General features: G+C 71.5%; 53 protein-coding genes and 3 tRNA genes (2 of these 56 only partly in view). 30 read left to right on the forward strand and 26 right to left on the reverse strand.

Annotated elements, in window-relative coordinates; all coding sequences use genetic code 11:
* Positions 1–333, forward strand: partial view of a UbiA family prenyltransferase gene (locus ACFYTT_RS09765; RefSeq protein ID WP_387258446.1) — the final stretch only. The gene continues 579 nt to the left of window position 1, outside the view; the window shows 333 of its 912 coding nt (coding positions 580–912); its start codon lies off the left edge, out of view; its stop codon occupies positions 331–333.
* Positions 334–370: 37 nt separating this feature from the next.
* Here the strand turns inward: ACFYTT_RS09765 and ACFYTT_RS09770 are convergent, their stop codons facing one another.
* Both ACFYTT_RS09770 and ACFYTT_RS09775 read right to left on the reverse strand, forming a co-directional pair.
* Positions 371–1,045 carry a response regulator transcription factor gene (locus ACFYTT_RS09770; RefSeq protein WP_176092284.1) on the reverse strand — a complete coding sequence of 225 codons (675 nt, stop codon included), beginning with the start codon at positions 1,043–1,045 and terminating at the stop codon, positions 371–373.
* A complete protein-coding gene (locus tag ACFYTT_RS09775) occupies positions 1,042–2,127 on the reverse strand; it encodes a sensor histidine kinase (RefSeq protein WP_387258449.1) in 1,086 nt (361 codons plus the stop codon). The genes ACFYTT_RS09770 and ACFYTT_RS09775 overlap by 4 nt, the downstream gene beginning before the upstream one ends.
* Before the next feature lie 498 nt (positions 2,128–2,625).
* Here ACFYTT_RS09775 and ACFYTT_RS09780 point away from each other — a divergent pair, with 498 nt between their 5' ends.
* A complete protein-coding gene (locus tag ACFYTT_RS09780) occupies positions 2,626–3,384 on the forward strand; it encodes a hypothetical protein (protein ID WP_387258451.1) in 759 nt (252 codons plus the stop codon).
* 309 nt (positions 3,385–3,693) lie between these two features.
* Positions 3,694–4,146, forward strand: a complete 453-nt coding sequence (locus tag ACFYTT_RS09785) for a hypothetical protein (protein WP_176092281.1) — start codon at positions 3,694–3,696, stop codon at positions 4,144–4,146.
* Between the two features lie 61 nt (positions 4,147–4,207).
* Here the strand turns inward: ACFYTT_RS09785 and ACFYTT_RS09790 are convergent, their stop codons facing one another.
* A complete protein-coding gene (locus ACFYTT_RS09790) occupies positions 4,208–6,592 on the reverse strand; it encodes a glycoside hydrolase family 65 protein (RefSeq protein ID WP_387258453.1) in 2,385 nt (794 codons plus the stop codon).
* A gap of 82 nt (positions 6,593–6,674) precedes the next feature.
* Positions 6,675–7,355 carry a prepilin peptidase gene (locus ACFYTT_RS09795; RefSeq protein WP_387258671.1) on the reverse strand — a complete coding sequence of 227 codons (681 nt, stop codon included), beginning with the start codon at positions 7,353–7,355 and terminating at the stop codon, positions 6,675–6,677.
* A 728-nt stretch (positions 7,356–8,083) separates the two neighbouring features.
* Between ACFYTT_RS09795 and ACFYTT_RS09800 the strand changes: the two genes are divergently transcribed.
* From ACFYTT_RS09800 to ACFYTT_RS09855, 12 genes are all read left to right on the forward strand, one after another.
* The gene (locus ACFYTT_RS09800; protein ID WP_176092278.1) at positions 8,084–8,656 is read left to right on the forward strand and encodes a hypothetical protein; all 573 of its coding nucleotides are present in this window, start codon (positions 8,084–8,086) and stop codon (positions 8,654–8,656) included.
* Between the two features lie 65 nt (positions 8,657–8,721).
* The gene (locus ACFYTT_RS09805; RefSeq protein WP_387258673.1) at positions 8,722–9,624 is read left to right on the forward strand and encodes a hypothetical protein; all 903 of its coding nucleotides are present in this window, start codon (positions 8,722–8,724) and stop codon (positions 9,622–9,624) included.
* Positions 9,621–10,289: an SAF domain-containing protein gene (locus ACFYTT_RS09810; RefSeq protein WP_131056960.1), complete on the forward strand. Its 669-nt coding sequence runs from the start codon at positions 9,621–9,623 to the stop codon at positions 10,287–10,289. Before ACFYTT_RS09805 ends, ACFYTT_RS09810 begins: the two co-directional genes overlap by 4 nt.
* Before the next feature lie 2 nt (positions 10,290–10,291).
* Complete coding sequence (locus ACFYTT_RS09815) at positions 10,292–11,092, forward strand: ParA family protein (RefSeq protein ID WP_131056961.1); 801 nt, start codon at positions 10,292–10,294, stop codon at positions 11,090–11,092.
* Positions 11,082–12,611, forward strand: a complete 1,530-nt coding sequence (locus tag ACFYTT_RS09820) for a CpaF/VirB11 family protein (protein WP_357214627.1) — start codon at positions 11,082–11,084, stop codon at positions 12,609–12,611. The genes ACFYTT_RS09815 and ACFYTT_RS09820 overlap by 11 nt, the downstream gene beginning before the upstream one ends.
* A 3-nt stretch (positions 12,612–12,614) precedes the next feature.
* Positions 12,615–13,517, forward strand: a complete 903-nt coding sequence (locus ACFYTT_RS09825; RefSeq protein WP_131057675.1) for a type II secretion system F family protein — start codon at positions 12,615–12,617, stop codon at positions 13,515–13,517.
* Positions 13,514–14,377, forward strand: coding sequence for a type II secretion system F family protein (locus ACFYTT_RS09830; protein WP_176092276.1), 864 nt, complete (start codon positions 13,514–13,516; stop codon positions 14,375–14,377). The genes ACFYTT_RS09825 and ACFYTT_RS09830 overlap by 4 nt, the downstream gene beginning before the upstream one ends.
* Before the next feature lie 28 nt (positions 14,378–14,405).
* Positions 14,406–14,633, forward strand: coding sequence for a hypothetical protein (locus ACFYTT_RS09835; RefSeq protein WP_131054672.1), 228 nt, complete (start codon positions 14,406–14,408; stop codon positions 14,631–14,633).
* A 32-nt stretch (positions 14,634–14,665) separates the two neighbouring features.
* Positions 14,666–15,076: a TadE/TadG family type IV pilus assembly protein gene (locus tag ACFYTT_RS09840; RefSeq protein WP_131054671.1), complete on the forward strand. Its 411-nt coding sequence runs from the start codon at positions 14,666–14,668 to the stop codon at positions 15,074–15,076.
* On the forward strand, positions 15,073–15,525 hold the full coding sequence (locus ACFYTT_RS09845; RefSeq protein ID WP_387258457.1) for a TadE/TadG family type IV pilus assembly protein: 453 nt from the start codon (positions 15,073–15,075) through the stop codon (positions 15,523–15,525). Before ACFYTT_RS09840 ends, ACFYTT_RS09845 begins: the two co-directional genes overlap by 4 nt.
* Entirely contained in the window at positions 15,522–15,947 is a 426-nt protein-coding gene (locus ACFYTT_RS09850; protein ID WP_131054669.1) for a pilus assembly protein TadG-related protein, read from the forward strand. The genes ACFYTT_RS09845 and ACFYTT_RS09850 overlap by 4 nt, the downstream gene beginning before the upstream one ends.
* A gap of 15 nt (positions 15,948–15,962) precedes the next feature.
* The gene (locus tag ACFYTT_RS09855; RefSeq protein WP_387258459.1) at positions 15,963–17,066 is read left to right on the forward strand and encodes a LysM peptidoglycan-binding domain-containing protein; all 1,104 of its coding nucleotides are present in this window, start codon (positions 15,963–15,965) and stop codon (positions 17,064–17,066) included.
* Positions 17,067–17,080: 14 nt separating this feature from the next.
* Here the strand turns inward: ACFYTT_RS09855 and ACFYTT_RS09860 are convergent, their stop codons facing one another.
* The 11 genes from ACFYTT_RS09860 to ACFYTT_RS09910 form a co-directional block, all read right to left on the reverse strand.
* Positions 17,081–17,932 (reverse strand): Rieske (2Fe-2S) protein, encoded by an 852-nt coding sequence (locus ACFYTT_RS09860; RefSeq protein ID WP_131054667.1) that lies wholly within the window; start codon positions 17,930–17,932, stop codon positions 17,081–17,083.
* 200 nt (positions 17,933–18,132) lie between these two features.
* Entirely contained in the window at positions 18,133–22,419 is a 4,287-nt protein-coding gene (locus tag ACFYTT_RS09865; protein WP_387258461.1) for a discoidin domain-containing protein, read from the reverse strand.
* A 102-nt stretch (positions 22,420–22,521) separates the two neighbouring features.
* Positions 22,522–25,398: a discoidin domain-containing protein gene (locus ACFYTT_RS09870; RefSeq protein WP_387258463.1), complete on the reverse strand. Its 2,877-nt coding sequence runs from the start codon at positions 25,396–25,398 to the stop codon at positions 22,522–22,524.
* Positions 25,399–25,532: 134 nt separating this feature from the next.
* Complete coding sequence (locus ACFYTT_RS09875; protein ID WP_387258465.1) at positions 25,533–27,170, reverse strand: glycoside hydrolase family 13 protein; 1,638 nt, start codon at positions 27,168–27,170, stop codon at positions 25,533–25,535.
* A 26-nt stretch (positions 27,171–27,196) separates the two neighbouring features.
* Positions 27,197–28,084, reverse strand: a complete 888-nt coding sequence (locus ACFYTT_RS09880; RefSeq protein ID WP_176092271.1) for a carbohydrate ABC transporter permease — start codon at positions 28,082–28,084, stop codon at positions 27,197–27,199.
* Between the two features lie 12 nt (positions 28,085–28,096).
* Positions 28,097–29,053: a carbohydrate ABC transporter permease gene (locus ACFYTT_RS09885; protein ID WP_131051441.1), complete on the reverse strand. Its 957-nt coding sequence runs from the start codon at positions 29,051–29,053 to the stop codon at positions 28,097–28,099.
* A gap of 85 nt (positions 29,054–29,138) precedes the next feature.
* On the reverse strand, positions 29,139–30,512 hold the full coding sequence (locus tag ACFYTT_RS09890; RefSeq protein WP_131051440.1) for an ABC transporter substrate-binding protein: 1,374 nt from the start codon (positions 30,510–30,512) through the stop codon (positions 29,139–29,141).
* A gap of 350 nt (positions 30,513–30,862) precedes the next feature.
* Positions 30,863–31,864 carry a LacI family DNA-binding transcriptional regulator gene (locus ACFYTT_RS09895; protein WP_176092270.1) on the reverse strand — a complete coding sequence of 334 codons (1,002 nt, stop codon included), beginning with the start codon at positions 31,862–31,864 and terminating at the stop codon, positions 30,863–30,865.
* Between the two features lie 72 nt (positions 31,865–31,936).
* Entirely contained in the window at positions 31,937–33,415 is a 1,479-nt protein-coding gene (locus tag ACFYTT_RS09900; protein ID WP_131051438.1) for an NAD(P)/FAD-dependent oxidoreductase, read from the reverse strand.
* A gap of 54 nt (positions 33,416–33,469) precedes the next feature.
* On the reverse strand, positions 33,470–34,792 hold the full coding sequence (locus ACFYTT_RS09905; RefSeq protein WP_387258467.1) for a cryptochrome/photolyase family protein: 1,323 nt from the start codon (positions 34,790–34,792) through the stop codon (positions 33,470–33,472).
* Positions 34,789–35,700 (reverse strand): phytoene/squalene synthase family protein, encoded by a 912-nt coding sequence (locus tag ACFYTT_RS09910; RefSeq protein WP_131051436.1) that lies wholly within the window; start codon positions 35,698–35,700, stop codon positions 34,789–34,791. The genes ACFYTT_RS09905 and ACFYTT_RS09910 overlap by 4 nt, the downstream gene beginning before the upstream one ends.
* 65 nt (positions 35,701–35,765) lie before the next feature.
* Between ACFYTT_RS09910 and ACFYTT_RS09915 the strand changes: the two genes are divergently transcribed.
* From ACFYTT_RS09915 to ACFYTT_RS09955, 9 genes are all read left to right on the forward strand, one after another.
* Positions 35,766–36,920 carry a polyprenyl synthetase family protein gene (locus tag ACFYTT_RS09915; RefSeq protein WP_387258468.1) on the forward strand — a complete coding sequence of 385 codons (1,155 nt, stop codon included), beginning with the start codon at positions 35,766–35,768 and terminating at the stop codon, positions 36,918–36,920.
* A 14-nt stretch (positions 36,921–36,934) separates the two neighbouring features.
* Positions 36,935–38,416 carry a phytoene desaturase family protein gene (gene crtI / locus ACFYTT_RS09920; protein WP_387258469.1) on the forward strand — a complete coding sequence of 494 codons (1,482 nt, stop codon included), beginning with the start codon at positions 36,935–36,937 and terminating at the stop codon, positions 38,414–38,416.
* A 16-nt stretch (positions 38,417–38,432) separates the two neighbouring features.
* Positions 38,433–39,011 carry an isopentenyl-diphosphate Delta-isomerase gene (gene idi, locus ACFYTT_RS09925; RefSeq protein ID WP_387258470.1) on the forward strand — a complete coding sequence of 193 codons (579 nt, stop codon included), beginning with the start codon at positions 38,433–38,435 and terminating at the stop codon, positions 39,009–39,011.
* Positions 39,001–39,936 (forward strand): MerR family transcriptional regulator, encoded by a 936-nt coding sequence (locus tag ACFYTT_RS09930; protein ID WP_131051432.1) that lies wholly within the window; start codon positions 39,001–39,003, stop codon positions 39,934–39,936. The genes idi and ACFYTT_RS09930 overlap by 11 nt, the downstream gene beginning before the upstream one ends.
* Before the next feature lie 155 nt (positions 39,937–40,091).
* Entirely contained in the window at positions 40,092–40,874 is a 783-nt protein-coding gene (locus ACFYTT_RS09935) for a polysaccharide deacetylase family protein (RefSeq protein WP_131051431.1), read from the forward strand.
* A gap of 153 nt (positions 40,875–41,027) precedes the next feature.
* A tRNA-Glu gene (locus ACFYTT_RS09940) sits at positions 41,028–41,100 on the forward strand.
* Positions 41,101–41,133: 33 nt separating this feature from the next.
* Positions 41,134–41,207 (forward strand) — tRNA-Asp (locus ACFYTT_RS09945).
* Positions 41,208–41,309: 102 nt separating this feature from the next.
* Positions 41,310–41,383, forward strand: a tRNA-Phe gene (locus ACFYTT_RS09950).
* A gap of 345 nt (positions 41,384–41,728) precedes the next feature.
* Positions 41,729–42,241, forward strand: coding sequence for an SRPBCC family protein (locus tag ACFYTT_RS09955; protein WP_131051429.1), 513 nt, complete (start codon positions 41,729–41,731; stop codon positions 42,239–42,241).
* Positions 42,242–42,291: 50 nt separating this feature from the next.
* On the opposite strand, the gene ACFYTT_RS09960 is transcribed toward ACFYTT_RS09955, so the two are convergent.
* On the reverse strand, positions 42,292–42,681 hold the full coding sequence (locus tag ACFYTT_RS09960) for a hypothetical protein (protein WP_131051428.1): 390 nt from the start codon (positions 42,679–42,681) through the stop codon (positions 42,292–42,294).
* Between the two features lie 154 nt (positions 42,682–42,835).
* Between ACFYTT_RS09960 and ACFYTT_RS09965 the strand changes: the two genes are divergently transcribed.
* Positions 42,836–44,173 (forward strand): ABC transporter substrate-binding protein, encoded by a 1,338-nt coding sequence (locus tag ACFYTT_RS09965; protein ID WP_131051427.1) that lies wholly within the window; start codon positions 42,836–42,838, stop codon positions 44,171–44,173.
* Positions 44,174–44,239: 66 nt separating this feature from the next.
* Here the strand turns inward: ACFYTT_RS09965 and ACFYTT_RS09970 are convergent, their stop codons facing one another.
* Together ACFYTT_RS09970 and ACFYTT_RS09975 are read right to left on the reverse strand one after the other, a co-directional pair.
* Entirely contained in the window at positions 44,240–44,986 is a 747-nt protein-coding gene (locus ACFYTT_RS09970; protein ID WP_131051426.1) for an enoyl-CoA hydratase/isomerase family protein, read from the reverse strand.
* The gene (locus tag ACFYTT_RS09975) at positions 44,983–45,915 is read right to left on the reverse strand and encodes a 3-hydroxyacyl-CoA dehydrogenase family protein (protein ID WP_387258473.1); all 933 of its coding nucleotides are present in this window, start codon (positions 45,913–45,915) and stop codon (positions 44,983–44,985) included. Before ACFYTT_RS09975 ends, ACFYTT_RS09970 begins: the two co-directional genes overlap by 4 nt.
* Positions 45,916–46,108: 193 nt before the next feature.
* Between ACFYTT_RS09975 and ACFYTT_RS09980 the strand changes: the two genes are divergently transcribed.
* Entirely contained in the window at positions 46,109–46,405 is a 297-nt protein-coding gene (locus ACFYTT_RS09980; protein WP_131051424.1) for a hypothetical protein, read from the forward strand.
* Positions 46,406–46,522: 117 nt separating this feature from the next.
* Here ACFYTT_RS09980 and ACFYTT_RS09985 read toward each other — a convergent pair whose 3' ends face one another.
* Complete coding sequence (locus tag ACFYTT_RS09985) at positions 46,523–47,299, reverse strand: bifunctional 2-polyprenyl-6-hydroxyphenol methylase/3-demethylubiquinol 3-O-methyltransferase UbiG (RefSeq protein ID WP_131051423.1); 777 nt, start codon at positions 47,297–47,299, stop codon at positions 46,523–46,525.
* Between the two features lie 55 nt (positions 47,300–47,354).
* On the opposite strand from ACFYTT_RS09985, the gene ACFYTT_RS09990 reads away from it, so the two are divergent.
* The gene (locus ACFYTT_RS09990; protein ID WP_117229983.1) at positions 47,355–47,735 is read left to right on the forward strand and encodes a PPOX class F420-dependent oxidoreductase; all 381 of its coding nucleotides are present in this window, start codon (positions 47,355–47,357) and stop codon (positions 47,733–47,735) included.
* Between the two features lie 100 nt (positions 47,736–47,835).
* On the opposite strand, the gene ACFYTT_RS09995 is transcribed toward ACFYTT_RS09990, so the two are convergent.
* Both ACFYTT_RS09995 and ACFYTT_RS10000 read right to left on the reverse strand, forming a co-directional pair.
* A complete protein-coding gene (locus tag ACFYTT_RS09995) occupies positions 47,836–48,045 on the reverse strand; it encodes a BldC family transcriptional regulator (RefSeq protein ID WP_007073996.1) in 210 nt (69 codons plus the stop codon).
* Between the two features lie 252 nt (positions 48,046–48,297).
* Complete coding sequence (locus ACFYTT_RS10000; protein WP_131051422.1) at positions 48,298–49,137, reverse strand: hypothetical protein; 840 nt, start codon at positions 49,135–49,137, stop codon at positions 48,298–48,300.
* A gap of 274 nt (positions 49,138–49,411) precedes the next feature.
* Between ACFYTT_RS10000 and ACFYTT_RS10005 the strand changes: the two genes are divergently transcribed.
* The gene (locus ACFYTT_RS10005; protein ID WP_387258475.1) at positions 49,412–50,494 is read left to right on the forward strand and encodes a Glu/Leu/Phe/Val dehydrogenase; all 1,083 of its coding nucleotides are present in this window, start codon (positions 49,412–49,414) and stop codon (positions 50,492–50,494) included.
* A 297-nt stretch (positions 50,495–50,791) separates the two neighbouring features.
* Complete coding sequence (locus ACFYTT_RS10010) at positions 50,792–51,001, forward strand: DUF3073 domain-containing protein (protein ID WP_131051420.1); 210 nt, start codon at positions 50,792–50,794, stop codon at positions 50,999–51,001.
* Positions 51,002–51,143: 142 nt separating this feature from the next.
* On the opposite strand, the gene amcA is transcribed toward ACFYTT_RS10010, so the two are convergent.
* The 5 genes from amcA to ACFYTT_RS10035 form a co-directional block, all read right to left on the reverse strand.
* The gene (amcA, locus tag ACFYTT_RS10015) at positions 51,144–51,380 is read right to left on the reverse strand and encodes a multiple cyclophane-containing RiPP AmcA (RefSeq protein ID WP_131051419.1); all 237 of its coding nucleotides are present in this window, start codon (positions 51,378–51,380) and stop codon (positions 51,144–51,146) included.
* Entirely contained in the window at positions 51,334–52,452 is a 1,119-nt protein-coding gene (gene amcB / locus ACFYTT_RS10020) for a cyclophane-forming radical SAM peptide maturase AmcB (RefSeq protein ID WP_343232748.1), read from the reverse strand. The genes amcA and amcB overlap by 47 nt, the downstream gene beginning before the upstream one ends.
* A 191-nt stretch (positions 52,453–52,643) precedes the next feature.
* Positions 52,644–53,795 carry a phosphoribosylformylglycinamidine cyclo-ligase gene (purM, locus tag ACFYTT_RS10025; RefSeq protein WP_131051417.1) on the reverse strand — a complete coding sequence of 384 codons (1,152 nt, stop codon included), beginning with the start codon at positions 53,793–53,795 and terminating at the stop codon, positions 52,644–52,646.
* 64 nt (positions 53,796–53,859) lie between these two features.
* Positions 53,860–55,413 carry an amidophosphoribosyltransferase gene (gene purF / locus ACFYTT_RS10030; RefSeq protein ID WP_236145569.1) on the reverse strand — a complete coding sequence of 518 codons (1,554 nt, stop codon included), beginning with the start codon at positions 55,411–55,413 and terminating at the stop codon, positions 53,860–53,862.
* Between the two features lie 163 nt (positions 55,414–55,576).
* Positions 55,577–55,909, reverse strand: a complete 333-nt coding sequence (locus tag ACFYTT_RS10035; RefSeq protein WP_387258478.1) for a sterol carrier family protein — start codon at positions 55,907–55,909, stop codon at positions 55,577–55,579.
* 234 nt (positions 55,910–56,143) lie between these two features.
* Here ACFYTT_RS10035 and ACFYTT_RS10040 point away from each other — a divergent pair, with 234 nt between their 5' ends.
* Positions 56,144–56,949, forward strand: partial view of a carboxypeptidase-like regulatory domain-containing protein gene (locus ACFYTT_RS10040; protein WP_387258480.1) — the beginning only. Its footprint extends 1,381 nt past the window's final position; the window shows 806 of its 2,187 coding nt (coding positions 1–806); it begins with the start codon at positions 56,144–56,146; the stop codon falls past the right edge of the window.

The following is a 56,949-nucleotide window of genomic DNA, read 5'->3' on the forward strand; positions in this document are numbered from 1 at the left end:
GTGGGGATGACGAAGGACCTGCCGGACGTGGCCGGCGACCGGCTGGCCGGTCGGCACACCCTGCCGATCGTGCTGCCCGAACGCATCGCACGCCGGCTGCTCGCGACCGGCGCGCTGCTCGTCGCGGCGGGACTGGCGACGGTCGCCGTCGCCGAGCCGACCCTGGTGCCGCCGGCCGGGCTGTTGCTGGCCGGTGCGGTGGTGCTGGGCGTCTGCGTGCTGACCCGGACCAGCCACGGCGACCGGAACCGCCGACGCCGCCCCTACCGGGCCTTCATGGTCACCCAGTACGCCGTGCACCTGACGGTGATCGCCCAGTGCCTCGCGAGCTGAGCGACCGCCCGCCGGTCCCGTCGCCGGTCCCGCCCGTTCAGCGGGAGAGCCGTTGCCCGTCGGAGATGATCCGGCGGGCGACCGCCTTGCGGATGGCGTCCACCCGGGACACGGCGTTGAGCTTGGCGTACGCGTTGGTCAGGTGCCGCTTCACGGTGGCCTCGGTGATACGCAGCCGGGAGGCGATCTGCTGGTTGCTCAGCGCGCTCGCGGCGAGGACCAGGACCTCCCGCTCGCGCTGGGTCAGCGCCGTGCCCGGTCCGCCCGAGCCGGGCGGGCGGCGGTCCAGTTGCTCGACCGTGCCGCGCGAGACCGCCAGCAGGACGTTCGCCGACGGGCGGCGCACCGACCGGACCGCCGCCAGCAACTCGTCGCGCAGGATCGTCTTCAACATGTACGCGCTGGCGCCCGCCTCCAGCACCTCACGGACCAACTCGGCGTCGTCGTGCATGGTGAGCACGATGATCTGCACCTCCCGGCGCTGGTGCAGCACCTGCCGGATGGTCTCCGTGACCCCCGCCCCGGGCATCTCCACGTCCAGCAGCAACACGTCCGGCTGGTGGGCGACGACCAGCTCGACCGCCTCCGGGCCACTGCCGCCCTCACCGACGATCCGGATGGTCGGGTCCGTGCCGAGCACCTCCTTGAGGCCCTCACGGAACAGGTTGTGGTCGTCCACCACCGCCACGCGGATGGTGTCCGGGGTGTTCATCCTTCCGGGCCGTAGAGCGGCACCTCGACCGCGACAACGGTGCCGCTGCCGGGTGCGGAGGTGATGGTGAACCTGCCGTTGAGCAGGTCGGCGCGCTCGGCCATGGACCGGAGCCCGAAACCGGCGGTCTGGGCGTCGATCAGGTCGAAGCCACGACCGTCGTCGATCACCTCGGCGTTGATCGCGTCCTCCGTGGCGACGATCGTGATGCGCAGCTCGGTGGCCTCGCCGTGCCGCACCGCGTTGCGGGCGGCCTCGCGCAGGATGAGGTACAGCTCCTCACCGACCTCGCGGGGCATGACCTTGACGTCGCCGGTGACGGTCAGCCCGGTCGAGATGGTGGCCGGCACGCTGGCCGAGAGGTAACCGCGCAGGGCCGGCTCGATGCCGTCCGCGCCGAACGAGCGGCGCAGTTCGGCGGTCAGCTCCTGCACGGTCTGCAGCGCCTCCCTCATCTCGTGCATCGCCGCGCCGACCTTGGCGTCGGCCCGGGGCCGGTCGTGGGTGCCGTAGTGGCGGGACAGGTCGAGGTTCTGCAGGGCGAGGCCGATCGAGTGACCGAGCCGGTCGTGCAGGTCGCGGGCGATCCGGCGGCGCTCCTCGCGGCGCGAGGCCTGCAACTTCTCGATCAGGTAGTTCACGTAGGCCAGCGAGGAGAGCGACACCCGCCGGGAGATGGCGTCGTGCAGGGCGAGGGCGATGGCCGCGACCCGGGCCGGATCGGTGACGACGTACCGGCGCAGGATGATCGGCAGCGCGACCTCGAAGAGCAGCGCGGCGGCCCGTAGCGACTCGATCGGGTGGATGTTGCGCAGCGCCCGGTCCACGCCGATCTCGGTGGGCAGCAGCGCGTGGTCGACCACTTCGTCGATCCCGTCGACGTCGGCGGACGGGTCGAACGCCGACGCCGGCAGGTCGAATTGCTCCGCCACGTCGGTGACGATCGCGTGGACGTTGCGCCGCAACTGACCGAGGACCGGAGCATTACGGGTCAGCGCGATCGAGGCCGACTCCAGACGCCGGTGATGCTCCCGAAAGATCTCGTCGGCCAGCCCGTCGTGCGTACTTTTCTGATAACCCACGTGCTTCCCTGTATTCGATTCCACTAATTAGGCCCACAAATATTCCTGTTACGTGTCCCCGCGGTGGATCCGATTACCGGCGTGTTTCGTGGGAGCGCTCCCGAGGCGATCACTCTAACAGGAGAGATGGGTCACAGCAAGCAAGATGCGGGCCCACCGTCACCGATGCCGCGCGCCCGTCGACCACCCCGCCGCGACGAACCACTGCGGACGGCTGGCCGGAAAGCGGATTCCCGAACGCCGAACTCAGCGACGATAAGACCGTTTTGGACCGACCGGTCGGCAGATATTCGGAAACCGATGCGTGCGACCCGAGAAGTGATCGATCAAATTGATGATCGGCCTTCGTCGAACGGTGAACATTGATTGGCCGAAAGGGGGAGCCGGGTGCCCGACGATCCCGGCGGCGCACCGCCTTTCGTCCCTTGTGGACGGCGAGTTCCGCCACACGGCGCGCCGAGCCGACGGACTGTCGCAGGCGTACGCCATGCTGCGGCCATGAACTCGTCGCCGCAGTGGCTCAGCCGCTACCGCAGGGGCCAACGGGAACAGGTCTGGCACGAGCTGCACCAGTGGGGCAGCGCGATCCGGCTCCACCCCGAGCTGGTCGAGGAGGCGCAGTCGGTCTGTGACGAGATGGCCCGTCGGGCCCGGCAGAACGTCGAGGTCGTGGTGGCGCGGCTGACCGCCGCCGGCTACCGGTTCCACGAGAACGACGACGAGGAGACGCCGGTGTCGTGCCCGTACGCCCCGCCGACCGCGCAGGCCGACGCGTACGCCGGCTGGCTGCGGGACCGGTTCGGCGCGGTGCCGATGACGCTCTGCTCCTGGGTGCGGCTGGTGGGCGACGTCTGGCTGGTCGGCACACATCCGGAGTGGCCCACCTCGGCGTCGGCCGACCCGCTGGTGATCGAGCTGGAGGGATCCCGCCACCCGGACGGACCGTCCCTGCGCGACTACTACGACGAGGAATGGGCCGACTGGCAGGAGGAGAAGGCGACCGACGAGGACCCGGGGGTGTTCGTGCTCCCGGTCGCGCCGGACCGGCTGCACAAGGAGAACACCAGCGGTGGCGGGCCGTACGGCTTCGTGCTGCCCGACGGGTGCGTGGACGGGTTGTTCGTCGGGGAGACGACCACCTCGTTCGTCGCCTACCTGAACCAGGTCTTCGGCAGCGGCGGCTTTCCCTGGCCCACCGGGTCGGAGGGCGAGTGGCAGGTGAAGCGGAGCCTGGCCGAGGGCCTGCTACCGCTCTGACCGCGCGAGACTGCCGAACGCGTGCATGGGCGATGCGGTACGAGAATCCGCCGTCGCGCAACGTCGCGATGATCTGGTCGTAGTAGGCGTACACCCCGGACGGCACGGTCGGGCGGGAGCCGAGCAGGCCGGGCGCCCACGGGTGGCGCAGCATCACCGCGCGGGCGGCCAGGCGACGCATCGTCCGCAGACGTCCGGCCGGCGGCGCGCCGACGCGCGGACCGGCCGGGCCGCCGTGTCGTTGATCCGGTTGTGCCCGCCGCCCGCCGGCCACCACGGTGGGGGCGCCGACCACCGGAAGGGACGCCGATGACCAGTGAACGCGAGACCGTGGAGGTCGACCCCACGTTGTTCCAGGCCGTCTACGACTCACCCGCGTCGCTGCCCGGCCGGCATCGGTGGACCACCCCGGAAGCCGACGTCCGGCGGATCGAGAAGCTGCTCGGTATGCCGCCGCGCACCATCGGCGCACCGCTCTGGGTCAGCGGCGACCACCCGGACTGTCCCACCTGCGGTCGCCGGATCACCTGGTACGACATCGTCGCCTCGGCGCTGAAGGGCGTCCACGATCCGGCGATGATCGCCACCGTGATCCTCGGCGACCGCCGGTACGTCAACACCGGCCTGCCCGCCGCCATCGCCGGCGTCCGCTGCACCGACTGCCGCTCGCCGATCGACGGACTACGCAGCTTCAAGTGCCACAACTGGGCGTACGCCTTCGACGAGCTGGCCGCCGTACGGCAGCGCATGACCGGCAGGTAAGGAGGGGTCCCCTGCTAACGCCTCGTGCATAGCAGGGGACCCCTCCTTACCTCGGTGCGCCTCAGTCGGCGGCGGCGCGGCGGGCGGGTCGGCGGCCCGGAGGTGCGGTCGGCTCGTCGCCGAAGTCAGGCACCGTCGGCATCGGCCGGCGGGCCGGGGAACCGGCGACCACCCGCACCTGCTCGCCGTGGTGCCACAGCTCGACGGCGGCGTCGGCGGGAGCGTCGGGCAACTCGTAGCGGGCCTCGTCGGCGGTGAGGGTGACCAGCAGCCGGTGCCCGTGCCAGCAGAGGCTGAACGCGAGCCGGTCGATCCGGTCCGGCAGCCGGGGATCGAACGAGAGCAGCTCGCGGTCGTCGCGCATGCCGCCGAAGCCCTGCACCAGGGCCAGCCACGAGCCGCCCAGCGACGCCAGGTGCAATCCGTCACCCGTCTTGTCGCCGATGTCCAACAGGTCCTGCAACACCGACTCGGCGAACAGGTCGTACGCCAGGTCGAGGTGACCCAGTTCGGCGGCGAGCACCGCCTGCGGCGCGGCGGACAGCGACGAGTCCCGGACCGTACGCGCCTCGTAGTAGGCGAAGTTGGCCGCCTTCTCCTCGGCGGTGAACTCCCCGGGGCAGCGCAGCATCGCCAGCACCAGGTCGGCCTGCTTGACCACCTGGCGACGGTACAGCTCCAGGTAGGGGAAGCTCAGCAGCAGCGGATAGTCGTCGTCGCCGGTGTCGTCGAAGTTCCACTCCGGTTGGGTGGTGAAGCCGGCGGCCTGCTGGTGCACCCCGCGCTTGGCGTCGTACGGCAGCACCATCGCGTCGGCCGCCGCCCGCCAAGCAGCCACCTCGGACGGGTCCACCCCCAGCCGATCGGCCGCCTCCGGATAGCGCTCGACGGCGTCCGCCGCACCGCGCAGGTTCCGCCGCGCCATCAGGTTGGTGAAGGCGTTGTCGTCGACGAGTGCGGCGTACTCGTCCGGGCCGGTGACGCCGTAGACGTGGAAGCCGCCGTCGTCGGTGAAGTGTCCGAAACCCTGCCACAGCCGGGCGCTCTCCACCAGCAGTTCCAGCCCGGCTCCGGCCCGGAACTCCTCGTCGCCGGTGGCAGCGGCGTGACGCAGCACCGCGTCGGCGATGTCGGCGTTGACGTGCAGCCCGGCGGTGCCGGCCGGCCAGTAGCCGGAGCACTCCTCGCCGCCGATGGTCCGCCACGGGAAGGTGGCGCCGGTCAGCCGCAGCTCCGCCGCGCGTTCCCGTGCCTGGGGCAGGTGCGCGTACCGCCAGAGCAGGGCCGAGCGGGCCACCCCGGGGGCGACGTACGTCAGCACCGGCAGCACGTACTGCTCGGTGTCCCAGAGCACGTGTCCGTCGTATCCGTTGCCGGTCAGCCCCTTGGCCGGGATGCTCAACGCACCGTCCGGCCGGCCCGCCTGGATCAGATGGAACATGGCGAACCGGATGGCCTGTTGCAGTTCCTCGTCGCCGTCGAGCACCACGTCGGCGGTCTGCCACGCGGTGTCGAGGGCGGCCCGCTGGTCGGCGAGCAGGCTGTCGAAGCCCGCCGCACGGGCGGCGTCCGCCTCGGCGGTCACCTGGTCGGCGAGTTCCTCGGCGTCGGTGCCGTCGACCGGCACCCACTCGTACGCCGCGTACTTGGTGAGGCGTACCCGCCCACCGGGCGCGACCGTCCCGGTGAGGGTGAGCCGGATCCGGTCCTCGGTGACGTCGGTGCTGGTGGCGATCTCGTCGGGGGCTGACAACCGGTGTGCCACGGCGACGGCGATCCGCTGGTCACTGTGCTCGGTGCGGTGCACCAGGACGCCGTCGGTGCCGTCGGCGTGGTGATGCTCGGCGACCAGCGGGTCGTGGATGGTCGCCGCGGCCCGGGGGTCGTCGTCGCGTTCCGGAACCCGCTCGTTGGCCAGCAGGTCCGCGCAGATCCGCAGTTCGACCGCCTCGTCCAGAGGTTCCACCGTCCAGTCGAGGGCGGCCACCCGGCGACGCGGCAGCGACACCAGCCGGGTGCTGCGGACCCGCACCCCGTGCCCGGCGGGCGAGGTCCACTCGGTGACCCGCTCCACCACCCCGGCCCGCAGGTCGAGCACCTGCTCGTGGGAGCGCAGCGTGCCGGTGCGGACGTCCAGCGGTTCACCGCCGACCCAGAGCCGGACGAGAGTGGCGTTCGGCACGCTGACCAGCGTGTCGCTGAGCTGCGGAAAGGCGTACCCGTCCTCGGGGTAGTCGAGCGCCCGCCGCTCGTGGAACCCGTTGAGGTAGCTGCCCGGCATCTCGCAGGGGTCGCCCTCGTCCAGGGTCCCGCGCCAGCCGACCCAGCCGTTGCTCAACGCGAAGATCGATTCGGTCTCGCCGAGCCGGTCGAGGTCGTCCTGGGTTCGGACGATCCGCCACCGGCCGTCCGGTGCCGATGACGGCCGGTCGGGGGTGCTCTGCACAGCGCCTCCTGGGGTGCGACGACGAGCCCTGCGGACCGTCATTTCCCCGCCGGCCCCCGCACCACACCAGGAGCCGGCCCACTCACCACACCAGCAGCAGCGCCCCCAGGGTGCCGAGCACCAGGTACGGCCCGAACGGCAGGTGGCTCGACCAGCGGGCCCGGCCGCTGACCAGCAGGACCAAGGCCACCAGGCCGGAGAGGACCAGCGCGAGCAGCAGTCCCGTCACGAGCAGGCTCCAGCCGTACCAGCCGAGCAACGCGCCCGCGCCGAGCGCCAGCTTGGCGTCGCCGATGCCGAATCCGCGTGCACCGAGCAGCAGCGTGGTGGCCGCGAAGAAGAGGGCCAGCCCGAGCCCGGCGGCGGTGGCGCGCCACCAGGGCGCGACCCCGGCACCGGTCAGCGCGGCGACGCCGAGCAGCAGCCAGGTGCCGGCGGCGGCCGGCAAGGTGAGCCGGTCCGGCAGCCGGTGCACCGCGAGGTCGACGAAGACCAGGGGGATCGCGAAGGCGAGCCACCACGCGGCGGCAGCCAGTTCGGCGACCGGCGGGCGGGTCAGCAGCAGCACGGCGAGGACGCCCACGGCGGCCAGCTCGACGGTGCCCGGTGGCGCGCCGACCCGCACGCGGCATCCGGCGCAGCGAGCGGTCGGCCCGAGCGCAGGCCACGGCCGGGCCAGGCTGATCGGGGCGCCGCAGGCGTCGCAGCCGGCCCGGCTACCGACCTCGGCGGGTACGGCGAAGCGCGCGATCGCGTACCGCATCAGTGGGGTGATCGCCAGCGCGGCCAGGAGGCGCGGGCCCGGCCGGCGGGTGGTGGAGGCGTCCGACGGTGGCCGGTGGTCGGCCGGTGCCCGGTCGCGGACCGGTGGGCTCGGGTCGTGCCGGCTCATGCGGCAGACTGCCCGGTCGAGCCCACCACGGACCGTAGTGTGTCCACTCGGATCGGGTGGTGGCACGAATGTCGGGCCGGGACTCCTCCGGCTCTCGCGGAGTGTCGGCCGAAACGCGCGGGAGAGACTGATGCAATTCCCATGGAATGCAATTGGCGCGAACCCGGGTCCGATATGACCGGGGACAGATCGGACCACATGCCATTTCCCGCCACATGACGAACGGCTGATCGACCGCTCCACGAACGACGGAAGGGCGTGGCCGATCGCCCGCGCCCGGCCGACGCTCCGCGCGTCGCGACCGACGCCCGCAACCTACCGGTAACCACCCGACACCACCACCATCCATGACTCAGCGTGTTCGGTTGAATTGCCTCTGTCGCATCGGCCGGCATCAGCTTATGCTCGCCCCTTGGACGCGGCGCAACCCATGTCCACGGGGGCATCACCAGCCAGGCAGTGCATTTCTAGAGATCCAAACAGGTAAATGCGGCTGCGATTCGGGCAGGACCGGGGAACGCCCCTCCGGTCGCACTACCGCACGCCTGGGAAACGCCGGCGACGGCGGTCGCCGGATCAGCACCGAGGAGGGCACGAAGGTGCGAGCACGGCAGCTCAGTCGCTGGACGGCCGGTCTGGTCGCGGTGGCGGCAGTCGGCACGACCACCGCCTGCGGTGGCGCTCAGGAAGCGACCACCGCGACAGCGTCCGAGCGACGCGGGACACCGACCGACGCGCAACGGGTGGCCGAGGAGAAGGCCGCCGAGAAGGCTGCGCTGGCGGCCTACACCGGCTATCTCACCGCCTCCCGTACGGCGAGCCGGCACAGCGACCCGCAGCACCCGGAGTTGACCCGCTTCCTCGGTGACCCGCTGCTGACCCGGGTCCGGCTGAGTCTGCGCAAGGCCCGCGACAACGATGCGGTCAGCGTCGGCACGATCCGCTCCGATCCCACGGTGATCTCGGTCAACCTGGACGCCGCACCACCCACCGTGGAGATTCAGGACTGCCTCGACGCGACCGGCTACCGGCTGGTCTACCGCTCCGACGGGAAGAAGACGGTGCCCGGGACCCGGGGCTCCCGGCACCTGGCCACCGCCACCGCGATGCGCTACCCCGACGGTCGCTGGCTGATCAGCGCCGGTGCCGCCCACCGGGACCAGCCGTGCTGACCGCGCGAGTCGGCAGGAGCCGCCGAACCCGGAAGTCCGTCGGGCTTACGCAGTCCCCTGGTCGGCTGGTCCGCCGCGCGCTGCTCGGCAGCGCCCTGGCCCTGCTGCTGACCACCGGGCCGGGGGTGCCGGCGCACGCCGACCCCGGTGCCGAGTGCCCGCCCGCCCAGCCGAACTGCAACGTCTGGGACGACGACCGCGGCACCCCCGGCAACGGTGGCAACAACGGCGGCGGCGGCAACAACGGCGGTAACAACGGGGGCGGTGGCAGTGGCGTCTGCCAGTGGAACGGACGCACCATCCCCTGCTACGACGACGATCTGGGCTGGTTCAACAGCAACGACGGTTGCTACTACAAGCTCGCGGAGCCGCAGCCGGAGGCCGACGAGGGGTACCTGTGGTACACCCGCGCCTGCAACGGCGGTGACCTCGGCTCGGTGGAGACCGTCCAACTGCCGGAGGCGCCACCCGGCTTCGGGGCCCCGCCGGACCCGGAGGAGTTGGCCCGCCGGGCGTTCGCCTCGATCAGCCTCGTCGCTCCCCGGGCCAGGGTCGCCCCCCGTAAGAGCATCGGCCCCGGCCTGGTCGGCCTGCCGGTCTGGATGTGGGCGGAACGCGGCCCCAACCAGTTCGGCCCGCTGACCGCCTCCGCCTCGGACCGGGGCCTGACGGTGAACATCCGCGCCGAGGTCGACAGGGTCGTCTGGGACATGGGCAACGGCGTCGAGGTCACCTGCGGCGGACCGGGCACCGCGTACGACCGGGGCGGCCGGCACGCCGGCAAGCAGTCCCCCGACTGCGGCTACCACAGCGGCTACCCGAAAGCCGACACGTACGAGGTGCAGGCGACGACGCACTGGAACGTCACGTGGCAAGGCGGCGACCGGAGCGGCACCATCCCCGGCGTCACCCGCACCACCGGTGTGGTCGAGATCCAGATCAACGAGCTTCAGGTGGTGACCCGATGAGCGTGGCGACCCGCAACGGCAACCCTTCGGTGGACGCGCCGGTCGCCCCACCCCGGGTGGTCCGGCAGCGCCGGGTACGCCCCGGCCTGCTCGGCCTGGCCGTCCTGCTGATCGCCCTCGGCGGGCTGGGTTCGGCCTTCGCGATCACCTCGGTCCGCGCCACCGGCAGTTACCTGGCCGTGGCGCAGACCGTCGAGGTGGGCAGCGTGATCGGCGCGGACGACCTGGTGGCCGTGCAGGTGGCCGGTGGACAGGGGCTCGACCCGGTGCCGTCCGGCCGGCTCGCCGAGGTGATCGGGATGCGGGCCGCCGTCTCGCTCGCCCCGGGGACGCTGCTGACCATGGCCCAGCTCACCGACGACCCGCTGCTCGGCCCCGGGCAGCAGCAGCTCGCCCTCGGGCTGCGCGCGGCCCAGGTCCCCGCGCCGAAGCTCCGCCCCGGCGACCAGGTCCTGCTGGTGAGCACCCCGAACAACGACGGCAACAGCAGCGGCGGCTCGTCGTCGAGCGCCACCCGGTTCACCGCCACCGTCACCGACGCGGTCAGCACCGAGGGCCGGGACGAGGTCGTGGTCTATCTGGCACTCGCCGTTCGGGACGTACCGGCGGTGGTGGCGCTGGCCGCCCAGGATCGGATCGCGGTCGTGCTGACCAAGGCGGCCTGAGCATGGCGATCATCGCTCTGGTCTCGGCCAAGGGCTCGCCGGGGGTGACCACCACCGCGTTGGCCTGCGCGTTGAGCTGGCATCGACGGCTGGTGCTGGCCGAGTGCGACCCGGCCGGCGGCTCGGTGCTCGCCGGCTACCTCGGCGGTGCGCTCGACGGCCCCCGGGGCATCGGCGAACTGGCCGTCGGCGAGCTGCGTGACGGCAGCCTGGAGTCGACGTTCTGGTCGCAACTCGTCGACCTGGACGCACCCCGACGCGAGCGGCTGCTGCTGCCCGGCGTCGTCGACCCGGCCCAGGCCGGCAGCGTCATCCCGCTCTGGCAGCGGTTCGCCGACTACTTCGGCGGGCTGGAGCACGGCGACCCGCCGTACGACGTGCTTGTCGACTGTGGACGGCTGCACGTGGTCGGCACCCCGTGGCCGCTGCTGCGTGCCGCGTCGGTGGTGCTGGTGGTGAGCCGGGCACAACTGCCCGACCTCTCCGGCACCCGCGCGATGCTCCAGACCATCGAACGGGACTTCGCCGAACACCGGGTGCAGCCCGGCACGCTCCGGCTGCTGCTGGTCGGGGGTGGCCACGGCAAGACCGAGGTCAGCAAGGCGTTGCACACACCGGTCATCGCCCGGTTGCCGCACGATCCGCGTACCGCCGAGGTGCTCAGCCTGGGCGGCACCGTACGGGCGTCCCGGCCGCTGCTGCGCGCGGCCCGGGGCCTCGAGGTGCCGGTCGGCGCGCTGCTGGAGCGGCGACGGGCCCGATTGGCGTGGCCGGTGCCCCAGGGGGTGCCGGATGCGATTTGAGCCGGTCTCGTCGGACCCCCGCCGGTTACCACCCGGCGCCACCTCGATCGCGCCCCCGCTGCCGCCGGTCAACGGGCGGCAGCATCCGCCGACGCCACCGCCCGTCGCGCCGACGGCACCCGAGCCACCGCCCCGGCCCCGGGTGGACTTCCAGGTCGTCCGCGAGTTGCGCCGGGAGCTGAGCGAGCGGCTCACCCGCTGGCAGCGCGGCCGGGAGTTCAGCGTCGACGAGGAGGACACCGAGCGGGCCCGGCTCGCGGTCGAACTGGTCGCCGAGTACGCCGACTCGGTGCGCCGGGCCGGTACGCCGATGGCCGCGGGCGAGGAGCGGCTGCTGCTCGACCAGGTCACCGCCGAACTGGCCGGGCTCGGTCGGCTCCAGACGCTGCTCGTCGACGACAGCATCGAGGAGGTCCACATCCTCGGCTGCGACCAGGTACGCGTCACCCGGCACGGCGGCGGCGTGGACTGGACTGACCCGATCGCGGACAGCGACGACGAGCTGGTGGAGATCCTCCAGGCGGCCGCCCGCCGGGCCGGTGCCACCGAGCGGTCGCTCTCCACCTCGAAGCCCACCCTGGACCTTCAACTGCCCGACGGCAGCCGGTTGGCCGCCGTGTTCCTGGTCAGCCACCGCCCGTACGCGGTCATCCGCAAGCACAACACGCTCGACGTGACCCTGGACGACCTGGCCGGGGCGCGGGGTGACCTGGACGAGATGGTCGACCCGCTGCTGCGGGACTTCCTCCGCGCGTCCATGCGCGCCGGACTGAACATCATGGTCGCCGGGCTGGCCGGTGCCGGTAAGACCACGGTCATCCGGGCGCTGATGAGCGAGATCCCGCAGGACGAGCCGTACGTGCTGCTGGAGGAGAGCCGGGAGTTGCTACCGGCCCGGCGCGGTCAGCGGCACCGTGCGGTGATGAGCTTCGAGGCGCGGGAGGGGCACGGCGAACGCGGGCCGGACGGCCGCCCGGCGGGCGAGGTGAGCATCGCCGACCTGATCCCGGTCTCGCTCCGGATGGGTGTGCTGCGGATCATCGTCGGCGAGGTGCGGTCCCGGGAGATCGTGCCGATGCTCCAGGCGATGACCACCAGCCGGGGGTCGATGTGCACGATCCACGCGCGTACCCCCGCTGGGGTGAGCGAGCGGATCATCGAGTTGGCGCTGGCGCACGGCCGCGAGATGACCGTCGACCAGGCCCGCCGGATGGCCGGCAACGCCCTCGACCTCATCGTCTATGTCAACGTGGAGGACGAGACCGGGATCGGTGGCCGCAAGCACCGGTTCGTGTCGCACGTCGAGGAGGTGCTCGGCGTCGGCGAGAGCAGCCGCATCACCACCACCCAGGTGTTCGGACCGGGCCCGGACGGCCGGGCCGTCCCCCGGCACCTGCCGGAACGGGTCCGTGGCCAACTGCTGCGGGTGGGCTACGACGCCCGGCTGCTCAGCCGCTGGATCGAGGCCGGCCAGGGCGCGTGGCGACGCCCCAAGCAGACCCGACTCGGGCGGCGGTGACCCGTGCTCGACAACATCCAACTCATCGCGGTGGTCTCCGGGGCGGCCTGTGTGGCCGGGCTGGTGCTCACGGTCGTCGCGCTGGTCGGCACGCGTCGCCCGCCCGGCCCGGCACCCGGCGCGGGCCCGGGACTCAGCCGGCTGTGGCGTGGCTCCGGCACCACGCTGCGCGAACAGCAGACCCATCAGGCGTTGCTGATCGGCGCGGTGGTCGCGGGCGCGCTGGCCTTCCTGGTGACCGGGCTACCGGTGGTCGGGCTGCTGGTCGCCGTGGCGGTGCCCGGTACGCCGTGGCTCTTCTCGGTCGGCCGGGCGGAACGGCGGGCGATCGCGCGGATCGAGGCGGTCGGCGAGTGGACCCGCCGCCTCAAGGACGTCTCCTCCACCGGGCAGGGTCTCCAGCAGGCGATCATCGGCACCGTCGGCACCGCACCGGAGGAGATCCAGGAGGAGATACGCCTGCTCGCCGCCCGGCTCCAGGCCGGGTGGCTGGCCCGCTCCGCCCTGCTGGCGTTCGCCGACGACATCGGCGACCCGGTCTGCGACCAGGTGGTGGCGGCGCTCATCCTGCACCTCACCGACCGGGGCGAACGCCTCGGCGACGTCCTCGGCTCGATCGCCGCGGCGGCGTCCGCCGAGGTCGCCACCAGACGCGAGATCGAGGCCAAGCGCACCCAACCCCGGTTCGCGGTCCGCTTCCTGACCGGGATGACCCTGGCCACCATCGGGTACGGGCTACTCAACCGCGAATACGTGCAGCCGTACGACACGCCGTTCGGCCAGGTGGTGATGGCGGTGCTCGGCGCTGCCTTCGTCGGCCTGCTGGCCTGGGTGCGCTCGATGAGTCAGCCGCCCCGACCGGCCCGCTTCCTGCCCGCCCCCGATCCCCGGGAGGTGGTGGCGTGAACCTGCACCTCACCATCGCGGTGCTCAGCGGTGCCGTGGTCGGGCTGGGCGTGTACCTGATCGTGCGCGAGCTGGTGCCGGCGACCCCGGCGCTCGGTCCGGCGCTGCGCCGACTGCACCAGCCGCCGGGCGCGACCCGGCTCGGTCCGGCCGACCGCCGGCTGGACTGGCTGACCGGGCTGGCCCGCTGGCTGCGCCCGCCGCACCGGCAACTGGCCCTGCTCGACCGCACCCCCGAGCAGTACGCCCTCTCCATGCTGCTGTCCGCGTTGATCGGGCTCGCCGCACCGGCCCTGCTCGGCTTCACGCTGTTGGCCGTGGGCGTCTCGCTGCCGCTGACCGTACCGGTGCTGGGCAGCCTCGGTCTGGCAGTGCTCTGCGCGCTGGTCGCGCACCGGTCGATGATCGCCCGCGCGGAGGCGGCCCGGGACGAGTTCCGGCAGGCGGTCTGTACCTACCTGGATCTGGTCGCGTTGCAGCTCTCCGCCGCGCACGGCCCGGTGCAGTCGTTGGAGCGGGCCGCCGCCATCTGTGAGGGCTGGGTCTTCGACCGGATCTCCGAGGCACTGCGCATGGCCCAGATGCAGATGCACTCGCCCTGGGACGAACTCCGCGGCCTCTCCGACCGGATCGGCATCCCCGAGCTGGGCGACGTCGGCGCGATCATGCGCTCGTCCGGCAGCGAGGGCGCCCAGGTGCACGAGACCCTGCGCAGCCGCGCCGACTCGCTGCGCGACCAGATCCGCACCGACAACCTGGCCCGGGCCGAGGGAGTGACCAGCCGGCTCGACATTCCCGGCGCGCTGCTGGTCTTCGTCCTGCTCGGCTTCGCCATCTATCCCTTCCTCGCCCGCCTTTAGCACTCGACCTCAACCGAAGGAGCCCCCGATGTCCGTCCTCACCGAACTGAACGCCGCGCTGGGCGTGCGGCTGACCCACGTACAGACCGCGCTGCGGGCGCGGCTTGTGTACCTGCGGGGGGACCGTGGCGACAGCCCCGTACCGACCGCCGTGATCATCTTCGGCCTGGTGACGGTGGCGTTGGCGGTCACGGCAGCGGCCCTGACCGCCGCCAACAACTGGATGGGCCGCATCCCCGGGCCGCCGGCACCGTGACGATGCGCCGCCGCCGCTACGCCGGGTGCCGGATGGTCACGGCCATCCGGCACCCTCGGCTGCCCGGTGACGGCGAACGCGGCGGCAACCCGGTGGAGCTGGCGGTGGCGCTACCGGCGATCCTGATCCTGCTGTTCGGCTCGATCCAGGTGGCCGCCGTCTTTGTCGCCAGGTCCACCGCGCTCAACGCGGCACAGAGCGGAGTCAACGCACAGCGGCTTCACCAGGCTCCGGCCGGGGCCGGCGAGGAACGCGCCGCGCGCTTCCTCACCCAGGCCGGTGGCTGGCTGGTTGACTGGGACGAACCAGGGCCGAGCTGCGTCACCTCGGCCACCGACGTGACGTGCACGGTGACCGGCCGCTCTCTGTCGGTGGTGCCGGGAGTCAGCTTCTCCATCGAAGAGACCGCACACGGGACGGCGGAACGATGGACCGCACCATGAGCCGGGGCTCGGTCTCGATCGAGGTGGCCGTCCTGGCACCCGCGTTCCTGGCCATGATGGTGCTGGCCGGAGTCGCCGGGCGTACCGCGGTGGCCAGCGAGGCACTGGAGGCGGCGGCACACGACGCCGCCCGCGCGGCCTCCATCTCCCGCGACGCCCGCACCGCCCGCACCGAGGCCCTCGACGCGGTCCGCAGCCAGCTCGACTGGAGGGGGTTGGCCTGCTCCGGCGAGCCGCAGGTGACCTTCAGCGGATCGGTCGACGGACGGTCCACCACCTTCGGTCAAGCCTTCAGCAGCTCCGTCGGGCAGGACGCCACGGTCACCGTGCAGATCGCTTGTACCGTCTCCTACCAGGACATCAGGATCTCCGTTCTGAGGATGCCGAGCGGAAACCGGGTCACCGCCTCGTTCACCTCGCCGTTGGACCGTTACCGGAGCCGGGGATGACGGCCGGGCGCGGGGACGCCGGGCGGGTGAGCATCTTCCTCGCCGTGGCGATGATCGGCGTGCTCGGCATCATCGGCATGGCGTTCGACGGCGCCGGTCAGCTCCGCACACTGCAACGCGCCGAGAACCTGGCCGCCGAGGCGGCCCGGACCGGTGGCCAGGCCATCGACCGGGCGACCGCCATCGAGGGCGGCCCGAAGCGCATCGACCAGACCGAGGCCCGCGCGGCCGTCGCGGACTACCTCGCCGCCGCCGGGGCCACCGGCCACGACGTGACCTTCCCGGTGGTCGACGGCGAGACCGTCATCCGGGTACGGGTGTCCGTCACCTACCGCCGGGCGATGCTCGGCCTCTTCGGCTTCTCCAACACCGTCACCGTCTCCGGTGAGGCGACCGCGCGGGCGCTGACCGGGGCTCCCTAGGGAAAGAAGGTAGCCATGGCCGCATCGGGTGGCACCGCCGTACGGCGGGTCGGTCGGGTGCTGACCGGATTCGGCGCACTGGTGGTGCTGATCGGTCTGCTGGTCGGCGGTCCGATCGCGTTGTTGGCGTTCGCCGGCAACCCTCTGCCGGACCACGTGCCCACACTCGCGGAGATCGGCACCACGCTGACCAGCCGGGACGACGGGCAACTCTTCCTGCGGGCGTTGGCGATCGTCGGCTGGTTCGGCTGGGCCAGCTTCGCGCTGTCGGTGCTCGTGGAGTTGGGCGCGCAGTCGCTGCGCCGCCCGGCGCCCCGGCTGCCCGGGATGGGTCGGCAGCAGCGGGCGGCGGCGGCCCTGGTCGGCTCGGTCGCGTTGATCATCGCCGCCAGCCCGGCGGCCACGGCCGCCACCACGGCCTACACCGCCCCCGCCTACTCGGCGCCGGCGGCGGCCACCGCGACGCTCGCCGGGCCGCCCACGGCGTACGAGCCGGTGTCCTCGGGGACGGAACGCGCGACCGCCGACGCGCCGGTCTACAAGGTGGCGAAGGGCGACTACCTCGGCAAGGTCGCCGACCGTTACCTGGACGACTTCGAGGACTACCGGGAGTTGGCCGCGCTCAACAAGCTGCGGGACCCGGACCGGATCCGCCCCGGCCAACTGATCACGCTGCCGGCCAATGCGGACGACCAGGGTGCCCGGCCGCACGCCACCGGCCGGCTGGTCGGTGCGCAGGCCCGTCCCGCTCCCGAGCAGTCGCGTCCGACGCCGTCGAAGCCGACGCCGTCGAAGCCGGATGTGGAGCAGCCGGAGTCCGCCGCGCCCACGCCGCCCTCTCCCGCCGCCACGCCGCAGGGACGGCCGGCACCGCACGACGAGGCACCGGAGGAGCATCCGCCGGTGGTGACGGTGGGCGCGGCACGGGCCGGTGAACCGGACCGGGTGAACCGTCCGCTCGCCATCTCGGCGGTGCTCGCCGTGGCCAGCATCGTGGGCGCCCAGATCGGTGCGGTGCTCGGCCTACGGCGTCGCCCGGTGCCGGTGGCCGCCACCCGGCAGCCGGTCCGGAGCGGTCCGCCCGCCGAACTGCCGGTCGGCCGTCACCGCAAGGACTGACCGGGGCCGTCGCCTCACGGCAGCCGGGCCTCCACCCGGCCCGCGACCACCCGGGTCGGCAGGGTCTGCTGGTCGTTGCCGGACGGGCCGTGCACCACCTCGCCGCCGTTGAGGCGGAAGGTGCTGCCGTGCCACGGACACACCACGCAGGCGTGGCCGTCGATCTCGGTGACCTCGCCCTCGCCGAGCGGGCCGCTCTGGTGCGGGCAGCGTTCGAGCATCACCGTGACGTCGTCGCCATGCCGATAGAGGATCACCGAGACGTCGTCCACCTTGCGGGTCACCAGTTGCCGCTGCGGCAGCGTGGCCATCTCGGCGACCGAGTGCCAACCGTCGCTGATCAGGTGCAGGTCGGAGACGCTCACGTTGACCTGGGCACCCTGCTTGTACGCCAGGTGTCCCCCCAGGTACGCGCCGGCACCGGCGGCACCGAGCCCGAGCCAGCCGAGGGTCCGGCCGAGTTGGTGGCGGCCGGAGAACCGCGCGGCCACCGAGCCGGAGTAGAGGACCAGCGCGACGGTGTTCGAGGCGGCGTGCACCAGGCCGACCCGACGCTGGTCACGGGAGAGCGCGGCCCAGTCGTTGAGCCCGGCGACGGCCGCCGGCAACGCGCTCACCGTGCCGATGGTGGTGAGCGTGGTGGCGGCTCGACGCTGGCCCGGCATCAGGTCCAGGATCGCCGCACTGACCCACGAGCCCACCGGCACCTGCACCATCGCCGGGTGCAGCGGATGACCCAGCCAGACACCGTGCAGCAGGTCCCGGACCCGCTGCCCGCGCAGGGTGCCCTGCACCGCTCGCTGCAACCGGTCACCGAACCGGTCCAGCCCGGACGCTTGCTCGATCTTCGTCAACAACGCTCGCACCCGTACCGACTTCCCGCCGTACGCGGTCGCAAACCGGTCGTCGGGGACGAACCGTCGGCGACCGTGGCACGCCGTCTCCGACGGACCCCCGCGATCATGGAGTTGTGGCGGACTCTTTGCCCTTCTTGTGGGCTATCGGGAGTGCCACAACTCCATGATCGACGTCAGGGCCGGCTATCGACGTGAGGGCGGAGTGTGGGTCAGTTGCGGTTGATGGTGAAGGTGGACGTGGTGTTGCGGATGTCCTGCCAGTTGTCGCTCAGCCGCAGGTTGGTGAAGGTGACCGAGCCGACTGCCGGGCCCTGACCCGCCTCGGGCATCTCGTTGACCCAGATCCCGAAGCCCGACTTGGCGTCGAAGGCGTCACCGCTGCGCCGGGCACCGCTGATCGACACGTTGGTGAAGACCGTGTCGGTGATCGGGTTCTCCGGTTGACTGCCGGTGTACTTGGTCTGGAACATGATGCCGGAGTAGGTCGGGTCGACGATGTCCACGTCGCTGACGCGGATGCCCCGGAACTCCTTGGACGCGGAGAACACCCAGATCGCCGGGAAGGTCTGCGCACCCCAGAAATGACCACCGGCCCGGACCAACGAGATGTTCTCGAAACGGGTCGGTGGGCTGGACCCGAATCCGACGAACGGATATCCGAAGTCCAGTGAACTGATGGTGATGCCCGAGTACGTCAGCATGTCCGCGATGTAGAGGTTGCGGAACACGTTGTCGTAGCCGCCGTACACGGCGATCCCGGCCGCCCGCCAGGTCAACGTGGCGGTCAGGTTCTCGAACACGTTGCCGTGGTTGCCGGTCGACGCGCCCTGGTCGGTCGCGGAGAAGAGCGCGAAGGCGTCGTCGCCGTTGGACCGGCCCTCCGAGTTGCTGACCAGGTTGTCGGTGCTGCCGTTGGTCAGGTTCACCGCGTCGGCGAAGGTGTTCCGGAAGCGGCTGTCGGTGATCTTCAGGCCGCTGACGCTCACCCCCCAGTACGCGCAGACCGTGTGCTCGACCCAGACGTTGTCCAGGGTGAGGTCGTCGACGTCCTTGAGTTCACCCCAGACCTTGCCGGGCCCGTCCTGCCGGACCGTGTAGTTGCCGAAGAACGCCAGGTGGGAGAAGGTCGACCCGCTGGCGCTCGGCTCCACCCGGAACCCGGCGTCGGTGTTCTGCTGCGACGACGGCGTCTGGAACCGGGTGAACCACATGCCGGCGCCGACCACCTTCACCGCCTTGCCGTACACCTGGAACTTCTGCGCGGTCTCGTACGTGCCGGCGGGCAGGTAGACACCGACCAGGTTGCCGGTGGTGTCCATCCGGACCGCGTCCAACGCGCTCTGCACGTCGGCGTGGCTGAACCCGTTCGGCACCCGGTACCGCGCCGGGTCCGGGTTCTCCCGGGGAGTCACCTGCTCCAGGTCGACGAAGTCGACGGCGTACGTGGTGGTGTTCGCCGGGTCCTTCTGCAACCGGATCCGGCTGCCGGCCGGGATGGTGGAGTTGAGCAGCACGTTCGCCTCGTCGTAGAGGTGCCGGGGCGGGCCCGCGCTCGGCGAGTCACTCGGGCTGGCCTCGGCGCCGTACAGCCAGATGTGCTTCGAGGTGAGGCTGATCGGCTTGTGCAGCACCCCGTTGACATAAATGTTCAACGTCGAGGTGATCCCGCCTCCGTTCGGGGCGTCCGGGATGGAGAAGCGGGTGACCAGGGCGTTGGCCGGCGCCTTGGTGGTCCACTCGACGTACGCGCCGGTGGTGTTGAGGGTCACCGCCCGCCGGCCGGACGCCTCTCCGGCCAGGTCGCCGATGGTCCGGTTCGGCCCGATCACCTGGGCTCCGCCGCCGACCGAGCCCTCCTCGGCCTCGTAGTGGTCGTACGGCAGGTTGGCGCCGCGTCCCACGAACAGCGGACGTTCGCTGGTGTTGTTGGCCCGCTTCACCGGCAGTTCGTTGGCGTCGGCGGCGATCACCACCCGGACGGTGTACCGGCCGTTGGCCGCCGTCCAGGTGCCCAGGTCGACCGGGCTCGCCGTGACACCCGCGCCGATGCCGCCGCCCGTCGATCCGGTGAGCGTCCGCACCGCCGTGCCGGCGTCGTTCAGCACGGTCAGCGTGATGCCGTGCGACCCGCTCGCCGAGGCGACGGTGCCCTGGTTGCGCAGGGTCACCGAGAAGCGGACGGTGGCACCCGCGCCGGGTGTACCCGGTGACCAGGTGACCGCCGAGGCGACCAGGTCGGAGCTGGCCACCGGGCCGACCGTCAGCCGGGTCGGGTTCGTGTACGCGTTGTTGCCCTCGTTCTGCTCGATGATCGTGTTCGCCGGGTCGACCGTGGCGCTGAGCTGGTAACTGCCCGCGTTCCGGGCCGAGACGGTGGTCGACACGCTCGTCGACGCACCGGCGGCGAGCGCGCCGACGGCCGCCTGGCCCACCTTCGTCCCGTCCAGGGCGAAGTCGACCGTGGTCGCGCCGGCGGCCAGGGTGCCCGCGTTGCGGACGGTGGCGGTGAGCGTGAGCTGATCGGTCTCCACCGGGTTGGCCGGGGCGGAGGTCACCGTGGTGACGGTGAGGTCCGGGTTCGGTGCCGGGGTGCCGATCACCTGGAGTTCGGCGACCTGCCCGTTCGACGACCCGGTGTTGGCGGTGAAGGAGAGTCGCACGTCGGCGGCGGTCGCCGAGACCGGGATGGTGACCGTGTTGCTGCCCGCCGGGCTGAACGAGTAGGTCGCCGAGCCGACCAGCGTGCTGAAGCCGGAGGCGGACTGCTCCCGGCCGAGCACCGAGAAGGTCTGGGTGCGCGGACCCCACGCCGGGTCCGGGTTCAGCTTCACCACGATCGCGCTGACGCTGGCGTTGGCGCCGAGCGCGACCGTCAACGTGCCCGGGTACGCGCCCGGCGCCCCCTCCCAGTAGGTGGTGACGTCGCCGTCGACGGCGTTGGCCGCGGCGAAGACGTGCACCATCGACGAGGCGGTGGCCGGCTTGCCGGCGGCCAGGTCGGTGCCGCCGGGCGTGCTGCCGGTACGGGTGACGGTGTTGCTGTTCGCCGAGACGTTGCCCGCCGCGTCCCTGGCCCGTACCACGTACGACACCGTGGCACTCGCCGGCTGCGTGTCCGAGAACGCCAACGTCGTACCCGACACACTCGCCCGCAACGCACCGTTGGCATACACGTCGTACCCCGTCACCCCGACGTTGTCCGTCGACGCCGACCACGTCAACCGCACCTGCCCACTGCCCGGCTCGGTGAACGCCAGACCGGTCGGCGCGGTGGGTGCCTGGGTGTCGCCGGAACTGCCGGTACGGGTCACGGTGTTGCTGTTCGCGGAGACGTTGCCCGCCGCGTCCCTGGCCCGTACCACGTACGACACCGTGGCACTCGCCGGCTGCGTGTCCGAGAACGCCAACGTCGTACCCGACACACTCGCCCGCAACGCACCGTTGGCATACACGTCGTACCCGGTCACCCCGACGTTGTCCGTCGACGCCGACCACGTCAACCGCACCTGCCCACTGCCCGGCTCGGTGAACGCCAGGCCGGTCGGCGCGGACGGCGGCTGGGTGTCACCGGTGGCCGGGCCGTACACCTCGATCTCGGCCAGTTGCCCCGCCGACCAGCCGGTGTTCGCGGTGACCAGCAACCGGACGTAGCGGGTGGCGGCCGAGCCGACGGTGATGCTCACCGTGTTGCCGCTGGCCGGGTTGAAGGCGTACCCGGTGGAGGCGACCAGGGTGGTGAAGTTCGTACCGGTGGTGCTGCCCTGCACGGTCGCCGTCTGAGTGCGCGCGCCCCACCCGGCGGGCAGTTTGAGCACCAGCCGGTCGACGGTGACCGTGGCGCCCAGGTCCACCTGGATCCACTGCGGGAGGGCGTTGTTCGGGCTCTCCCAGTAGCTGCTCTGGTTGCCGTCGTTGGCATTGCCGGCGACGTAGACGTCGGCGTGGCCGCTGGCGGACATACTCCGACCGGCCGCCAGGTTGGCCGACGAGGCCACTGCGCCGTACACCTCCAACTCGGCGAGTTGCGCGGCGGACCAGCCGGTGTTCGCGGTGATCGCGATCCGCACGTACCGGGTGGTGGTGGCCGGGAAGTCGAGGGTGACCGTGTTGCCACCGGCCGGGCTGAAGGTGCGGCCGGCCGAACCGACGATCGTGGCGAAGGCGCTGCCGGTGGTGCTGCCCTGCACCGACAGCGTCTGGGTGCGGGACTCCCAGCCGGCCGGCAGTTTCAGTTTGACCTGGTCGACGGAGTGGGCGGAGCCCAGGTCGACCTGCACCCACTGCGGGAGGGCACCACCGCTCTCCCAGTAGGTGCCGGCGTTGCCGTCGGTGACGTTGGCCGCGACGAACGAGCCGTTGACGCTGCTGGCGGTGGCCGGACGGCCGGCGGCCAGGTTGGGCCCACCGGCTGCGGCGGCCGGCGGTGCGGGGGCCGCGGTGAGGACGAGGCCGACCGCGACGAGCACGGCGGACAGCCGGGTACGGAGTCTGGACATGGGGGATCGACACCTTCTTCCGGGGATGTGGAGAGGCGTTACCGGGTGGCGCTCTTACGGCGTGGGTGGGCCCCGCCTCGGCGTGCGGGGCCCACCCACGGGTCAGGTGGCGTGGACCTCGAACTCGGCGATCTGCGCCGCCGGCCAGCCGGTGTTGCCGGTGACGCTGAGCCGGACGAACCGGCGGTCACCGGTGGTGAGGCTGATCGACACGCTGTTGCCGGTGGCCGGGTCGAAGGTGCGGCCCGCCGAGGCGGCGAGCGTGGTCCAGGTGGTGCCGTCGGTGGAACCGAGCACCGACACCGTCTGGGTACGCGTCTGCCAGGCCGGTGACGGTGGCAGCCTGAGCACCACCCGACCCACCGGACGGGCGGTGCCGAGGTCGACGGTGAGCGTCTGCGGGAACGCGTTGTTGGCGCTCTCCCAGTACGTGCCCGCGTTGCCGTCGACCGCGTTACCCGCCGCGTACACGTCGACGTGGCTGGTCGCCACTACCGGCCGTCCCCGGGCCAGGTTGCCGGTCGGTGGCGCGGTGGTGGGCGGTGGGGTGGTCGGCGGCGGGGTGCTGCCGCCGTACACCTCGAACTCGGCGATCTGCGCTGCCGGCCAGCCGGTGTTGCCGGTGACGCTGAGCCGGACGAACCGGCGGTCACCGGAAGGCAGACCGATCGACACGTTGTTGCCGGTGGCCGGGTCGAAGACCCGTCCCGCCGAGGCGGCGAGCGTGGTCCACGAGCTGCCGTCGATCGAGCCCGACACCGACAGCGTCTGCGTCCGCCGCTCCCAGCCGGCCGGCAGCCTGAGCACGACCCGGTCGACGGAACGGGCCGCGCCGAGATCGACGGTGAGCGTCTGCGGGAACGCGGTGCCGCCGCTCTCCCAGTACGTGCCCGCGTTGCCGTCGACCGCGTTGCCCGCCTGGTAGGTCTGATTGTGGCTGGACGCGACGACCGGCCGTCCCTGGGCCAGGTTCCCGCCCGGCGGCGGCGTGGTGGGAGGTGGGGTGGTCGGCGGCGGCGTGGTCGGCGGCGGGGTGGTCGGGGGCGGGGTGGTCGGGGGCGGGCTCGTCGGGCCGCCGCCCCACTGCGGTTCCGGCCACGGACCGCAGTACGGGTTGGCGGTGTACCAGCCGGAGTTGCCGGCACCCTGGCTGATCTGGAAGCCGCTGCCCACACAGTTGTGGATCGGGTTGGGCTGGGCGATGCCGGTGGCCCGTACGTTGGTGAAGGAGACCTGGCTGGGCGCCTGCACCTGGAGCGCGTACGTGCCGGTGCCGTCGATGCGGACGTTGGTGAAGCTGATGCCGCTGCTGACGCCCTCGATCCAGTGCAGCGCCGCATACGAGCTGTCCAGGATGTCGGTGTCGCTGACCTGGATCGACGCGCCCTGGAGCGGCTCGTTCAACGCGGAGAACCAGATCGCGCCGACCCCGAACCGCCAGTTGTAGTCGGAGTTGCCGTTCCGGATCAGCGTGTTGCGCGCCACGGTGATCGTGCCGGCCACCGCGGTCGCACCCTGCACTCCGGTGTACCGGTTCGCCACGTGGATGCCACCACCGTTGGTGACCGAGTCGGCGGTGACGTTGTCGGTGATCCGGATGTCCCGACCGCCGTACGTGACCAGGTGGTTGGCGAGAACGGTCACGCCGATGGTGTTGCGGGTGAAGGAGTTGCCCACGTTCGGCACGGTGTCCGCCCACATCGCCAGCGCGTCGTCACCGGTGTTGCGGACGAACGTGTTGGTGACCGTCGAGTTGGTGACTCCCCAGTGGAAGTTCACCCCGTCGGCGGTCTGGTCCAGGATCCGGCTGTTGCGGAGGGTGAAGTTGTCCATCGGCCCGTCCATCCACGCGCCGACCTTGGTGTGCTGGAGCCACAGGTTGTCCACCACCGAGTCCGACATCGCCCCACCGATGGCGTTGACCTGGTCGTCGTCGACGCGTTCCCGGATGTCACCGATGATGGCGAAGTCGCGCAGCACCACGTTGCGGCTGGGCCCGCCCGCCTCGTGCGGCCGGATCTCGCCCCGGTATCCGCCGCCGGAGACGTACTTGCCGTAGACGCCGGCGGCCCGCTTCCGGTCGGTGGGGTGTCGGCCGCCGAGCACCGAGTGCCACGGCCCCGCCCCGCGCAGGGTCACCCCGTCGACCACCACGTGGTCCCAGAGCGTGAAGGTGCCCGGCGGGATCCAGACCGTACGCCCCTGGGCCTTCCCGGCGTCGACGGCGGCCTGGAAGCGGGCAGTGGAGTCGGTCGCGCCGGTCGGGTCGGCACCGAAGTCGGTGACCACGTCGAGCACGTTCGCCGGCTTGGTGATCGGCGCGGCGACCAGCTCGAAGTCGGCCAGGTCGATGGTGAACGTCGGGGACTGCGCGGTCGACGAGACCTGGAGCCTGATCTTCGTACCGGTCGGGTAGGTGGTGCCGAAGAGCGTCCGCGCCTCGTCGTAGAAGTGGTGCGGGTTGACGTCACCGGGGTTGTTGTTGAACGGGTAACCGCCGTAGTACCAGCCGTACTTCGAGGTCACCGGCACCGGCTTGACCAGGCTGCCGTTGGCCCGCAGGTCGATCGTGGCGTCCCGGCCGGTACCGGCGGCGTTGTCGGGGAGGCTGTAGCGGAACGTCACCGCGTTCGCGGGTGCGGTGAGAGTGAACTCGACGTACTCCCCGACCGCGTCGAGGGTGACCGCCTCCCGGCCGCTGGCCTCCGACGGCAAGGTGCCGTAACGGCGGTCCGGGCCGATCCGGGTGCCGGTGTGCGCGGCGTACTCGGCCTCGTGCTCGACGAACGCGACGGTGGCGCCCCGACCGACGATGTCGAACGGGCTGAGCCCGGCGGCGCGTGCCGGGGTAGCGGTCCCGGCGAGGGTGACGACCGAGATCGAGGCGGCGGCGAGGGCGGTGCCGGTGAGGGCGGCCAGCGTGGTGCGGAGCCGGTGGCCGGGTGGATGGGGGTGGTGCGGGACGGTGTGGTCGGCCATGAGCGGCGCTCTCCCTTTCCTCAGGTGGCCAGGTCCCCCGTGGTGATGGTGCCGGTGCTGCCGTCACCTCCTCGTCGGTTCCGGACGCGCCCGGTGCCGGCGGCGGGACGGAGCCGCCGACACCGGGCGCGGAACTAGGCGGATTCGGGTGCGGTCCGCAGCCAGACGGCGGTGTCCGGCGGCAGCAGGTCGTCGTCGAGCGGCCCGCTGGCGAGCAGCCGACCGGTGTGCGGCGGTAGCGGTACCGCCACCGTGGAGAGGTTCACCGCGCAGGCGAAACCGGGATCCCGCCGGAACGCCAGCACCCCGTCCGGGGCGGGCAGCCAGGCCATCGGCCCGTCGCCGAGCGCCGGTTCGGCGCGGCGGACGGCGATGGCGGCCCGGTACAGCTCCAACATCGACCGGTCGTCACCGGCCTGCGCGTCGGCGGTGCGGTCCTTCCAGTCGGCCGGTTGCGGCAGCCACGGCGTGGCCTGCGCACCGTCCGGACCGAAGCCGAACGGCGGCGACTCCCCCGACCACGGCAGGGGTACGCGGCACCCGTCCCGACCCGGGTCGATCCGCCCGGACCGCTCCCACATCGGGTCCTGGCGCAGCTCGTACGGGATGTCCTCGACCTCCCAGAGACCCAGTTCCTCGCCCTGGTAGACGTAGGCGGCACCCGGTAGCGACAGGGACAGCAGCGCGGCGGCGCGGGCCCGCCGGGTGCCCAGTTCCAGGTCGGTCGGGATGCCCTCGCGTTTGGCGGCGAAGCTGAACGTGGTGTCCGCCCGGCCGTACCGGGTGACGTGCCGGGTGACGTCGTGGTTGGAGAGGACCCAGGTGGCCGGCGCGCCGACCGGCGCGTGGGCGTGCAGCGTGCCGTCGATGCTCTCCCGCAGCGCGGCGGCGTCCCAGGCGCAGCCGAGGAAGTCGAAGTTGAAGGCCGCGTGCAGTTCGTCGGGCCGCAGGTAGGCGGCGAACCGCTGCCGGTCGGGCAGCCACACCTCCCCGATCAACGCCCGCTCCCCCGGGTACGCGTCCGCGATCCGTCGCCAGTCCCGGTATATCTCGTGCACCCCGTCGAGGTCGTGGAAGGGGTGCGGCCGGTCTGCCGTCACCTCGGGCAACGTGGCGTCCTTGACCAGCAGTCCGGCGGAGTCGATCCGGATGCCGTCCACTCCCCGGTCGAACCAAAAGCGCAGGACGTCCTCGAACTCGGCGCGGACCCGGGGGTGGTCCCAGTTGAAGTCCGGCTGCTCCGGAGCGAACAGGTGCAGGTACCAGTCACCGGGACGACCGTCCGGGTCTGTGGTCCGGGTCCAGGTGGGGCCGCCGAACTCGCCGACCCAGTCGGTGGGGCGCTGGTCACCGTCGGGGCCTCGTCCCGGGCGGAACCAGAACAGCTCCCGCTCGGGGGCGTCCGGCCCCCCGGCCAGCGCGGCCCGGAACCAGGGATGCGCGTCGGAGCAGTGGTTCGGCACCACGTCGACGATGGTCCGGATACCGACCGCGTGCGCCTCGGCGATCAACGCCTCCACCTCGACCAGCGTGCCGAAGACCGGGTCGATGTCGCGGTAGTCGGCCACGTCGTAGCCGGCGTCGGCCATCGGCGAGGGATACCAGGGGCTGAACCAGATCGCGTCGACCCCGAGCGTGGCGAGGTAGCCCAGCCGGGAGCGGATGCCGGCCACGTCGCCGATGCCGTCACCGTTGCCGTCGGCGAAGCTCCGGGGGTACACCTGGTAGATCACCGCGCCTCGCCACCACGGACCGCTGTCTGCTGGGGACACGAGCACCTGCTTTCTGCGTTTGGGGGCTAGCCCTTGAGTCCGCCGGTGGTCAGGCCGGACATGATGTTCCGTTGGAAGATCAGGAAGATGACCACCGTCGGTATCGCGGCGATCACCGAGGCGGCGATCACCACGTTCATCGGCGTACCGCCGGCGAAGGCGTAGATGCCGACGCTGACCGTCCGGGTCTCCGGCGAGGGCATCACCAGCTTCGGCCAGAGGAAGTCCTTCCAGACCGCGGTCACCGCGAAGATCGAGACCACGCCGAGGATCGGGCGGGACATCGGCAGGACGATCGACCAGAGGGTGCGCAGCGGCGTCGCCCCGTCCATCAGGGCGGCCGACATCAGGTCCTCCGGGATCGAGTCGAAGAACCGCTTGAGCAGGAAGATGTTGAAGGCGTTGGCGACCAGCGGCAGCCAGATCGCGAACGGCGAGTCGAGCAGGCTGACGTTCAGGATCGGCAGGTCGATCACGGTCACGTACTGCGGGACGATCAGGACCATCGCCGGGATCATCAGCGTGGCCAGCATCAGGCCGAGGATCGCGGAGCCGAGCACCGGCCGCAGCTTCGACAGCGAGTACGCCGCGGCGGTGTCGAAGACGAGCTGGAACAGCACCGCGCCGGCCGCGTAGTAGAACGTGTTGAACAGCAGCTTGGCCAGGGCCAGGTGGTGCCACGCGTCGACGTAGTTGCGCCACTGCGGGTCCTGCGGGAACAGCGACGGCGGGGTCTGCGCGATCTCCTGACCGGACTTGAGCGCACCGGTGACCATCCAGTACAGCGGCCCGAGGAAGACCAGCGTGAAGCCGACGACCACGACGACGAGCAACGTCCAGTAGATCGCCCGGCCGGGGCCGCGCCGGAGCTGCGCCTGCGAGATGAGGGTACGGGTGCCGGAGTCCTGTGCCATGGCGTCGGTGTCCTAGTCCTGTTTCGCGGTCAGCCGCAGGTAGACGGCGGAGAAGCCGGCCAGCACGACGAGCATGATCACGCCGAGTGCGGCGGCACCGTTGAGGTCGTTCTGGAAGAACCCGTGCTGATAGATGAGGTACGCGACCGAGGTCGCCGAGTCCTCGGCGCCCGCGCCGTTGGCCAGGATCAGCGGCTCGATGAAGAGCTGCATGGTGGCGACGATCTGGAGCATCGCCAGCAGGGCGAGGATCAGCCGGGTCTGCGGGATGGTGACGTGCCGGATGCGTCGCCAGATCCCCGCGCCGTCGAGTTCGGCGGCCTCGTACAGCTCACCGGGGATGTTCTGCAGGGCGGCCAGATAGATCAGCACCGCGCTGCCCATGTTCATCCAGGTCGACGCGATGACCATGGCCGGCACGGTCATCTCCGGGGACTGCATCCACTGCGAGGTGGGCAGGCCCAGTCCCTTGAGGATCGCGTTGAACAGACCGGCGTCGCCGGGGTCGTACGCGTAGAACTTGAACAGGAACAGGGCCGAGGCGGGGGGCAGCATCACCGGCAGGTAGACCAGGATCCGCAGATATCCCCGGGCGTGCCGGAACTCGTTGAGCAGGATCGCCACGAAGAACGGCACCGCGTACCCGAGGACGAGCGCGAGACCGGTGAAGTAGAAGGTGTTCTGCCAGGCCGTGGCGAAGCTGGGGTCGTCGAGGATGCGCAGGTAGTTGTCCCAGCCGACCCAGGTGGTCTCGCCGCGCCGGGTGCGCTGGAAGCTCATCACCACGCCCCGGACCATCGGGTACCAGGAGAAGACCGCGAAGCAGAGCACCGCACCGATCAGGAACGCGTGCCCGGTGAGGTTGTCCCGGACCTTGCGGCCGAGGCTGGACCGAGGCGGCCCGGCCGGGGCCGGTGAGGGGGTTCGCCCCGGGGCTCGGGTGGCGGCCGGGGCAGCGGTGATCGCCAAGGCAACTCCTGGTGGGGTGGGACGACCTGGGTGGTACGGCGGTGGTGCGGGTGGGGGCCGGCGGGCCGGACCCCACCCGTGCGGGTCAGCCCTGCGCGGCGAGGAGCTGGTTGACCTTCTCCTCGGCCGTCTTGAGCAGCGCGTCGATGTCGGCGTTGCGGTTGGTGAGCACCCCGGACATCGCGGCGTCCAGGACGGCGTAGATCGCCTGTGCGTTGCGCGGCTCGCCCTTGATCGGGACCGGGTTCGCCTCGAAGAGGGCGAAGTTCGCGGTGTCCACGTTCGCGTTCGCCTTCCGCAGGTCGAGTTCCTGCTTCTGGGCGTCGCTGCCGTTGCTGAACAGCAGCGGCTGCGGCAGACCGACCGGGTAGTTCTGCGGCTTGGCCCGGGCGTAGTCGAGCTGCCCCTTGCCCGGCGTCAGCTTCTGGTAAGCGATCCACTTGAGACCGGCTTCGACCTGCTCCGGGGTGAGGTCCTTCTTGAAGAAGTAACCCTCACCGCCGCCGAGCGTGCCCGACGCCCTGCCGTCCTGGCCGGGCAGCGGTGCCATCGCCCAGTCCTCGAACTTGCCCTGGAACTGGCTGACGATCGCCTGGGTGGTGTCGGGTGCGCCGACGAACATGCCGACCTTGCCCGCACCGGCGTTGGTCAACAGGTCACCCCACTGGAGCAGCTGACGATCGCCCATGCTGTCGTCGCCGTACCGCATGTCCTTGAGGTTCTGCAGGACCTGGCGGCCCTGCGGGCTGTTGAAGGCGGCCTTGCCGCCGTCCTCGGTCAGCACCTGGCCGCCCTGGGAGTAGAGCAACGCGGTGAAGTGCCAACCGCCGGTGTTGCCGGCGCTGTACTCGGCGTAGCCGGCGATCCCGCTGCCCAGCGCGGAGATCTTCCTGGCCGCCTCCCGGACCTCGCCCCATGTCTTCGGCGGGTTGTTCACGTCGAGCCCGGCCTGCTGGAACAGCACCTTGTTGTAGACCAGGCCCATCGAGTAGTTCTTCACCGGTACGGCGTAGAGCCTCCCCCCGTCGGTGAAGACCTCCTTGAGCGCCGGGTCGACGCTGTCCCAGGTCGGGACTGTCTCGGCGGTGGCGTACTCGGTGATGTCCATCGCCTGGCCGGAGTCGAGCACCTGCTGGAGATCGGTCATGTACCCGTAGAACACGTCGGTCACCGTGCCGCCGGCCAGGCGGGCGGTGAAGTCCGGCGGGTTGTTGCACTGCTCGCCGACGCTGACGCTCTTGACCACGATGTCGGGGTTCTGCCGCTGGAACTCGGCGACGTCCTCGTTCCAGTTCTGGAGCAGCTCCTTCTGCGCGCCGACCGGCTGGCAGTCGACGGTGATGGTGACCTTGCCGCTCGCGTCGTCGCTGGTGTCGCCGCTCTTGGTGGAGCACGCCGTGAGGCTGAGCCCGGCCACGAGCGCCAACGCCGCAGCCTTCCGGTACTGCGGTACGGACATCTGTCCATCCCTTCGGGGAAACGAAGTGTCGCCGTTAAGTTCGCTGAACCGCGGTGATCGCCACCGCCGCGATGCCTGCTGCTGATCGGTGTCCTGACCCCGTGTGACTGACCGGGGGCCGGGTGTGAGTGGAGTCACTGTAGCGAGGGCGACTCTTCTCAGCAAGGTTTCGATCTGATGATGAAATTTAGCGACACTATGCCGAGAGACAAAGACATGGGCCTCGCTCGGGATCACGACGAAGGCCGCCGACCGCGAGCAGCGGTCGGCGGCCTCTCGGGTCGCACGGGATGGGGGTCAGCGAAGGGCAGGTGTCGGCCGGGACCGACGAACCGGGACGGCGGGCGGGATCAGCGGCCGGGGGCGGGCGCGGTCGACCCGCGCACCACCAGTTCCGGCTCGAAGAGCAGTTCGTCGGTGAACACGCCGCCACCCTCGATCTGGGTCACCAGCAGGTCCACGGCGGCCTGCCCCATGGTCTCGATCGGCTGGCGCACCGTGGTCAGCGGCGGGTCGGTGCAGGTCATGAACGCGGAGTCGTCGAAGCCGACCACCGAGACGTCACCCGGCACCGAGCGGCCGAGCCGGCGGACCGCGCGGATCGCGCCCAGGGCCAGCACGTCGCTGGCACAGATCACCCCGGTCACGCCACGGTCGACCAGTTTGCTCGCGGCGACCCGGGCGCCCTCCATGGAGAAGCTGGACCGCGCGACGAACTCGGTGTCGTCGGCCCAGCCGGCGACCCGCCCCAGGGCGTCCAGCTTGCGTCGCGACGGCACGTGGTCCTCCGGGCCGAGCACCAGGCCGATCCGCTCGTGCCCGAGCGAGCGCAGGTGGCCGTACGCCTGCTCCACCGCCACCGCGTCGTCGGTGGAGACGCGGGGGAAGCCCAACTCGTCGACGCCGGCGTTGACCAGCACCACCGGCAGGCCCCGATCCGTCAGCCGGCGGTAGTGCTCGTGCGAGGCGTCGGCCAACGCGTACGAGCCACCGGCGAAGATGACCCCGGAGACCTGGTGGTCGAGGAGCATCTCCACGTACGCCGACTCGGAGACCCCGCCGATCGTCCGGGCACAGAGCGCGGGGGTGAACCCGCGTTGCGCCAACGAACCGGTGACCACCTCGGCGAGCGCCGGGAAGATCGGGTTCTGCAACTCGGGCAGCACCAGGCCCACCAGCCGGGCCCGTTCGCCGCGCAGCTTGCTCGGGCGCTCGTAGCCGAGCACGTCCAGGGCGGTGAGCACCGCGGTCCGGGTCGCCTCGGCCACGCCACCGCGGCCGTTGAGCACCCGACTCACGGTGGCTTCGCTGACGCCCGCCTTGCGGGCCACCTCGGTCAACCGTTTCGTCACGGCCGCAATCCTACGTCCTGAGACTGCAAAAACAGAACAGCCACTTGTCGCGGACTGACGGGTGACGTCAGATCACGAACTCAGATCACGCAACGCCTCGGACACCGCACGGTGGAAGGTCGGGTACGCGTAGATCATGTGCCGGAGCTGCGCCACCGGCACCGCCGCGTGCACCGCCACCGCCAGACCGGAGAGGACCTCGCCGCCGGCCGGACCGGCCGAGGTGGCGCCGACCAGCACCCCCTGGTCGGCGTCGGCGACCACCTTGATGAACCCGGCCCCCTCGGTGCGGTGGATCCACCCCCGGGTGGACGAGGCGAGTGGGGTGAAACCGACCTGCACGTTGACGCCGCGTTCCCGGGCCTGCTGCTCGGTGAGGCCGACCGCGCCGATCTCCGGGTCGGTGAAGGTCACCCGGGGCAGGGCCCGGTAGTCGGCGCGGGGCACCGACCCGGCCCCGCCGCTCGACCCGGTGGCCGCCAACGAGCCGGCCACGCCGACCGCGCCACCGACCACACTGGAGGTGCCACTCGGATCCGCGCCGCCGTCCGTCCGCCGCACGTGGTCGAGCAGGTCGGCGACCACGATGGACGCCTGGTACATGGCGATGTGGGTGAAGGCGCCCTCGCCGGTCACGTCGCCGACCGCCCAGATCCCGTCGGTCACGTGCAGCCGGTCGTCCACGGCCAGGTACCGCCGGCTCGCGTCGACACCCACCGTGTCCAGCCCCAACTCGTCGAGGTGGGCGCGGCGGCCGGTCACCACCAGCAGCCGTTCGGCGGTGAACTCCGCGCCGTCCGCGCCGTGCAGGGTGAACCCGTCCGGGCCGTGCGTGACCCGGGTCGCGCGTACCCCGGTGTGGATCTCGACCCCGTCGGCGCGCAGCGCGGCGGCGGCCACCTCGGACGCCTCCGGCTCCTCCACCGCGAGCACCCGGTCGAACGCCTCGACCACGGTGACGCGTACGCCGAAGCGGGCGAACACCTGGGACAACTCCAGGCCGATCGCCCCGCCGCCCAGCACCAGCACCGACTCGGGCAGCTCCTCGACCTCGACGGCCTCCCGGTTCGTCCAGTACGGCGTACCGGCCAACCCGTCGATCGGCGGCACCGACGGCGCGGTGCCGGTGCCCAGCACGATCCCGTGCCGGGCCTGGAAGACCTGGTCGCCGACGCGCACCCGACCCGGTCCGTCGAGGCGGCCACTGCCCCGGACGAAGCGTCCGCCCTTGCCGGTGAACCGCTCCACGGCGGCCCGGTCGTCCCAGTCGTCGGTGGCCTCCTGGCGGATCCGTTGCGCCACCGGCGCCCAGTCCGGTCGGACCTCGGCGGTGCCGGCCAGCCCGTCGACCCGCCGCGCCTCGGCCAGCGCGTTCGCCGCCCGGATCATCATCTTGCTCGGGATGCAGCCCCAGTACGGGCACTCCCCACCCACCAGGTTCCGATCGATGCCGACCACGGTGAGACCGGCCTCGGCGAGTCGCCCGGCCACCTCCTCGCCGCCGACACCGAGCCCGAGCACGACCACGTCCACCACTTCCGGCTCCGCCATGCCGTCAGCATCGCGCACCGTCCGCCCGCCGACCACCCGGCCACGCGGACCGTCTCAGCGCAGCCAGACCGGATCGACCCCGCGCGCCGCCGTGGGCGGCGGGTAGTCCAGGCTCCGGCGGAGCGCCTCGGGCAGCCGCCACGGCTGGTGCACCGCCTTGCCGGACACCGCCGCCAGTTCCGGCACCCAGCGCCGCACGTACGCGCCCTCCGGGTCGTACCGTTCGGCCTGCCGGATCGGGTTGAACCCCCGGTACGGCCTGGTGTCGTTGCCGGTGCCGGCCACCCACTGCCAGTTGCCCGAGTTGTTGGCCACGTCCCCGTCGAGCAGCCACCGGAAGTAGAACGCCAGTCCGGCGCGCCAGTCCAGGCCGAGCGACTTGGTCAGGTAGCCGGCGGTGATCAGGCGGGCCCGGTTGTGCAGCCAGCCCTCCGCCCGCAACTGCCGCATCCCGGCGTCCACGATCGGTACGCCGGTGCGGCCCACCGTCCAGTCCGCGACCGCGCCGTCGTCGTACCGCCACTGCTCGGTGGCGCCACGCCGGTAGACCTTCCGGGAGATGTCCGGGAAGGCGGCGGTGACCTGGTAGTAGAAGTCCCGCCAACAGACCTGGCGGACGAAGGGCGACGCGGGGTCGCCGGCCCGGTTCGCCACGGTCAGCGGCGACACGCAGCCGAACCGCAGGTAGGGGCTGATCCGGGAGGTCGCGTCACCGGCCATGTCGTCGTGCCGGTCGCCGTACTCGGCCAGGTGCGGCATCCACCGGTCGAGGCGACTCCGCGCCTCCGTCTCGCCACCCACCGCCGCGTCCGGTGACTCGCCGTCGGGCAGCGCCGGCAGGCGGCCCACCGAAACCCCGCCCGGCAGCGACACCCGGGACGGCGCGGCCAGTTCGTCGCGCCACCGCTGCCCGCTCCAGGCCCGGTGGTACGGGCTGAACACCCGGTAGTGGTCGCCGTTGCTCGGCGTCGTGGCCCCCGGCTCCACCACCGTCAGACCCGGGAAGAAGCGCAGGTGCAACCGGTGCCGGTCGCACTCGGCGCGCAGCCGGTCGGCCCGCCGGGTGGCGTACCGGGAGACGTCGGCCGAGAGCGCCACCGCCTCGGCGCCCACCTCCCCGGCCAGCCGGACCGTCTCGGCCACCGGGTCGCCGTGCCGCAGCACCAGGTCGCCGCCGAGCCGCCGCAGCGCGTCGCGCAGGTCGGCGAGACTCTGGTGCAGGAAGCGGGTGCGGTTGGGCGACAGTCCGGTCAACGCCGGGTCCAGGACGTACAACGGCACCACCCGGTCGAAGGCGGCGCAGGTCGTCGCCAGCGCAGGGTGGTCGTGCACCCGCAGGTCGCGGGTGAACAGCACGACGGCGGTACGCGCGCTCACCGCAGCCGAGGCCCGGGCAGCTCGACCGGCGTGCCGGCCGGGGTGAGCAGGGCACGCGAGGCGACCGCCATCCGGCGTCGCCGGGGCACGGTGGCCCGCCGGACGAACACGTCGTAGTCCTGGGCGGCGACCTCGTCGAGGATCCCGCCGTACAGCGCGTACGCGGTGCGGATGCACGCCTGCGAGGCGGGGTCGAGCAGGAGCACTCCGGGTGCCGCGGCGGCGTAGTGGGTCTGGGCGCGATCCACCTCGTGCCGGATCAACTCGCGGACCGGTTCGGTGGCCCGTCCCGCCGCACGGCAGGCCAGCAGGTCCTCGTGGGTCAGGCCGAAGGCCGCCAGGTCCTCCTCCGGCAGGTACGTCCGCCCCCGGTCCAGGTCCTCGGCGACGTCCCGGACGAAGTTGGTGAGCTGGAACGCGAAGCCCAGTTGACGGGCCGGCTCCCGGGCCGCCGCCGGGGCGGAACTGCCCAGGATGGGCAGCATCATGGTGCCGATGACCGCCGCCGAGCCCTCCATGTAGTCCAGCAGGTGGGCGTAGGTGCGGTAGGAGGTCACGGTCAGGTCCATCGCCATGCTCTTGAGGAACGCGGCGAAGTCCTCCCGGTCCAGGTCGAACACGGCGATGGTGTGCAGCACCGCCGGGAGCAGCGGGTCGTCGACCTGCTCGCCGTGCAGTCCGGCGATGAACCGGCCGCCCCAGTCGTCCAGCCGGGCGGCACGCGCCGGCGGTGGCAGCTCCTCTGTCTGGTCGACGATCTCGTCCGCGTACCGAGTGAATCCATATAAGGCGTGCACATGACGCCGTTTCCATGCGGGTAGTAGCCGGGTGGCGAGATAGTAGGTACGCCCGTGGCGTTTGTGCAGCTCACGGCACCTCTCGTAGGCGGCACTGAGATCCGTCTCCACGAGCCCTCCTCGAAAATCGACGCACCAATCGACGCAACTTGAAACCTTAGGGTACGCTCAGCCGCATGGCCAGCGACCGACTTACCGGTAACCTGCTTCGCGTGGGGCCTGAGCAGCCGGTCGGGAACGACGATCCGATCCGGGCCGTTCTGGCCGCTTACACCCGGGATCTCGTCGCCGCCGTCGATGAGACCCTCACCGACTTCCTGAACGCCGAGGTCGACGCGCTGGCCGAAATCGACGCGGCGATGGGTGGTTTCGCCGCAACGGCACGTGACCACGTCCTCGTCGGCGGCAAGCGGGTCCGACCGACGTTCGCCTACTGGGGATGGCGCGGCGCGGTGGGCGGCGACGAACCGCTGGCCCCGGTGCTGCCCGCACTGGCCACCCTGGAACTGCTGCACACCTTCGCGCTGGTGCACGACGACGTGATGGACGCGTCCGCCACCCGTCGCGGCCGACCCACCGCACACATGGCGGTCGCCGCCCAGCACGCCGCCGCCGGCCGCAACGGCGACTCCGGCCGCTTCGGGGAGGCCGTCGCGGTGCTGATCGGCGACCTCTGCATGGTCTGGGCCGACCAGTTGCTCTCGCGCACCGTCCTGCCCCCGGACCGGCTGCTCGCGGTCCGCCGCGGGTACGACCGGATGCGGGTGGAGACGGTCGCCGGGCAGTACCTCGACATCCTCGGCGAGGCCGACCCGGCGAGCTGGTCGGTCGACCGGGCCCTGCGGGTGGCCCGCTACAAGACCGCCAGCTACACGGTCCAGCGTCCGCTGCTCTTCGGCGCCAGCCTGGCCGGCGTGACCGGCGACGGCCGCCTGACCGCGGCGTACACCGCCTACGGCCTCTGCGTCGGCGAGGCGTTCCAGCTCCGCGACGACCTGCTCGGCGTCTACGGCGACCCGGCCACCACCGGCAAGCCGGCCGGCGACGACCTGCGCACCGGCAAGCCGACCGCGCTGCTCGTGCTGGCGCGGGAGATGGCCACTCCGACGCAGCTGCGGGAACTGGACGGCACCGGCGACCCGGTCAGCACGCCCCAGGTCGCCCGGCTGGCTGAGGTGGTGGTGGACACCGGCGCGGTGGACCGGATCGAGCGGATGATCGACGAGCGGGTCGACCAGGCCCTGGCGGCGCTCGACACCGTCGCCGTGGACGAGACGGCACGGGTGGCGTTGGCCGGTCTCGCGACTGTGGCCACCCACCGGAGAGCATGATGGGGAGGTTCTCGGTGCGAACCGTGGACGGGCGTACGGATCAGGTCGTGGTCGTCGGAGCGGGCCTCGGCGGCCTGGCCTGCGCACTGCACCTGGCGGGCAGCGGGCGGCAGGTGACCCTGCTGGAACGTGAGCCGGTGCCGGGTGGACGGGCCGGACGGCTCAGCGTGGACGGCTACGAGTTCGACACCGGCCCCACCGTGCTCACCATGCCCGACCTGATCGCCGAGGCGCTCGGCGCGGTGGGCGAGGAGCTGTCCGACTGGGTCGACCTGATGCCGCTCGACCCGGCGTACCGCGCCTACTACCCGGACGGTTCCACGCTCGACGTGCTGACCGACACCGCCCGGATGGCGGCGGAGATCTCCCGGGTCTGCGGGCCCCGCGAGGCCGACGGCTACCTGCGGTTCGTCGACTTCGCACGGAACCTGTGGCGGTTGGAGCGGGCCGACTTCATCGAGCGCAACCTCGACGCCCCCACCGACCTGCTCACCGCCAACCTGCTCAAGCTGGTCGCCACCGGCGCCTTCCGGCGGCTCCAGACCAAGATCGACCAGTTCTTCCGCGACCCGCGTACCCGGCGCATCTTCTCCTTCCAGGCGATGTACGCCGGCCTCGCCCCGCACGACGCGCTGGCCATCTACGCGGTCATCGCGTACCTCGACTCGGTCGCCGGGGTCTTCTTCCCGCGCGGCGGCATCCACGCGGTCTCGCGCGGGCTGGCCGGCGCCGCCGAGAAGCACGGCGTCAAGATCCGGTACGGCACCACGGTGACCCGGGTGGAGACCGCCCACGGCCGGGCCACCGGCGTGCTGACCGCCGACGGCGAGTTCGTCCCCGCCGACGTGGTGGTCCTCAACCCCGACCTGCCGGTGGCCTACCGCGACCTGCTGCCGGCGACCCGGCAACGCCGCCTGACCTACTCGCCGTCCTGCATCGTGCTGCACGTCGGCTCGACCCAGGGCTACCGGCGCATCGCGCACCACAACATCCACTTCGGGCGCTCCTGGAAGGGCACGTTCGACGAGGTCATCCGACGCGGTGAGCTGATGAGCGACCCGTCCCTGCTGGTCACCAACCCGAGCCGGACGGACCCGGCGGTCGCGCCTGCCGGACGGCACACCTACTACGTGCTCGCCCCGGTGCCGAACCTGGAGCGGGCACCCTTCGAGTGGCGCGGCGACCTCACCGCCCGCTACTCCGACCAGCTCGTCGCCACCCTTGAGGAACGCGGCTACGTCGGCTTCGGCGACGGCGTCGAGGTGCTCCGGGCGGTCACCCCGGCCGAGTGGGCGGAGCAGGGCATGGCCGCCGGCACGCCGTTCGCCGCCGCGCACACCCTGTTCCAGACCGGTCCGTTCCGACCGTCGAACCTGCACCCGTCGCTGTCCAACGTGGTGTTCGTCGGCTCGGGCACGCAGCCCGGCGTCGGGGTTCCCATGGTGCTCATCTCGGGCAAGCTGGCCGCCGGTCGCATCACCGGCCGTGGCCGCTGAACGAAGGATGGCTCTGATGTCACTGTCGCGGGAAGCCCACCTGGTCGAGCTGGTCGACGATTCGGGCCGGCGGATCGGGTCGGCCACCGTGTCCGCCGCCCACCAGACCCCCGGTCAGCTGCACCGTGCCTTCTCCGTGCTGCTCGTCTCGCCGGACGGCCGGATCCTCCTCCAGCGTCGGGCTGCGGCGAAGACACGGTTCCCGCTGCGCTGGGCCAACACGTGCTGTGGTCACCCGCAGCCCGGTGAGGACGTGGCCGAGTCCGCCAACCGCCGGCTACACGAGGAACTCGGCGTCGGCCCGGTGGTGCTGACCGAGGTCGGCGTGCACGTGTACCGCGCCGAGGACCCGTCCACGGGTCGGGTCGAAGTCGAGTACGACCACGTCCTGCGTGGCGAGTTCTCGCCGGACACACCACTGAGTCCCGAGCCTGCGGAGGTCGCCGAGCTGCGCTGGGTCGACCCTGCGGCACTGACCGCCGAGCTCGACCGTAACCCCGACGCGTACGCGCCGTGGCTGGTCGGCGTGGTGGACCGTCTGCTCCACCCCTCGGCCCCGGCCGGCGACGGGCCGGAGCGGCCGGGTGGCCGATGAGGCACTGAGCGCGGGGGCGGTCGCCCGACGACTCGGCGTCGCGGTGACCACGCTGCGCACCTGGCACCAGCGCTACGGCCTCGGGCCCAGCGAGCACGTACCCGGACACCACCGCCGCTACACGACGGCCGACCTCGCCCGGCTGGAGGTCATGCGACGGCTCACCGGCGAGGGGCTCAGTCCGGCGGAGGCGGCGCGATGGGCCCGGCAGGCTCCCGCCACGGCGGCGGGTGGTGTCGCCCGGTCGAGGACCGCGCGGGACGGCGGAGGCAACACCATTCCGGTGGGCCGCGCCGGTCCGGCAGCGCGCGGCCTGGCGCGTGCCGCGATGCGGCTGGACGCGGTCGCGATCAACGAGGCGATCTCACGCAGCCTGGCCACCGAGGGTGTGATCGGCACCTGGGACAGGCTGCTGCGCCCGGTGCTCGCCGGCATCGGGCAACGGCACGCCGCGACAGACGTGTTGATCGAGGTGGAACATCTGCTGTCGCGCTGTGTCTCGGCGGCGTTCGCCTTGGCGGCGGCCACCCGTCCCGTCCTCGGGCCGCCGCGCATCCTGCTGTCCTGCGCCGACGAGGAGCAGCACAGCCTGCCCCTGGAGGCGCTGGCCGCCGCGCTGGCCGAGGCCGGTGTCGCGCACCGGATGCTCGGCGCCCGGGTCCCGGTGAGGGCGCTGCTGGACGCGATCGACCGGACCGGACCGGCCGCCGTGGTGGTCTGGTCGCACACCCGGGCCACGGCCGATGCCACCCAGCTCAGCGCCTTGCTGACCGTTCCGCGTCGACCGCTGCTGGTCCTCGCGGCGGGACCGGGGTGGCGGGCCGAGAGTCTGCCGGCCGGGGTGGTCCGGCCGATCGACCTGACCGAAGCGGTCTCGCTCATCGTCGCCGTACGCGACTCGCTCGACCGTTCGGCCGCATCCTGAGAGAAATTTCGGGGCCTTTGCAGGCTTCCATAGGGGTTCACGGCATTAGGTCGGCACGGAAAGCGGTGGCGTCCTGACCCGGCGTTTGTCTACTCAAATCGGGTGAACTAGCGTCGGGCAGTCCGTCGAACCCGAACCCCTCTCGGGAGCGAACGATGCGTACCCGTGTCCTGCTCGCGTGTGTCACGAGCCTGGTCCTCCTGGTGACCGGCTGCGGCGGTGGCGGCGAGTCGCCCCAGGCGACCACCCCGTCCAGCCCTCCTCCGTCGGCCGCCCTGCCCCCGGAGCCCTCGCCGTCACCGACGCTGGCCCCGCCCAAGCCCCCACTGCGGGCCCTGCCGGCCAAGCTGCCGGCCGGGCTGGTCCGCACCACCGGGGCCGAGGGGGTGGCTCTCACCTTCGACGACGGACCCGATCCGACCTGGACGCCCAAGGTGCTCGACCGCCTGAAGAAGGCGGGCGTCACCGCCACCTTCTGTGTGGTCGGCGCCCAGGTCCGCAAGCATCCCGACCTGCTCCGGCGGATCGTCCGGGAGGGGCACCAGCTCTGCAACCACAGCTGGAACCACGACCTCGACCTCGCCCGGCGGCCGGTCGCCGAGATCCGCGCCGACCTGGTCCGGACGAACAAGGAGATCCGGCGGGCGGTACCCGACGCGGAGATCCCGTTCTACCGCCAGCCCGGCGGCCGGTGGACCGCCGAGGTGGTGCGGGTCGCCAAGAAGCTGGACATGCGGTCGCTGCACTGGACGGTGGACCCGCAGGACTGGGCCAAGCCGACCGCCGCCACGATCGAGAAGCGGGTGAAGCGCAGCGCCAAGCCCGGCGCGGTGGTGCTGCTGCACGACGGAGGCGGCAATCGGGCCGCCACGCTCGCCGCCTGCACCAGGGTGATCGCCGCCCTGAAGCGCGACCTCGGCATCACCAAGCTCGGATAGACCCGTTCTGAGCTGCACTTTTACGAGACGTTGCGGCGGTAGCCACACCGGTTTGGCCGACCGGTGAGACATCACGTATGCTTTCCAAGCCTCCGGCGGGGCCGGATGGGAGCAAGTCCGCTCACGTTGCGAATGTGCAATGATAGCGGGGCCGCCCTCATCGTCTAGCGGCCCAGGACGCCGCCCTTTCAAGGCGGTAGCACGGGTTCGAATCCCGTTGGGGGCACGGTTCGACTTCGGTCGAATGCAACACCAGCTAGGTCCTGTGGAGCAGTTGGAGTGCTCGCCGCCCTGTCAAGGCGGAGGTCGCGGGTTCAAGTCCCGTCAGGACCGCAAGCGCTGACGCCGCGCACCTCGCGCGGCGTTCTGCGTATCGGGGCATGTGACCCTCCCGACGGGAACCCGGTGGGACGGGTAGCATGAGCCGAGCACCACGGCCAGGTAGCTCAGTTGGTACGAGCGTCCGACTGAAAATCGGAAGGTCGGCGGTTCGACCCCGCCCCTGGCCACATAGCCTTTCGCCGGGCTACAGCAACGCCGACCAGCGGAAACGCCGGTCGGTGTTTTGCTTTCCCCGGTAACGCCGCTCAGCCGTCCTGGCGACGTTGTGCCAATCCGCTCTGGATGACGTCCCACAGCTGCGCCCCGCCTGCAGGATGCTCTCCCCGGCCTGCTCGGCCAACTGCCGGGCCGCCGACGGCTCGGGTCCGTTCGACTCGGTGGTGCCCGCTCCGCAGGCCGCCATCCGCCGATGTCCGTGGCGGACCGGAATCGACCCGTAAGCGGATCTTCCGGCAGGTCTCGGCCTTGCGGGAAGCTGCGCACGCGGGCATGAGCCGGTATGGTCCGGGCCTATGGGACAGGGGATTACTGATCCGATCGACATCCGACAGGATCACGAGCGGTTCACGATCCACAGCGCCCTGGTCGTCCCGGCCGCCCCTGAGCAGGCCTACGCGGTGTTCACCAGCAGGCTCGCCGACTGGTGGGTGATGGAGTACACCTGGTCCGGCCCGGAGGCCCTGGCCGAGCTTGGCATGGAGCTGCAGGCCGGCGGCATGCTCTATGAGATCGGCCCCTACGGCTTCCGCAGCGACTGGGGCCGGGTGCTGACCTGGGATCCGCCCCGGCGGCTGGTGTTCACCTGGCAGATCGGGGCGGACCGCGCCCCGGTGCCCGATCCGGCGCAGGCCAGCGAGGTCGAGGTGCTGTTCACGCCGGAAGGCTCCGGCACCCTGGTCGAGGTCGCGCACCGGCACTTCGACCGGCACGGCCAGGCCGCGGAGGGCTACCGGCAGGCGCTGACCGCCGGCTGGCACGAGCTGCTGTCCCGGTACGCCACCACGGTGGTCCAGTCCGGCACCTGAACGGGCTGCCGTTGTCGCTCAGGCGGACCGGCGCCGCCGGGCGCTGCGGCTCAGGCGGACCGGTGCCGCAGGGTGGCCACCGTCGAACCGGCGAGGGTCAGCAGGCACTCCGGCAGCAGCCCGTCGGCCACCGCCGCACCGAACAGGGCACGGGCGGTGTCCAGGTCCGAGTTGGCGTACGCGCTGACGAAACGGGCCACCCAGCGGGCGTCGTACTCGGCCTGGTCGATTTCGGGGAAGTCGAGCGCGCAGGCGCCGGGCGGCACCGGATCACCGACCATCGTCGCGGCCAGGCACCACGCCACGTCGTACGCCCCGACGAGGCCGGCCCGGTCCACCACCGCGTCGAATGTCCCGACCACACCGTCGGAGTCGCCGTCGAGCGCCGAACTGAGGATGGCGGAGGCGTCGTCGTACGTCTGCTGTGGCGAGTCGGTCACCCACCGCACGGTAGGGGGCCCGGTCAAGCGACCACCGATGGTGACTCTCCGTAATTAGGGAGGGCGACCTGCGGATAGACACGCCTCCACGGTCCCGCCGTGCGTCACGGCACGTTAGTCTGCGCAGCGGACCTTCGCCGTAGGAAGGACGACGATGCACATGTCACGCGGCTTGCGGGCGGCCATCATGGCCACCTGCGCCACCCTCCTGCTCGCCACCAGCGCGTGCGGGAACGACCAGACCGAGGAGGCGGGCGCCGACCAGGTGCGCCTCTACGGTACGGACGGCAACATGCTCAACTCGTACCCGGAAGAGTTGCAGGATCGCGCCAACCTCGTCGACGGCATGAAGGGCACCACTCCCCTGACTCCGCTGCCGGAGGACTTCAAGAACCGGCTCCGGTCCATGGACCCGGGGCTGAACGACTTCCTCTACGCCGCCGAGGCGTACGACGCGGTGGTGATCAGCGCGCTCGCGACGGAACTCGCCGGCAGCACCAACCCGGCGGCCATCGCCCGGCAGATCGTCGGCGTCACCAACGAGGGCACCCGCTGCGAGACCCCCGCCCAGTGCCTGCGGCTGGCCCGCGACGGCGACGACATCGAGTACCGCAGCGTGTCGATCACCCGCGCCGGGTTCACCGACGCCGGTGAGCCCGCCACCGCCAGTTACGCCACCCTGCACTTCGACAACCAGCAGCTCAACGACGCCAAGACGGAGTTCGTCGGCGCCGGGGACGAGTCGGCGGCGAGCACGAAGGCACCGCCGCGTGGCAGCCAGCAGCCCAGCGGCGCGCCGCTCGTCCTCGGCGGTCTGCTGCCCAAGACCGGCGATCTGGCCCTGGCGTACCCGCCGATCGCAGCCGGTGTGGGCCTGGCGATCAAGGAGATCAACGCGGCCGGCGGTGTGCTCGACGAGGACGTGGTCTGGATCGACGGCGACGACGGCACGGACCCGACGGTCGCCAAGCGGACGGTCGCCAGCCACGTCGGTGCCGGGGTACACGTGATCATCGGGGCCGGCGCCTCCGGTATCTCAGCCGCCGTCCTGCCGGACGTGGTGGCAGCCGGCCGCATCCTCTTCTCCCCGTCGAACACCGCCGCGTCGCTGACCGACGCGGAGGACAAGGGCCTCTACTTCCGTACCGCGCCGCCGGACAGCCTCCAGGGTCGGGCGTTGGCCGACGTGATCCTCCGCGACGGGCCGCAGAAGATCGCCATCGTGGCCCGTAAGGACGCCTACGGCGAGGGCCTCCAAGAGGCCGTCCGGGCCGAACTGGAGCGGGCCGGGTTCGGCGGCGACAAGGTGACGCTGCTCGGCTACGAGCCGGGCGAGGGTGCCGACGCCGCACCGATCAACTTCAGTGACGGCGCCAAGCAGATCAAGGATTTCGGTGCCGACGCCGTACTTCTCATCGGCTTCAGCGAGTCGGCCGCGGTGATCCGGGCGCTGGCGGACGCCGACGTGCCGCTGGCCGCGCTGGGCCGCTGACCGATCCGACCACGACGGCCGCACCGGAGGGTTCCGGTGCGGCCGTCGTGGTCTCTGCGGTCGGTCTCAGCGACCGCGACGCCGGTCCAGGAAATCCGTCATCCGGCGGTACTTCTCGTCGTCCTCGAAGAGCACCGCCTGGCTGACCAGGTCCAGGTGCGGATGGGCGGCGGGCGGCGCGTCCACGGCGAGCTTGGTCAGCCGCAGCGCCAGCGCCGAGCCCTTCGCCATCTCGTCGATCAGCGCGTGGGCGGCCGGCAGCAACTCCTCCGGCCCCGCCACCACCCGGTTGACCAGTCCGATCCGGGACGCCTCCGCCGCGTCCACCCGGCGACCGGTGAACAGCAGTTCCTTGGCCCGAGCCTCACCGACCAGCGCCGGCAGCCGGTGCGTCGCGCCGGCACCGGCCAGGATGCCGAGCCGCACCTCCGGCTGGCCGAAGACCGCCCGCTCGGTGCAGACCCGCAGATCGCAGGCGTACGCGAGCTCGGCGCCACCGCCCAGAGCAGGACCGTCGACGGCCGCCACGGTCGGCATCGGCAGCGCCCGGATCCGGGCGAAGGCGGCCGAGTTGATCGCGGCCAGCGCATCCAGGCGGCCCCGCTCGCGTAGCTGACCGATGTCCGCCCCACCGGCGAAGATCCCGTCGGTGCCGCCGGTCAGCAACAGCATCCGGGGACGGGCCTCCAGGTCGGCGCAGACCTCGTGCAGCGCGGCGATCAGGTCGGCGTCGATGGCGTTGCGCTTCTCCGGCCGGTCCAGTGTGACCACCAGCCGGTCCGGGCGTTCCTCGACCCGCAGCCCGCCGCTCATCGGACCGCGCCCGTCCGGTCGGCGGAAGCCACGCCCGGCGTCCCCTCGCCCGTCTCAGGCCGCGCCGTGCCGTCCGTACGCACACCGTCGACCCAGTGATAGAAGCCCTGCCCCGACTTCTTGCCGAGCCGACCGGCCGCCACCATCTCGGTCAGCAGCGGTGGCGGCGCGAACCGGTCCCCGTACGCGGCCTGGAGGGTGCGGGCGATGTCGAGGCGTACGTCCAGACCCACCAGGTCGGTCAGCTCCAGTGGCCCGACCGGGTGCCGGTAGCCGAGCACCATCGCCTTGTCGATGTCGGCCGGGTCGGCCACCCCGTCGGCGACCATCCGGATCGCCTCCAGACCGAGGGCCACCCCGAGCCGGGAGGTGGCGAAGCCCGGCATGTCGCGTACCACCACGGGGTCCTTGCCCAGCCGGGTGGCGAGCGTGACGGCGGCGGCGGTGGTCTCCGGCGCGGTGGCCGCGCCGACCACGATCTCCAGCAGCGCCATCGCCCAGACCGGGTTGAAGAAGTGCAGCCCGCAGAAGCGCTCGGGCCGGCGCAGTCCCTGGGCCAGCTCGGCGATCGGGATGCTGGAGGTGTTGCTGCCCAGTAGGGCGGGGTGCAGCGCCTCTGCCTCGGCCAGCACGGCCCGCTTCAGGTCGAGCCGTTCCGGCACCGCCTCCACGATCACCTGTGGCTCCGCAGCCACCTCGGCCAGGCCCGCCCGCAGGGTGACGCGTTCCTGGTTCGCGGCGGCCTGCACCACGGTCAACCTGCCGCGCCGGACGCCCCGGTCCCACAGCTCGGCGAGCCGGATCATTGCCTCCGCACCGCGTTCCCGGTTCACCTCGACCAGTTCCACCGTGTGGCCGGCGCCGGCCGCCACGTACGCGATGCCGAGGCCCATGGTGCCGGCACCCACCACCACGAATCGTTCAGTCATGGTGCCACCACCGCAGGGTGACGACGACACGCTCTCCGACGCCGTCGACGCGCGGGATCGCCGCCACGCCGCAACCGGCCCGTACGCTCCGCTCAGTCATGCTGCGACCCTATGCAGCACCGACCGGGCCCGATGCGTGGGGGCGGACGGGATCGGGTACAGACCGCCGACAGCCAAAGGGAAGGACGAACAGATGAGCCAGGCACCGGAGACCACGGGCGACTCGGGCACCCAGGAGACCGTCGAGACGCGCGGCGACGAGCGCATCGAGTTGCTGCGCGCCGACACCAACAACGACGGCCGTACCGACGTCTGGGTGGTCGACACCGACGGTGACGGCAAGGCCGACCTGTTCCAGTTCGACACCGACGGCGACGGCAAGGTGGACGTCACGATGGTCGACATCGACGAGGACGGTCAGCCCGACGAGGTCGTCGACGGCGACGGCGGCCTGCCGCCGGAGCAGCTCCCGCCGACCGTCCAGGTCTAAGCCTTCGGAGCAAGGAAGGGTCCCCTGCTAACGCCTACGGCATAGCAGGGGACCCTTCCTAACATCCGGCGGCGCCCAGGCGCTCAGCTCAGGCGGCCCTCAGGCGGCCTTCGGCGCTCAGCTCAGGCGCAGGGTGGCGAGGTAGTACGGGGCGTCCCGGTCGTCCACGTCGGTCAGTCGCCATGCGGTGCCCCGGACCAGTTCGGCGAGTTCGGCCGGCGAGCAGACCAGGTAGTCGAACCAGGGCGTACCGAGTTCGCGGTAGCGCAGCCGCAGCCGGAGCTGCCCGCCGAGGCGGCCCCGTCGACGGTTGCGCTCGTGGTAGCGGCTGTGCAGCGGATCGGTGGTGCCGTACGGGTCGGTGCCGTGCGCGATCACCTGCGCCCCGGGGTTGGCCATCGCGGCCAGGGCCGCCAGGAAGGCGGGTGCGCGCTCCCGACCCTCGAACAGGCCCAGGTTGTTGCCGAGCAACAGGAACGTGTCGTAGCGCCGCCCGTCGGCGCAGTGCTCGTCGACCGTGCCGTGCACCAGATCGCGTACGCCCCGACGACGGCACACCGCGAGCGCGCCGGGCGAGACGTCCAGCCCGGTCACGGGTACGCCGCGCTCCTGCAACAGCAGGGCGATCCGGCCGCCGCCGACGCCGACGTCCAGTGTCGCGCCCCGCACCCGGTCCACGGCCCGGTGGTCGTGTGGTTGCCACTCCTGCGGCCCGGCCAGGTAGTGGGCGGCGGGCGCGCCGTTGACCAGCCCGTCGTCCCGTTCGATGATCTCGATGACCGGTCGGGGCAGCCGCCCGCCGGCCAGCGGCCGGGGACCGACCCCGGTCGCCACCGCCAGCGCGTCGCGCAGCAGTTCTCCGAAGACGTCACCGATCCGTGGTTCCCCCGTCACGTCCTTAACGCTAACGGGCTGCTCAGTCGCGCGCGACGCCCGTATCCTGGGCGGCGTGACCACGTTGGACCGCCTCTCGGCGGAGAAGTACATACTCCTCACGACCTTCCGCAAGGACGGCCGCGCGGTGCCGACCCCGGTCTGGGCGGTACGCGACGGCGACGCCCTGGCGGTGTGGTCTGCGGCGGATGCCGGCAAGGTGAAGCGGATCCGGCGCAGTGGGGATGTCACGGTGGCGCCGTGCGACGTGCGCGGTCGACCCCATGGCGAGGCGGTGCCCGCCCGGGCGAGCCTCTACGACCCCGGAGCGACCGATCGCATCCGGGGGCTGATCAAGCAGAAGTACCGAGTGATCGGGCGGCTGACGCTGCTCGGCAGCCGACTCCGCCGGGGCACCGGCGGCACGGTGGGGATCCGGGTCGAGCTGACCGGCTGAGGCCGGTACGCCGACCCGGCCGCCGGGTCGGGACATGTCGAAGGGCGACGAGTTCGAGAATCCGTCGCCCTTCGTGGTGTCTCTGCTATCTACCAGCCGGTCAGTCCCCCTGACGCTGCTGCGGGATCTGCCCCTGCAACAGCGCCCTGACCTCGGACTCGCGATACCGGCGGTGGCCGCCCAGGGTCCGGATGGCGCTCAGCTTGCCGGCCTTCGCCCAGCGGGTCACCGTCTTCGGGTCGACACGGAACATCGACGCCACCTCGGCCGGTGTGAGTAGCGGCTCTGGTTCGTGCGTTCGCGATGCCATCGGTCACTCCTCCACATGTAGAGACATCGGCCGGGGTCCCGCCGGCCGACGCGTCTCCCATGGTCCGGCTAGTCCCCGATGTCCGACATGGGCCGAACGGCCGAACGTCCCTAGACGGACGGATGAACCATGCCCGATTTATACGACTATTACACGCCAGAAAGTACCTTATTCGGACTCATAGTCACGGTTCGTGACGCAACAACTACGAGCACGCCTCATGTTGCAGCCCGAAATTTGGGCAAAAGCGGACTAGTTGCAGCGTTCTAGAAGTTGCACGGCCCGCCAGCGCGCAACGAGCTTGTCGTACGCCGCAGACGCCTCCTCGGCCTCACCACGCGACAGTCCGGCGAGTCCCGTGGCGACGAGTTCCGCCGAGTCGTCCTCGGCGAGCGTCTCGTCGGAGAGCAACTCGACCAGACCCCCGTAGTCCAGTTCCACCACCGAGCGGGGGTGGAACTCCTCCAGCCACCGGGCGGCCTCCTCGACCGCCTCGGTGATGGGCGCCTCCCCCACCGACTTGCGCAGCACCGACAGCGCACGCGACGACCGGCGACGGGCCTTCGAGATCTCCGTCCGGAAGCGCAACGCACGACGCTCCGGTGCGGTCACGTGGTGACGCTCCTGCGCCTCGAAGAGCACGAACCAGCGCAGCGGCACCCCCCAGGTGGCGATCTGCTCGTGCACCCGGGGTACGCCGTGCTCCAGCACCCGGGCCCCGCTGCGCCAGTCCTCCACCACGGCCTTGGCCTGCCCGGCCAGCACCGGCGGCACGAACGCGTCGGCGAGCACCGCCGGCACCCCGTCCCGGGCGCTCAGCGCGGCCTCGGCCACCCGGATGCGCAGGTTCCACGGGCACACCAGCAGCGTCTCGTCCGTCTCCAGCACGTACGCCTCGTCGGGCAGGTCGGGCAGCCGGGTCCAGCCGGCACCGAGCGCCTCGATCACCGAGGTCCGTTGCCGTACCGGTCCCTCCACCGGCGCCACCGCCCGCCCCTGCTCGACGTAGCGCCGCCAGTACGCCTGACGATCGCGATCGAAGGCGGTCAGCGGCTCGTACACGCGCAGGTATGAGGCGAAGAGCGACGGCACGGCGCGATCCTCCCACGAACGGCAAGCCGAGCGTTGCTCGGCGTCACCCGGCCGGTACCGCGTGGCGAGCCGAAACGGGGGTCCGGCGCCCTCGTCGCGCCCTACGGCGCGGGCGTCGGCACGCCCGGTGCGTACGCCCGCTGGGCGGGACGTGGACGCCCGGGAGGGGCCGGGGAGCGCCCGTCGATACTAGGCTCGCACCACCGGCAGCATCCCCGCCGGCTCGACCGAGGTCCGCGTCCCACAAGGACGCCCGCCGACACAGGAGCCAGTCATGGGCGTATTCGCCACTTCCGACGACCCGGAATCCACGGGCCACGAGCAGGTCGTGTTCTGCCAGGACAAGCAGACCGGCCTGAAGGCGATCATCGGGATCTACTCCACCGCGCTCGGCCCGGCGCTGGGTGGCACCCGCTTCTACCCGTACGCGAGCGAGGAGGCCGCCCTCGCCGACGTGCTCGACCTGTCCCGCGGCATGGCGTACAAGAACGCTCTCGCCGGGCTGGACCTGGGTGGCGGCAAGGCGGTCATCTGGGGTGACCCCGAGCAGATCAAGAGCGAGGCGCTGCTGCGCGCGTACGGCCGCTTCGTGGAGTCGCTGAGCGGGCGCTACTACACCGCCTGCGACGTCGGCACGTACGTGCCGGACATGGACGTCATCGCCCGCGAGACGCGGTACGTCACCGGCCGCAGTGTCGAGCACGGCGGTGCCGGCGATTCCTCGATCCTCACCGCCTGGGGCGTCTTCCAGGGCATGCGCGCGGCGGCCGAGCACGTCTGGGGGGTCCCCACGCTGCACGGCAGGCGGGTCGGTGTGGCCGGCCTGGGCAAGGTCGGCAAGTACCTGGTCGGTCACCTGCTGGAGGACGGCGCCGAGGTGGTGGCCACCGACGTGAGCCCCCGCGCGCTGGACTGGGCGCGGACCACCCACCCCGAGGTGACGCTCGTCGAGGACGCGTCCGCGCTGGCCGCCGCCGACATCGACGTGTACGCGCCCTGCGCCCTCGGCGGCGCCCTGGACGACGACACGGTCGGCGCGCTGCGGGCGAAGGTGGTCGCCGGTGCGGCGAACAACCAGCTCGCCCATTCGGGCGTGGAGAAGCTGCTCGCCGACCGGGGCATCCTCTACGCGCCGGACTACGTGGTGAACGCCGGTGGTGTGATCCAGGTCGCGGACGAGATCGAGGGCTTCGACTTCGACCGCGCCAAGCTGCGGGCGACCCGCATCTTCGACACCACGCGGGAGATCCTCCGGCTCGCCGACACCGACGGTGTCCCGCCCGCCGTGGCGGCCGACCGGCTGGCGGAGCGGCGGATGGCCGACATCGGCCGGCTGCGCGCGATCCACCTGCGGTGACCTCGCCGTACGTTGAGGGCGGGCCGCGTTGCTCCCGCCCTTAACGGGCGCATCCGGCTAAACTGAAAATACGACGCGTTCATGGAGTTTTACCCCGTGTCAGGACCGTTCCCGGCATCGCTCCTTACCGGGTACAATGGGTGACGACCGGTTGACCGCCACGCGCGGCGGCGGTCAGCGGTAACCCGAGGTGCCGAACGGTGGCATCCCCATGTACCGTAAGAGCCACGAGAGATGCCTGACGTCATCGGGGCCCGCCTTCGGGCTGCCCCGCATTCTGTGCGAGGGGGTCGAGCCATGGGGCGCGGCCGTGCTAAGGCCAAGCAGACAAAGGTGGCCCGGGAGCTGAAGTATCACTCCCCGAACACCGACCTCGCCGCCTTGCAGCGAGAACTCGGCGGCAGCGGCAAGTCGGACCACCATTTCGACGACGACAAAGAGTACGTCGACGATGATGAGGACCACGCCGAGGACGACCCGGACACCTGGGTCCGTCCCACCCGCTGACCCCCGGTCACATCCGAGCACGCGGTAACTCCCCGCGTGCTCACGTATGTGCCCGGCACGCGGCGGCGTACCACCCGACGCTCAAGGGCCTGCCACGCCCGGAGGTAATCCGGGAACGTGGCGGGCCCTCGACTCCGGCCGGTCAGCGAGGCCGGTTGTTCCAGTTGTAGAACGTCGGGATGTTCTCGAAGTGGTTCCAGGCGCAGACCGCGCTCGCCCCGTCGCCGCCCGCCACCTCCGCTCGTAGCCGTCGTGCGGCCTCCGCCTCCTGGAGCAGTGCGGTGAGCCCGGCAGCGGCCTCCCGCACCCGGTCGGTGACCCGGTCGGCCTCGTTACCCGTCACCCGCTCGGGCTCCCGGTGACCTGTGGTCTCGGGCATGATCCAACACTCCCTCCAGTAGGCGGATCTTGCTGTTGCGGCAGTGCTCGGTCTCCGTACCGTCGAAACGGCCCAGCTCGAAGTAGCGGTTGGCCGCGTGGCCTCCGCCACAGAAACCGAAGTACGGGCAGGACGAGCGGCAGGCTTCCACCCCGCTCAGGAACTCACCGACCCAGCCCGTGCCGGCCGCACCGGCGAGAATCGAGTGCAACGGTGTGGCCAGGACGTTCCCGCTGCTGAAGTCGCCGTGGCGCGGATCGGTGAATCCGGCCAGCTCCGGTGAGAGCACGACCACCGCGCCGTCGTACGCCACGGTGGGGATCGGGTCGAGACTGGCCGGCAACAGGTCGTCCGCCGTGCCGTCCAGGACCGCGGCGGCGTACCGCAGCGACCACTCGACCTCCCGCAGGTGGATCCGTGGCTCGCGTCGCCAGGCCGCGACCAGCTCGGCCCAGAAACCGGTCACCGCGGCGGCGTCGTGAGCGTTGTCACGGGTGTTGACGCCCTCGGTCTCCTCGATGTTGACCCCGAGCACCTCGCACCCGAGGTCGAGGAAGTAGGCGTACAACTCCGCCGCCCGCTCCGGCGACGGGTCGTTCACCACGGCCAGCGCCGAGAACGGCAGGTCGTGCCGGCGCAGCGTCGCCACACCCCGCACGATCCGGTCGTACGCCGGATGACCGGCCCGGGTGACCCGGTCCCCGTTACGCGCCCGGGGCCCGTCCACGCTGACGCTGACCCGGATCCGGTGCGTCACGAAGAACTCGCACCACGCGTCGTCGATCAGCGTGGCGTTGGTCTGCACGTGGTGTTCCACCTCGGCGGCGAACGGCGCCATCAGCGCCGCCAGTCGCTCCCGGCCCGCCGCGAGCGGCTCCCCGCCGTGCCAGACCACCGAGAACCGCCCGGAGGCGGCCCACGGGTTCACCGAGGCGGCCACCGCCTCCGCCACCGCCACCGGCATCCGCCGGTCCGCCGCGCGCAACGGCAGATAGCAGTACGCGCAATCCAGATTGCAGAGGGTGGTGGGCTGCATCACGACGTACGACGGGACGCCGGCCAGACCCCGCATCCCCCGCAACGACCGTCCCCGTGCAGCCATCGCCCTCCTCACCGGTTGACGGCTACCGGGCACACCACGGCACTGGCGCACCCACAGCTTCCGAAGCAGCGCCTCAAAGGCGAAGCAGCCTCTAAGGCTAGGCCGCGACGGCCACTTGGGTGAACCCCTGACCAGGTGGTTGGACGATCGGTGTCAGATGATCAGCCGCGAGTGTGCTGTCCGATCATCTGCACCTCACCGGTGCCCTCGATGATCTCGCCGGCCTGCCACGCGTCCACCCCGCGACCGGTCAGCGTGGCCAGCGCGCGGTCGGCGTCCTCGGCCGAGACGATCGCGAACATGCCGACGCCCATGTTGAAGGTCGCCTCCATCTCCGGGTCGTCGATCCGCCCCTTGGACTGGATCAGGTCGAAGATCGGCTGCGGCTTCCAGGTGGAGCGGTTGACCACCGCGTCCACGTGCTCGGGCAGGATGCGCACCAGGTTGCCGGGGATGCCACCGCCGGTGACGTGGGCCAGCGACCGCACCTCCGCCTCGGCGATCAGCTTGAGGCAGTCCTGCGCGTAGATCTTGGTCGGGGTCAGCAGCTCCTCGCCGAGGGTGCGCTGCCGGCCGAAGTCGTCGATCACCACGTCCAGCCGCATCCGGCCGGCGCCCAGCAGCACGTGCCGGACCAGGGAGTAGCCGTTGGAGTGCAGGCCGGACGAGCGCATGGCGATCACCACGTCACCCACCTCGACCCGCTCCGGGCTGAGGAGTTCGCTCTCCTCCACCACGCCCACGCCGGTGGCCGAGATGTCGTACTCGTCGGGGCGCAGCACACCCGGGTGCTCGGCGGTCTCCCCACCGAGCAGCGCGCAGCCCGCGTACCGGCAACCGTCGGCGATACCGGCGCCGATCTCGGCGACCCGGTCCGGCACGACCTCACCGGTGGCGATGTAGTCCAGCAGGAACAGCGGCTCGGCGCCGCAGGCCACCAGGTCGTCGACGACCATCGCGACCAGGTCGATGCCGACCGTGTCGTGGATGTCCAGCTGCTGCGCGATCACCAGCTTGGTGCCGACGCCGTCCGTGGAGGAGGCCAGGATCGGGTTCTTGTACTTCGTGGTGTCCAGCCGGAACAGGCCGGCGAAGCCGCCGAGGTCGCCCATCACCTCCGGCCGTCGGGTCTGCTTGACCTTGGACTTGAGCAGCTCGACCGCGCGGTCGCCCGCCTCGATCGACACGCCGGCGTCCGCGTACGAGACGGAACGTTTGCGAGCGGGGCGGCCGGTGCCGGCCGTCCAGGACTGACGGTCGCCGCCGCCGGTCGGGCTGCTTCCTGCGCCGCTGCGCTCGGACACGTGCGTCACGGTTCTCCCCTTAGTGGTTCTCGGCGGCCGCGTCGGCGGTGACCGGCGCCGCAGCCGGATGGTGCTACGGGCGGTGTGTGGTCGCCGACATCGTCACGTCGGTGCGGGGCGTCGTGCCGGCCTGCTCACCGGTGTCGACGTCGTCGTCGACGCGGTTCGCGACCCGGCGGCTGATCCCTTCGAGCACGTGCTTGCCGATCAGGTTCCCGACGGGCAACTCGATCGGGTACTCCCCGTCGAAGCAGGCCCGGCACAGCCGGGTCTTCGGCTGCTCGGTCGCGGCGATCAGACCGGGCAGCGAGACGTAGCCCAACGTGTCAGCGCCGATGGAACGCCGGATGCCCTCGTTGTCGAGGCCGTTGGCGAGCAGCTCGGCGCGGGTGGCGAAGTCGATGCCGTAGAAACAGGGCCAGGAGACCGGCGGTGAGGAGATGCGGACGTGCACCTCCACCGCGCCGGCCTCGCGGAGCATCCGGACGATCGCGCGCTGGGTGTTACCCCGCACGATCGAGTCGTCGACCACGACCAGGCGCTTGCCGCGTACGTTCTCGCGCAGCGGGTTGAGCTTGAGTCGGATGCCGAGTTGACGCAGGGTCTGCGACGGCTGGATGAAGGTACGCCCGACGTACGGGTTCTTCATCAGGCCGGCGCCGTAGGTGATGCCGGACTCCTCGGCGTAGCCGATGGCGGCCGGCGTGCCCGACTCGGGCACCGGGATGACCATGTCCGCCTCGACCGGGTGCTCCTTGGCCAACTGGCGGCCGATCTGCACCCGTGCCGAGTGCACGTTGCGCCCGGCGATGGTGGCGTCCGGGCGGGCGATGTAGACGTACTCGAAGAGACAGCCCTTGGGCTCGGGCGCGGCGAACCGGTTGGAGCGCAGCCCCTCGGCGTCGATCGCGATCAACTCACCGGGCTCGACCTCGCGGACCACGCTCGCGCCGACGATGTCCAGCGCCGCCGTCTCGCTGGCCACCACCCAGCCCCGCTCCAGGCGGCCGAGCACCAGCGGACGCACGCCGTGCGGGTCCCGGGCGGCGTACAGCGTGGTCTCGTCCATGAAGGCGAAGCTGAACGCGCCCCGCAACTGCGGCAGCACCTCCAGCGCGGCGGCCTCGACGGAGAGATCCGGGCGACTGGCCAGCAGCATGGTGACCAGCGAGGTGTCGTTGGTCGAGCCGTCGGTGCCCAGGCCACGCTCGGCGACCTCACGCTGGAGATCGGCGGTGTTGACCAGGTTGCCGTTGTGCGCCAGCGCGATCGTGGTGCCCGAGCTGGTGGCCCGGATGGTCGGCTGGGCGTTCTCCCAGGTCGAGGCACCGGTGGTCGAGTATCGGGTGTGGCCGATGGCGACGTGCCCGCGCAGGCTCGCCAACGTCGGCTCGTCGAAGACCTGGGCGACCAGGCCGAGATCCTTGTAAACCACCACGCCGGAGCCGTCGCTGACCGCTATCCCGGCCGCTTCCTGCCCACGGTGCTGCAACGCGTACAGCCCGAAGTAGGTCAGGTTGGCGACCTCTTCCCCCGGCGCCCAGACACCGAAGACGCCACACGCGTCCTGGGGGCCTGGTCGTTGGGGATCAAGGTCGTGGCTCAGCCGGCCGTCGCCTCGGGGCACCTGCCGCTCCCTCTTGCTGGTCTGGACTGGCCTGTCGGAGCCACCGGGGCCGCTCCGCGCTGCATCGGCCGGAACCACACTGTCGTCGCCTGACAGTGTACGCGAATCCATGTCGCCACATACAGTCACACTGATGCGGCGTAGTGTCATCGCGCCACACGCGTCACTCCAGTTCGAGCGGCAGGTACGCGGACAGATCCGCTCGCGCGCCACTCGCCCGTACGCGACCCTCCGTAACGGCCCGCTCCCAGTCGAGCCGTCCGGTGGCGAGAAGGACCCATGTCTGCGGATCCATCTCCACCGTGTTCGGCGGAGTACCGCGGGTGTGTCGTGGCCCCGGAACGCACTGAACTGCACCGTAAGGTGGGACACGCACCTCCACCGATCGGCCGGGGGCACGCTCCGCGAGGGTGGCCAGCAGGGCCCTGACCGCCGCACGAAGCACCGGCCGTTCGGGCGCGCGCCCCTCGTCGAGCGCCGACAGCACTGCGGCCACCGCAGCGGACTTAATGTACGGAGAGGACACGACGGGACGATACGGCGCGGTCGCCCGGCGCGTCACGATGGCCCTGGGTCGCGCCGATCCGACCCGACAAGGCATAGTTGCCGACGGCGTATTCGTACCGTGATGTTCCTTCGGCCGGCGCTCGCCGGTACGAGGAGGTCAGTCCGGAAGGCGGTGGACGTGTCAACACACCGACGAGCCTGGCAAAAGCGGGCCGGTGTGGTCGTGGCGCTGATTGTCGGTGCCCTGCTCGCCGTCCCCGCCACACCCGCACTCGCCGCGAACCCGGACGTCCAGATCACCAACCTGCCGAACGGCACTCTCCAGTCCGGACAGCAGACGTCGATGACGTTCCGCGTCAAGAACAACAACGAGCTGCCGACTCCGTTCAACATCTCCGTCAACGTCTTCAACGGGCTGAGCTGCCAGGGCGACTGCAACATCCCCGCGCGCGTGGTCGGGCCCAACGAAGAGGTCTCGATCACGGTCAACCTGGTCGCGGGCGACGTGGCGGCCGGTCAGGAGCGTTCCGGCAAGGTGCGGGTCTCCGCCCGGGCCGGCGGCGACCAGGGCGGCGACGAGCGCGACATGACGGTGCGCGGGCCCAACCCCGCGCCCACCTCCCAGGCACCGCAGACGGTGCGCTCCATCGCGGGCAAGGTCGTGGCGCGCTCCGGTGACGGGGTGCCGAACGCGTACGTGCTGCTGGTGGACAGCGCCGGCCGTCAGCGGGACACCACCAGCGACGGCAACGGCAACTTCCGCTTCACCGGCAACAGCGGCAACCCGATCGCGCCCGGCCGGGTCGACATCGGCGCGAGCAAGGACGACATCCGGGCCACGGTGAGCTTCACCGCCAACGCCGGCCAGCAGATCACCGGGCGACGGATCACCCTCGCCATCGAGACCTCGGCCAGCCCGAGCGCCACCCCCTCGGAGAGTGTTTCGGCGGAGCCGACCGAGGACCCGTTCGCGGACGACGCCACCGACGAGACGGACGCGCCTCCCGGCGACGCTCCCGCCGCCCAGGC

Source organism: Micromonospora sp. NPDC003816, assembly GCF_042874705.1.
Classification (GTDB): Bacteria; Actinomycetota; Actinomycetes; order Mycobacteriales; family Micromonosporaceae; genus Micromonospora.

Excerpts from the sequence above, each read along its gene's own strand:
- ACFYTT_RS09850 (WP_131054669.1), top strand. The coding sequence starts at position 15,522 with ATGACGGCCGGGCGCGGGGACGCCGGGCGGGTGAGCATCTTCCTCGCC.
- ACFYTT_RS09880 (WP_176092271.1), bottom strand. The coding sequence starts at position 28,084 with ATGGCACAGGACTCCGGCACCCGTACCCTCATCTCGCAGGCGCAGCTC.
- ACFYTT_RS09955 (WP_131051429.1), top strand. The coding sequence starts at position 41,729 with ATGGGACAGGGGATTACTGATCCGATCGACATCCGACAGGATCACGAG.
- ACFYTT_RS09995 (WP_007073996.1), bottom strand. The coding sequence starts at position 48,045 with ATGGCATCGCGAACGCACGAACCAGAGCCGCTACTCACACCGGCCGAG.
- ACFYTT_RS09795 (WP_387258671.1), bottom strand. The coding sequence starts at position 7,355 with ATGCGGTACGCGATCGCGCGCTTCGCCGTACCCGCCGAGGTCGGTAGC.
- ACFYTT_RS09865 (WP_387258461.1), bottom strand. The coding sequence starts at position 22,419 with ATGTCCAGACTCCGTACCCGGCTGTCCGCCGTGCTCGTCGCGGTCGGC.
- ACFYTT_RS09855 (WP_387258459.1), top strand. The coding sequence starts at position 15,963 with ATGGCCGCATCGGGTGGCACCGCCGTACGGCGGGTCGGTCGGGTGCTG.
- ACFYTT_RS10005 (WP_387258475.1), top strand. The coding sequence starts at position 49,412 with ATGGGCGTATTCGCCACTTCCGACGACCCGGAATCCACGGGCCACGAG.
- ACFYTT_RS09935 (WP_131051431.1), top strand. The coding sequence starts at position 40,092 with ATGCGTACCCGTGTCCTGCTCGCGTGTGTCACGAGCCTGGTCCTCCTG.
- ACFYTT_RS09810 (WP_131056960.1), top strand. The coding sequence starts at position 9,621 with ATGAGCGTGGCGACCCGCAACGGCAACCCTTCGGTGGACGCGCCGGTC.
- ACFYTT_RS09780 (WP_387258451.1), top strand. The coding sequence starts at position 2,626 with ATGAACTCGTCGCCGCAGTGGCTCAGCCGCTACCGCAGGGGCCAACGG.
- ACFYTT_RS09770 (WP_176092284.1), bottom strand. The coding sequence starts at position 1,045 with ATGAACACCCCGGACACCATCCGCGTGGCGGTGGTGGACGACCACAAC.
- ACFYTT_RS09840 (WP_131054671.1), top strand. The coding sequence starts at position 14,666 with ATGGTCACGGCCATCCGGCACCCTCGGCTGCCCGGTGACGGCGAACGC.
- ACFYTT_RS09815 (WP_131056961.1), top strand. The coding sequence starts at position 10,292 with ATGGCGATCATCGCTCTGGTCTCGGCCAAGGGCTCGCCGGGGGTGACC.
- ACFYTT_RS09970 (WP_131051426.1), bottom strand. The coding sequence starts at position 44,986 with ATGAGCGGCGGGCTGCGGGTCGAGGAACGCCCGGACCGGCTGGTGGTC.
- amcB (WP_343232748.1), bottom strand. The coding sequence starts at position 52,452 with ATGCGGGGTCTGGCCGGCGTCCCGTCGTACGTCGTGATGCAGCCCACC.
- ACFYTT_RS09845 (WP_387258457.1), top strand. The coding sequence starts at position 15,073 with ATGAGCCGGGGCTCGGTCTCGATCGAGGTGGCCGTCCTGGCACCCGCG.
- ACFYTT_RS09900 (WP_131051438.1), bottom strand. The coding sequence starts at position 33,415 with ATGGCGGAGCCGGAAGTGGTGGACGTGGTCGTGCTCGGGCTCGGTGTC.
- amcA (WP_131051419.1), bottom strand. The coding sequence starts at position 51,380 with ATGCCCGAGACCACAGGTCACCGGGAGCCCGAGCGGGTGACGGGTAAC.
- ACFYTT_RS09890 (WP_131051440.1), bottom strand. The coding sequence starts at position 30,512 with ATGTCCGTACCGCAGTACCGGAAGGCTGCGGCGTTGGCGCTCGTGGCC.
- idi (WP_387258470.1), top strand. The coding sequence starts at position 38,433 with ATGTCACTGTCGCGGGAAGCCCACCTGGTCGAGCTGGTCGACGATTCG.
- ACFYTT_RS09820 (WP_357214627.1), top strand. The coding sequence starts at position 11,082 with ATGCGATTTGAGCCGGTCTCGTCGGACCCCCGCCGGTTACCACCCGGC.
- ACFYTT_RS09975 (WP_387258473.1), bottom strand. The coding sequence starts at position 45,915 with ATGACTGAACGATTCGTGGTGGTGGGTGCCGGCACCATGGGCCTCGGC.
- ACFYTT_RS09835 (WP_131054672.1), top strand. The coding sequence starts at position 14,406 with ATGTCCGTCCTCACCGAACTGAACGCCGCGCTGGGCGTGCGGCTGACC.
- ACFYTT_RS09980 (WP_131051424.1), top strand. The coding sequence starts at position 46,109 with ATGAGCCAGGCACCGGAGACCACGGGCGACTCGGGCACCCAGGAGACC.
- ACFYTT_RS09785 (WP_176092281.1), top strand. The coding sequence starts at position 3,694 with ATGACCAGTGAACGCGAGACCGTGGAGGTCGACCCCACGTTGTTCCAG.
- ACFYTT_RS09870 (WP_387258463.1), bottom strand. The coding sequence starts at position 25,398 with ATGGCCGACCACACCGTCCCGCACCACCCCCATCCACCCGGCCACCGG.
- ACFYTT_RS10010 (WP_131051420.1), top strand. The coding sequence starts at position 50,792 with ATGGGGCGCGGCCGTGCTAAGGCCAAGCAGACAAAGGTGGCCCGGGAG.
- ACFYTT_RS09915 (WP_387258468.1), top strand. The coding sequence starts at position 35,766 with ATGGCCAGCGACCGACTTACCGGTAACCTGCTTCGCGTGGGGCCTGAG.
- ACFYTT_RS09965 (WP_131051427.1), top strand. The coding sequence starts at position 42,836 with ATGCACATGTCACGCGGCTTGCGGGCGGCCATCATGGCCACCTGCGCC.